This window comes from Streptomyces huasconensis (genome assembly GCF_021028635.1).
Taxonomy (GTDB): Bacteria; Actinomycetota; Actinomycetes; order Streptomycetales; family Streptomycetaceae; genus Streptomyces; species Streptomyces huasconensis.
Genome location: NZ_CP086119.1, coordinates 8,076,737 through 8,134,407 on the forward strand (window position 1 = coordinate 8,076,737; position 57,671 = coordinate 8,134,407).

The window sequence follows — 57,671 nt, forward strand, 5'->3', positions numbered from 1 at the left end:
GCTTGTCGGCGTGGTGCATCCGACCTCTTCAGTTTGCCACAAAACTATTTTGCGACAAAATCACCAGTACGAGAGAATCAGCCCCATGGACACTGCCACCGAGTTCGGCCGCCTCATCGGCCCGCTGCGCCGGGCAATACTGCGCACACGGCGCACTGCCGGCCTCCCCGACCTGTCCGAAGCCCAGATCGAACTACTCCGGGCACTCGCCGAAGCCGGACCGCTGTCACCTCGCCAGGCAGCCGACCGACTGCGTCTGGCCCCCTCCACGGTCAGCAACCTCCTCCGCACCATGACCGCCGCCGGTCTGGTCGAGCGGAAACCCTCCACGACCGACCTGCGCACCGTCCGCCTCACCGCTTCGCCCACCGCACTGGAGATGCTCCACGCCTACGACCGCACCAGCACAGCCGCCCTGCACCGCGCCCTGGCAGAGCTCACCCCGAACAGCCGCGAAGCGATCGAACGCGCCCTCCCTGCCCTCGCCGAGCTGCTCACCGTCCTCGAAACCGACTAGTACTCCTGATGTCGGACCTCCGGGGCCTTCAGCTTGATCAGGACGTGGGCGCGGAGGGAAGGGGCCGGCTACGACCATGCGTACGCTCTCACCTCCGAGGGGCAGGTATGGAGCTGGGGCCTCTACGGAGGTTGGTGCCGGATGTCGTTCCGATGGTCCTCATCCCCACCTCGCACCGGGCGAAGCCCAGCGCCCTGCGGCCACCCACACGGGCGAGAGGATTCACCGCAGGAACGCTTCCGCACAACGCGCCGCCGGAGCCTGCCAGTGCGCTCCTTCCGCCACAGCGAGACGATTTGGTGACGGCGGCTCGGTGTGATAGAGGCACATGTTGCGTCCACTCCGGATTCCGTGTTGCCAACGTTGCACGACTCCCTTTGGCAACGTGCCTCTGGGGCAGCGGCTGATCTGCCCGAACCGTCCGGCCCGGCGTGCGGTGGGCCCGGCGCAACGGCCGTTTCGTTGCCTCTTGCCTCGATCACGTACGGCAACACCTGCGTGACACCCCATGCTGTTTGTCGCCCACTTGGCGGCCTGCCGGGCGGGAGCGCCCTCCGCGCCTAACGACGCGGGGCAGACGAATGGGGAATCGAGTGGACCAATCCTTACTGCCGCTGAGATCGGCCTTGGTCTTCCTGCTCGCCGTGCTCAGCGGCGTTGCGGCGGCGGGGGGGGGGGCTGTCCTGGCTGGCGGGGGAAGGCGCCGCCCGCGGCGTGCCTGTCGGCCTCGCCGTCGTCAGCATGGCGACTCCGTTCTTCGACCGCCTGATCACGCCGGGGTCCGGCGAGACCTGCGGGAAGGCGCACGACCATGGGTGAACTCCGGCCCAGGACCTGACGAAGGAGTCGAGGGCCCTCGCCGAGGTACTGCACGAACTCTTCGAGGGACTCGAAGTCTCGGTGCGCCGGTATGCGGCAGGCGCCAACGCGACCCGGGAACGTTCTCCCACTACCTCAACGGCACCCGGCTGCCCCCCTGGTCAGCGATCATGGACATGATGACGGATCTCGCCGTGCACCGCGGCACCACCGTCACCCCCGAGACCATCGAGTACGTGCGCAGCCTCTACAAGTCGGCGTTCGACGCCAACTCCACACCTACGCACGCGGCGCAGATCACCGTCCTTCCTCGCACGGCTCGCCGACCACGACCGGACACTCGCCACCTGTTGCCAGGCCGACATCGACCTGTGGCTCGTCTCGTACTCAAGTACGCGTACTCATGTGCGGCCGCAGGGCGCCCCCGAAGATGTGCTCATGACGCGAACCTCCGGCGCGGAGACAGCGGATGCCCACCTTCCGGGCAGAGCGCGCGAGCGGTCCGGTCGGCCTGCGTACCCCCGGGGAACTCCCCTTTGCCGAAAGAGACATGCATGAGTCACGACCTGCACATACGAGCCGCCACATCCGAGGACCGGGTCTGGATCCACGAGTTGCGGCACCGCGTGTACGCCCAGGAGCTGGGGCAGCACACGCCGCGGCCGGAAGGACGGTTGTCCGACGCGCTGGACGGCGACAACGTCTACCTCGTCGCGGCCCGAGGGCCGGTCCGCATCGGCTTCGTCAGCCTGACCCCGCCGTGGCTGGGCCGCTACGGCCTGGACAAGTACCTGACCCGCGACGAACTGCCGCTGCTGTCCGAGCAAGGACTCTTCGAGGTACGCATCCTCACCGTGGAGCCACGCCTGCGGGGCACCGCCGCGGCGCCCCTTCTGATGTACGCGGCTCTGCGCTGGATCTCCTCCCGGGGCGGCCGCGCGGTGGTGGCGATGGGCCGCACCGAGCTGCTCGACATGTACCGGGCGGTCGGCCTGCGGCCCGTCGGACGCACCGTCCGCAGCGGCGCGGTGACCTTCGAGGTGCTGACGGGCGAGGTGGCCCGGCTGACGCAGAGGGCGACCACCCGGTATCGCAGCGTCCTGGAGCGGTTCGGCTCCGAGGTCGACTGGCAGTTGGACATGGATTGGGCGCCGGGGCCGGACGGCTGCGAACACGGCGGCGCGTCGTTCACCGCTGTCGGCACGGACTTCCGCACCTTGCACCGGCGCCACGAGGTCGTCGCCGCAGACGTGCTGGACGCCTGGTTCCCGCCCGCTCCCGGGGCAGCCGCGGCGCTCGCGGAGGACCCGGCCTGGTCCGCCAGAACCTCACCTCCCACCGGCGCCGAGGGCCTGCTGTCGGAAGTCGCGACGGCCCGGGCCCTGCCGGTGGACACGCTCGTGGCCGGGGCCGGCTCGTCGGACCTGATCTTCAGAGCGTTCGGCCGGTGGCTGACCCCGCAGAGCAGGGTGCTCCTGCTGGACCCGGGCTACGGCGAATACGCGCATGTCACCGAGCGCGTGATCGGGTGCCGCGTGGATCGCTTCCGGCTGCACCGGAAGGAGGGATGGCGGATCGACTTCGCCCGGCTGGCCTCTGTCGTCGGGGCGGGCCGCTACGACCTGGTGGTCGTGGTCAACCCGAACAACCCGACCGGACGCCACGCGCCCGCCGCCGAACTGCGCACCCTGATCGCGGCCGCCCCGGCCAGGACCCGCTGGTGGATCGACGAGGCATACCTCGGCTACGTGGACCTGGCGGAGTCGCTCGCCCCACTGGCCGCGGTGGATCCGCGGGTCGTGGTCTGCACCTCGCTGTCCAAGATGTACGCGCTGTCCGGCGTGCGGGCGGCCTTCCTGGTGGCCGAACCCGCCACCGCGGCACTGCTGCGCCGGTGGACGCCGCCCTGGGCGGTGAGCCTTCCCGCACAACTCGCCGCAGTGGCCGCCCTGCGGGACCCGGCGCACTACCGCGCCTGCTGGCTGCGCACCCACACCCTGCGCCGTCAACTGGCTGCCGACCTTGCCCGGATGGCGGGTACTGCCGTGATCGAAGAGGGCGTGGCGAACTTCCTCACCATCACCCTGCCCTACGACGGACCGAGCGCCGCCCGCGTGGTGCGGGAGTGCCGTCGCCACGATGTCTACCTGCGCGACCTGTCGCCTCTCTCGCCGCAGTACGAAGGGCGCACCGTACGCGTCGCGGTCAGAGACACGGCGGAGAACGCGCGCATCGTTGCCGCGTACGGTGCCGCGCTGGAGGCGCTGCGACCCGGCTCGCTCGCGTGGCGGTCCGCCGAGTCCCCGGTCGGTGTCACCGCGGGCCACGCCCGGTGATCAGCGTCGCCTCCCTCGCGCCCTTCCTCGGCGGGGCCTTGGCGCTCGGCGGGATCGCCGCGGCGCTCTCCGGGCGCCGCGAACTGCTGGTCCGCTGGTGCTGCTGGGCGGTCGGCGTGCCCCTGGTCGTCGGAGCGTTCTGGTGGGGCAGTCCGGGAGTGACGGCCCTCGCGCTCGTGGTCGGGGTGGTCGCGGCGATGGAGTTCGGCGGGCTGATGGGGCTGTCCCGGCCGGACAGGGCGGTACTGGCCGCGGCGGTCTGCGGCGTGGTGCTGACAGCCTGGCTGGCCCCCGGACACGAGGTGAGGGCGGTGGCGGCCGGTGCGCTGGCCATCGCCGCGGTCCCGCTGCTGGCCGGTGACCGCGCCCACGGTCTGCGCCGGCTCACGGCCGGCCTGTTCGGACTGGTCTGGCTGAGCGTGCTCGCCGCCCTGGTACCGCTCGGCGCGAGTGCGCTCGTCCTGTTCGTCGCTGTCTCGGTGGGCGACATCGTCGCGTACTTCACCGGTCAACGGTTGGGCGGGCCACGGCTGTCACCGCTCTCCCCGGCCAAGCGGTGGAGCGGAACCCTCTGCGGTGCCGCGGCCGCCCTCGGCGTGCTGGCCGCGCTGTCCGCGCTGAGCCTGCCGACGGCGGTCGCGGTGGCCGTCGGCGCCCCGGCGGGGGACCTTCTGGAATCCATGGTCAAGCGAGGAGCGCGGGCGAAAGACTCCGCTCACTGGCTGGCCGGCTCCGGGGGCCTGCTCGACCGCGTCGACTCACTCCTCCTCGCCCTGGCCGTCCTTCTCCTCCTGCGCTGACCGGCCCTCCCTCTCCGACGCCCAGGGGTCGTTCAGCTCGGCAGGGTTCAGGTACTCGAGAGCGGGCCATCTGCGTCGGAGACGCAGCCCTGAATGTACGGCGGCGGGAACCAGGCGCTAGTTCAGAGAAGTGACCAGACCTAAGCTGATGGCGCCGGACCGGACAGGGCGGGGCATGGCGATGCCTCCATGGTCAGCCTCGACTCGATCAGCCAGTTCAGGGCCGGAGGCCGGGCCTGCCGGCCGCGGGTGCGTTCCGGTTCTCGCTGTTCCGCATCCGCGATCCACCTGCGGGTGCGCGCCAGGTTCCGCTCTGGACCCGTCCCAGGAAGCGGAGCACATCGATACGGCGGCTGTCGCTCATCGCGCGAGCCGGTAGTTCCTCCAGCTGCCGACGACGGGCGACTGCCGTCCAGCGGCCTGCGGCACGCCGTCGAACAGGGCTGGAAGGGCCGCACCCCTCCTTCACCCTGCCCCGGGCAGAACTCGAAGCACTGCGCAACGGCTGATCCACGAGATCATGCCCGGAGGGGGCAGGTGAGCGGGAGGACACGTGCGGTCGGCTGCCCCGTGAGGTGGGCGTCGGTGAGCGCGGCGCCGGTGATCGGGGTGGGGTTCTCAGGCCGGGAGGCGAGCAGGTCCCCGGCGGTGCCGGGCAGGGTGAGCCAGCCGCAGCCGGTCGGCTTCTCGACCAGGTCCTGCGGGTCGGTCAGGCCCAGCGCGGCGATGTCCTGTCCCACGACGTTGCCGGTGCCGGTGTGCGCGGTGCGCAGGGTCAGCATCAGCACCACCAGCCGTGCCTCCGGGCCGGGCGGCGGGGTGTGGTCGGCCACGTGCGCGAGGACAGAGCGCGCGTGGTCCCACTGCGGTGCCACGGCCAGCAGCCGCGTCACGTGGTCGGCCTTGCGTTCGTAGCGTCGGTGGAGGCGGTGGCAGCCGGCAAGCCAGGCCATGGTCCGTTCGATGGCCCACCGGTGTCGTCCGAGCCGCGGAGAGCGAGGAGCTTGCCGGGCTTGCGTCCGCGTCGGCCGCGGCGTGATCACACCGGACACTCCGCCCGCTCGCCCCGCTGTAGGCGGCTACCCGCGACCGTGTCCGCCGCATCCCGCGCCACCACCGCGACCTGCACCGACTTGAACAGAACACCGCGGCCGCCGCCATCGTCACCGGCAACGGATCACCACACTCCCGGCACTACCGCCGGACCGTCCCGCCAGCCCCCACACCGCAGAGCATCCAGCCGCCCGGTGCCTCATGGCCAGAGTTGAAAGACACCTACTTACAGGCGTGCCTCGCGCTCCGTCCCGCGTCGACAGATGTCACGCGTCGCGGAGGTGACGATCCCGGCGACGAAGGCGACCGGGCTGCCATAGAGCAAAGGAGGACCCACACCGGTCATCCAGTCCCCGATGGCGAGACACGTGACAACGTCGACGTAACAGAAGAGAAACAGTGCCCCTGCCCCGAGCTTCTCATCGGCCCCCCTCTGATCACAGCTCATTCGCTTGCGGCATGCCCGGCCCGATACCGCCCGACACAGTCGAGGGCGGCCCGCGGAGGACTACGCGGTCACGGCGGCCGCGTCCGCCGCGACCGATGAGTTCGTGGTTCCCGACCGGTCCACGTATATGACACCCCAGCAAAGGACACCGTCATGTCTGAGCTTCTCGTCGACTTCATCACCTCCCTCGACGGCTACGCGTCGGGAGAAGGGTGGCCCGGGTTCTGGGGCCTCGAAGGCCCGGAGTACCTCGCATGGCTCAGTGAGCAGCCCGAGGCCACCTACCTGATGGGATCGAACACCTACCGCCTGATGTCCGGCTTCGCCGCAGGCGGGGTCCCGAACGGACAGGACGAGTTCAGGCCCGAGGAAGAGGCGTCCGTCGACGGACTCACGCGAGCGTCCAAGGTGGTGTTCTCCTCCTCGCTCAAGGAGCCACTGACCTGGGCCAACTCCACGCTCGTCCGCGACGACGCCGTCGAGGCGGTCCGCACGATGAAGTCGAGCGGCTCCGGGCTCCTCAGCACCATCGGCAGCCTCAGTCTGTGCCGGTCCCTGCTGCGAGCCGGACTCGTCGACCGCTTCCGGGTCGTGCTGTTCCCGGTGATCACGGGGGCCACGGGCCAGGAACGCATCTACGACGGCTATCCGGACATCGCCCTCGACATGACCGAGCACCGCACCTTCGACGGCCGTATCCAACTGGTCGAGTACAAGCCCCGCGTGCTCGACCACCCGCCGCTCGGCGCCCCTGCGTGAAGCGGGCCACCTACGTCATCGCGCGTGCGCCCACTGGAGCAACTCGGGCGAGTCATCGAACAGACGTGGGGCTCGTACGTCCAGATGCGCGGGGGCGTCCTGCCTGGCCGGTTCGAGGGCCAGCGTCTGTACGCCGTCCTGCTCCGCCGCAACGGCGTCGTCGGGGTGCTCGCGGAAGCCCGCGAAACGGTAGGCCACCTCCATCATGCGGTTGCGTTCGGTGCGCCTGAACCCGGCGGTCAGCAGGACCCCGGCGCGGGCGGCCTCGTCGGAGAGCCAGCGCAGCAGCGCCGCCCCCACGCCGAAGGACACCACGCGGCAGGAGGTCGCGAGCAGCTTGATGTGCCAGGAAGCAGGGCGTCGCTCCAGCAGGATCACGCCGATCGCGCCGTGCGGGCCGAAGCGGTCGACGAGCGAGGCGACCAGCACCTCGTGCTCCTCGTCGGCCATCAGGGCGCGCAGGGCCTGATCGGAGTAGTGGACACCCGTCGCGTTCATCTGGCTGGTGCGCAGGGTCAACTCCTCGACCCGGGAGATCGCCTCGTCGCCGGCCCGCTCGATGCGCAGCTCCAGGCCGAGCGAGCGCAGGAACTCCTCGTCGGTGCCCGTGTGCTCGGTGCGCTCGGCCTCCCGCCGGACACCGGCCTGGTACATCTGCCGCCGCCTGCGGGCGTCGCCGGTGACCACGGCCGGGGTGAACTCGGGGCGGCCGGGCAGGCCGAGGGCCTCCTCCGCCGGATAGCAGCGCACCTCGGGCAGGTGGAACTCGACCTCGGCGCGCTCGGCGGGCTGGTCGTCGATGAAGGCGATCGTCGACAGCGCGAAGTTCAGCTCGTCGGCGATGGCCCGTACGGAAGCCGACTTGGCGCCCCAGTTGATGTGCGGCAGCACGAAGTACTCCGCGATGCCCAGCTTCTCCAGGCGCGCCCAGGCGTGGTCGTGGTCGTTGCGGCTCGCGACGGCCTGGAGGATGCCGCGCGAGTCCAGTGCGGTGATCACCTCGCGCAGGCCCTCGTGGAGCACGACCTCGCCGTCCTCCACGAGCGTGCCGCGCCACAGGGTGTTGTCCAGGTCCCACACCAGGCATTTGATCGTCGGCCGCGCCTCGGTCGGCTGCCGCGCTTCGGTCGTCACCGGCTTCACACCTCCCACAACGTCACCGTCCACGCGGCGACCGGACTGTTGCTCAGGACGAGGACATGCCCTCCGGGGCCGACCTCACCGGAGGCGAGGAGGCGGTCCAGGTTCAGGACCACGTCCATCGGGCCGAGATGGCCCAGCTCCGCCAGGTGGGTGGCGCAGACGGGGTGGATCTGGAGCCCCAGCGTGGCCTTGTAGAAGTCGAAGGCGCTGGAGGTGACGTTCTGCATCAGGGTGGCGGCCACGTCGTCCTTGCCGATCCCCGCGTCCGCGAGGACCTGGTCGACGAGCCTGCCGAGCCTGGTGCGGCTGTGCATGGCCAGCTCGAAGGAGTAGCGGTCGTTGTCGTCGCACACCTCGCGCCACTGCGACCAGGGGCTGTTCTTGTACTCGACCTTGAACAGGTCGTGGAAGGAGCTGTCCGCCTCCATGCGGTGCGCCTTGAGCAGCGGCCGGCCGCCGCGCACCAGCGTCATGGCGAACGCCCCGTCCCCGATCACCGTGACGGGGCGGCGCACCCGGTCGGCGGCGGTGGGCCGGCTGCCGTAGGTGAGCAGGACGCTCCGCCGGGACGGGTCGCCGTTGAGCAGGTCCCTGCCGAGCGCCCAGGCCGCCGACGAGCCGGCGCAGCCCAGACCGTCGACGGTGAAGGGGAAAATGCCGGTGAGCCCCGCGAGATGGGCGATCTTGCCCGCGTCCGAGCCGATCAGTACGTCCGGTGCGCGGGAACCGATGTGCAGCATCAGGTCGGGGTCGCCGGGGTGCGCGGCGAGCAGTTCCCGGCAGGCCCGCGCGGCGAGTTCGGTCGGTTCGGTGTCGGGGAAGACGCCGACCGACTTGATGCCGGCCTGCCCGGCGAACCGCAGCTCCTCTTCGGTCAGCCTGGCCAGCTCGGGCAGGTCCTCGACGGCCACGCGCTCCTCGGGCAGCAGGCAGTGGATCGCGCCTATTCCTATGTCTTCGCCGGCCGTCGTCATGCCACACCCTCCAGCGCGCGCTCGGCGAGGATCAGCTGGCAGATCTCGTCGCTGCCCTCGATGATCTGCATCAGCTTGGCGTCCCGGTAGGCCCGGGCCACCGGTTCGCCGTCCACCGACCCCGCCGAGGCGAGTACTTGCACCGCGGTGGCGGCGGCGTGTGCCGCGTGGCCCGCGGCGACGTGCTTGGCGAGCACCGCCTCGCCCGACAGCTCGGGGGAGGCGCTGTCCCAGCGGTCGGAGGCGTGCTCGCACACCCGGGTGGCGGTCTGCTCGGCGACGAGCAGCTCCGACAGGTGCCGGGCGACGAGCTGGTGCTCGGCCAGCGGCTTGCCGAACTGCTCGCGGCGGCGGGCGTGGGAGGCGGCGGCCCGCAGGCAGCCGCGGATGATGCCGACGCACCCCCACGCCACCGAGAGGCGGCCGTAGGTGAGGGCGATGGTGGTCAGCAGGCCGAGCGACTGGCTCGTGCCCGAGAGCACGCGGGACGCGGGAAGGCGTACGCCGTCGAGGACCACGTCCGCGTGGCCCGCGGCGCGGCAGCCGAGGGGCTGGGCGACCGGGTTCACCGTGACACCGGGGGTGTCGGTGGGGACGACGACGGCCGCCGCGCCGTCCTGGTAGCGGCCGAAGACGACGACCACGTCGGCGTAGACGGCGGCGGTCGACCACACCTTGTGCCCGTTCAGGACCACCTCGTCGCCGTCGTCCGCGATCGTGGTGGTGATCGCGGAGAGGTCGCTGCCGGCCTGCGGTTCGCTGAACGCCACGGCCGCCAGCGAGCCCGAGGTGAGCCGGGGGAGCTCCGCCGAGCGCTGGCGGCGGGTGCCGAAGCGCTGGATGGTCCAGGCGGCCATGCCCTGAGAGGTCATCACCGACCGCAGCGAACTGCACAACGCCCCCGCGTGTGCCGTCAGTTCACCGCTGGCCTGGCTCGTCAGACCGTGTCCGCCGTACTCGGCGGGCACCTCGGCGCACAGCGCGCCCTTGGCGCCGAGCCCGCGCAGCACCTCCGGGGGGATCGCCCCCGCCAGGTCCCACTCCGCGGCCCGGTCGGCGATCTCCGCACCGATCAGGGCCGCGAGTTCGTCACTCACCGGAGCCCGCTTCGGCGAGCCGGAGCACCAGGTCCGTCATGGCGTTGACCGTACGGAAGTTGTCGATGCGCAGGTCGGGGCCCTCGACGGCGATGCCGAAGGTCTTCTCGACGTGGACCACCAGCTCCATGGCGAACAGGGAGGAGACCCCGCCGGTCGCGAAGAGGTCGGTGTCCGCCGCCCAGTCGGTCTTGGTGCGCTCCTCCAGGAACCGCCGCAGCTCGGTCCTGACGTGCTCCGCCGACAGGGGAGGGGTGGTGGTGGGCTCGCTCATCTCCGTGCTTCCTCTCAGGGCTTCTTGTGGACGAGGGTCAGGCCGTCGGCGACGGCGAGCATGGAGATGTCCACGCGCTCGTCGTCCCGCAGCAGGGCGTTGAGTTCACGGATGGCCAGGGTGTCCGGGTCCTGTGCGGCGGGGTCGACGACCTTGCCGAAGAAGAGGGTGTTGTCCAGGACGAGCAGCCCGCCGGGGCGCACCAGGGTGAGTGCCTGCTCGTAGTAGCGGACGTAGTTGGCCTTGTCGGCGTCGAGGAAGGCCAGGTCGAAGCTGCCGGGGCCGTGCTGCGCACGCAAGTCGTCGAGTGTCCGCGCCGCGTCACCGAGCCGCAGGTCGATCAGTTCCCCGACCCCGGCCCGCTCCCAGTAGCGCCGGGCGACGGCGGTCCAGCGTTCGCTGATGTCGCAGGTGACGACCTTGCCGCCGGGCGGCAGGGCGCGCGCCATGCACAGGCTGCTGTAGCCGGTGAAGGTGCCCACCTCCAGGACGCGGCGCGCACCGGTGACCCGTACCAGGAGGGCGAGGAGCTGGGCCTCCTCCGGCAGGACCAGCATCGCCTGGAGCATGGGCATGCCCGCGGTCTCGGCGCGCAGCTCGCGCAGCACGTCGTCGTCGCGCAGCGACATCTGCCGTACGTAGTCGAGAAGCGTCTCGTCGACGGCGAGCTGACCGGCCATCAGGAAAGCACTCCCGTATAGGTGTAGAAGCCCTTGCCGCTCTTGCGGCCGTGCTCGCCCGCGGCGACCTTCCGCAGCAGCAGCTCGCACGGGCGGCAGCCTTCGTCGCCGGTGCGCTCGTGCAGTACCCGCAGGGAGTCCACGAGGTTGTCGATGCCGATCAGGTCGGCGGTGCGCAGCGGCCCGGTGCGGTGGCCGAGGCAGTCCTGCATCAGGGTGTCCACGTCCTCGGCGCTCGCCCTGCCCTCCTGCACGACGCGGGCCGCGTCGTTGATCATGCGGTGCAGTACGCGACTGGTCACGAAGCCGGGGCCGTCGCCGACGAACACACCGCGCCGGCCGAGCGCGGTGAGGAGCCGCCCGACCGAATCCGCGGCCCGGGACGAGGTGCGCGAGCCGCGGATCACCTCGACGGTGCGGATCAGATACGAGGGGTTCATGAAGTGGACGCCGAGAAGGGCCTCGGGGCGCGGGAGCTTCGCGGCCAGTTCGTCCACCGGGATGGAGGAGGTGTTGGTGACCAGCGCGGTGTCCTCATCGACCGTGTGGCTCACCTCGGCCAGTGCCGCGATCTTCAGGCCGGCGTCCTCGGTGATCGCCTCGATCACCACGTCCGCGTCCGCGCAGTCGGCCACAGAGGCACCCGTGACCGGTTCGGCGCGGGGCTTCCCGGAGCGGACGCCCATGAGCTGTGCGGTGCGCAGTTCGCGCTCGATCCGGGCCGGGGCGTCCGCCCGCTTCGCCGGATCGGTTTCCACCAGAACCACCGGAACGCCGTGTTCGAGGGCGAGTGTGGTGATGCTGACCCCCATCACGCCGGCGCCGAGAACGGCCAGCCGCGGGGTGGGATCTTCCTCTGTCACCGCGTACCTCCCCATGCCAGGCGGTTGACATACATGAATGGTTCGCTCGGGAAGCGGGTATGGACGTCCGTCCGGCACGCGAAGAACGCGCGAAGATATCGCCGTGTGGCGCCACCACGGCGGAATTCTTCATTCCGGAAACTCGGGTACCGGTCGGCGAGACGCTCGAAGGGTCGCAATGCGACGCCGCGTTCCTTCCCCTCGATCCGACGCCGCACGACCGTAGCATGATTGTTCCCCGGTGGCGCCAGGGGCCAATGGCCCCTGAATCCCCGGGATTCCGCCGTGAATGCCGGACGGCCTGCGGCTTCTCTCTTTCTTGCGGCTTCTTCATTCTTCGGTGAATATGTCGGGGGCAGGTGGGGAATAGGTTTCCCGGTTCGGTCCGCACGCCTCGCCGTGGTGCGGATCGTCCGTCTGCCGGCGCGCGTGAGGGGGATGGGAGTATGCGGCAGAGGCCTGCGGCAAAAGCGGTTCAAGCTCCCGCACTTGGGCGCAATCGGACGGATCGGCGGGCGGGCGCGCGCTACGGACGGTGGGCGCACCGACCGGACCGGGTCGCCCCGGGTCTGCCGGGTCCCGATGCGGTTCCTGTCCGGAAATCATTGCCCGGAAGGCCCCCGGACACGATGGAACGGAAGCCTCCGGAGAAGTGGTTTTCGCTGGCCAACGAGGGTTCGGAACGGTTTAGTTGAATAGCCGATCAGGTGCGGACGCATAAATGATCACATGGTTGCCGCTTCTGGATATCAAGTGTTAGATTTCAGTTGGCCGATGAAGCTGACGGGGGGTCGACCGCTGGGCATGCCTACGGACAGTGATGCAAGTGGAGTCGACGGCCGCCGCCCCGCACTTCGCCCGGTCGGTCTCGTGACAATTGGTCCGGACAATCCCATGACTGATGCCTCCCCGTACCGGCAGGCACCCTTTCCGTGCGCACGTGAGTTCCGTCTCATGTAGGCCGACCGCGAGCCGACACTCTTGATCGGTGCTGAATATCTTCAGCCCTCATTGACGAATTGTTCACCTTGGACCGCGCCGCATTGTGGCGCGGTGCTGTGGGCCGCCCTAATTCGAGCCGCAAGGCACCCGGATGAGACGAAGGTCTATGGACGACAAGCGTGCTCTTCTCCTGAAGCTGCTGGCATCCGTGCGGCAACAGGCTGCTCCCGCCACCGCGTCGCGACGCCCCACCGAGGACATCGCGGTCATCGGCCTCGCGGGGCGCTATCCGCGGGCGCGGACACCGGACGAGCTGTGGCGCAACGTCGTCGAGGGCCGCAACTGCGTCGGCGAGGTGCCCGCGGACCGCTGGGACGTGGACGCGCACTACCACCCGGACGCCAAGGACGGGCGCGCCTACAGCAAGTGGGGCGGCTGGCTCGACGACGTCGACAAGTTCGACCCGCTGCTCTTCCAGATATCTCCCTCCGACGCGCAGGAGATGGACCCGCAGGAACGTCTCTTCCTGGAGACCGCCTGGGCCGGCATCGAGGACGCCGGGTACCGCCCGCGCGGGCTGGGCGAGCACGGCGCGGTGGGTGTGTTCGCCGGGGTGATGAACAACGACTACGAATGGCTCGCGGGGCACAGCAGCGCCTTCGGCGAGCACACGCACGCGCGCTCCGCCCACTGGTCGATCGCCAACCGGGTCTCCTACGTCCTCGACCTGCGCGGGCCCAGCCTGACCGTCGACACCGCCTGCTCCGCGTCGCTGACTGCCATCCACCTGGCCTGCGAGAGCCTGCGCCGCGGCGAGTGCGCCATGGCGCTCGCCGGTGGGGTCAACCTCATCCTGCACCCCATGCACCTGCGGATGCTGGCCGACCGTCAGATGATCTCCCGCGGTGACGAGTGCCGCAGCTTCGGCGCCCACGCGGACGGCTTCGTCGACGGCGAAGGGGTCGGCGCCGTCCTGCTCAAGCCCCTGCGGGCGGCCGAGGCCGACGGCGACCGCGTCTACGCGGTGCTCAAGGGATCGGCGATCAACGCCGGCGGCAAGACCAGCGGTTACACCGTGCCGAACCCCACCGCCCAGGCCGAGGTGATCACCGCGGCCCTGCGCCGGGCGGACGTCGCGCCGGACACCGTCGGCTACGTCGAGGCACACGGCACCGGCACCCCCCTCGGCGACCCCATCGAGATCGCCGGACTGCGTGCGGCCTTCCGCCCCGGCGCCGACGGCAGCGCTGCCCCGGGCAGCTGCGCCATCGGCTCCCTCAAGTCCAACATCGGACACCTGGAGTCGGCGGCGGGCATCGCGGGCCTGACCAAGGTGCTGATGCAGCTCAAGCACGGCGTCCTGCCGCCGTCCCTGCACTCGGCGGAGCTGAACCCCGACATCGACCTGACCGGCACCCCCTTCCACGTACAGCAGGAGGCCGCGCCCTGGCACCGCCCCGTGCTGCGCGACCAGGACGGGCGAGAGACGCACGGGCCGCGCCGGGCCGGCGTCAGCTCGTTCGGCGGCGGTGGGGCCAACGCCCACTTGATCGTCGAGGAGTACCTGGCACAACCGGCCGAGCCCGGCACGTCCGCGCCCGAGAGGGAGCCGGAGGAACTGATCGTCCTGTCCGCGCTGAGCGAGGAGCGGCTGCGGGCGTATGCGCGCGAGCTCGCCGACTTCCTCGACCGGCGGCCGGGCACGGGGCAGCCGCTCGGCGAGTGCGTCCGGGTGGCCGCCGACATCCTGCGGGTCCAGCCGCGGGACCTCGACGCCGATCTCGAACTCGCCGAGTACGGGCTCGGCGCGGCCGAACTGGCCGTGCTCAGCGAACGCCTCGGCCTTCCGACGACCGTCTCCGACCAAACCACCCTGCGGGAACTGGCCCGTGCCGGGTCCGACCCCGCGCCGTCCCTCGCCGACGTCGCCCACACGCTGCGTGTCGGCAGGGAGCAGCTCGACGTACGCCTCGCCTTCCCCGCGCGTGAACTGGCCGATGTCCAGGCCGTGTTGCGGGATGTCGCGGACGGCGTGGAGAGCGGCATCGCACTGCACGACGCGGCCCGCGGCCGCCGCGCACTGGCGGCCGCCGCGGCCGATCGGCTCGCGCGCGCCCTGAGCGACGGTGACCTGACCGAGGCCGCCCGGCTGTGGACCCAGGGCGCCGAGGCCCGGTGGCCGGACACCGGCGCCCGCCGCATCGGCCTGCCCACGTACCCGTTCGCGCGCAAGCGGTACTGGATACCCGAGCCCCCGCGGGCGGGGGAGCCCCTGTGGGACGCGTCCGCGCGTACGGGCCCCCAGGAGACGCGCACGGAGCCCCAGGAGATACGCGCCGACGCCACACCCGGCGATACCGCGTCCGCCGCGTCGAAGGCGCGCGAGGACGTCCCGGAGCTGGGCTTCTACCAGCCGGTCTGGTGCCCGCAGGAACGTCCCGGGCCCGCGCACCGCACCACCACCGCCGAAACCGCCGCCGAGGGCCCCGAGGTGGCCGTCCTCACCGCCGGTGAACCCGGCCCGCTCGCCGAGGCGTTACTCCGCCACCACCCCGGCGCCCGCCTCCTGCGGCTCGACCGCGAGGACCCGGCCACCCTGCTCGCCCGGCCCGTGCGGCATCTGTACCACCTCGGCGGACTGCACCGCCCCGACAGCCTCGAAACCGCGCTGCGCGACGGGGTGCTCGCCCTCTTCCGCAGCCATGGCGCCGGCCCCCGCATCACCGTCGTCACCGCCGGCGCCCACGACGACAACCCCCACGCGGCGGCCATCCTCGGATACGCCCAGGTCCTCGCCGCCGAATGCCCCCACCTCGACCTCACCTGCGTCGACATCGAGGGCACCGACACGGCGGACGCCCTGCCCGCGCTCCTGGCCGAACCCCCGCACCCGGCGGGCCGCGCCGTCCTGCTGCGGGCCGGCCGCCGCCACGTCCGGCAGCTCGTGAGCACCCCCGTACCCGCACCGAGGCGCCCGCCCTACCGCACCGGCGGCACCTACCTCATGGTCGGCGGCAGCGGAGGCATCGGCCGGGCCCTGTCCGAAGAGCTCGCACACCGCCACCGGGCCCGCATCGTGTGGATCAGCCGAGGCGAACTCGGCGCCGAACAGCGCGCCACCGCCGACCGCGTGCGCGAGGCCGGGGGCCAGCTGCTGCACCTGCGGGCGGACGCGTCCGACCCCGCGGCGCTGCGCGACGCCGTCGCCGAGGCCCGACGGCGGTTCGGCGCCCCGCACGGCGTCTTCCACGCGGCCATGACGTTCAACGCCAGCACCATCGCCGAGCTGACCGAGCCGGAGCTGCGGGCGGCCCTCGCCGCCAAGGTCGACGGTGCCCTCGCGCTCGTGGCGGCGCTGGGCGACGAGCCCCTGGACTTCCTCGCCCTCTTCAGCTCGGTCGGCTCCTTCGTCAGCGCGGCGGGCAACGCCGCCTACGTGGCGGCCAGTTCCTTCCTCGACTCCTACGGGCGCCACCTCTCGACCCGGCTCCCGTATCCCGTACGGGTGGTGAACTGGGGCTACTGGGGGCGGGTCGGCTCCGGGGCGCAGCCAGGGCTCCAGGAGGTGTTCCGCAGGACGGGCGTCGCCGAGTTCACCGTGCGCGAAGGCCTCGACTGCCTGGAGCGGGCGCTGGCCGAAGGCCCCGTCCAGGTCATGCCGATCCGCGCCGACGCGCGGGCCCTCGCGGCACTCGGCCACCGCGCGTCGCCGCTCGGCGAGCGGTTCACCGCGCCCGCACCGGCCGGGCCCGGCGCCGACGCCGTCATCGAGGGCTACGACCGCCTCTCCGCGCTCTGCGAATCGGCGCTGCTCGGCGTCTACCGGCGGATGGGCGCCTTCCTGCGCCAGGGCGAGCGGGACAGCGTCTCGGCGCTCGCCGACCGGCTGGGCATCGTGCCCAAGTACCGCCGGCTGCACGCGGCCCTGCTCAACATCCTCGCCGACGCCGGGCACCTGAGCGTGCGCGGCGACGCCGTGGAGGTCCTCGCGGCCGACGCGGACCCGGACGGCACCGGTGGCACGAGCGTCGAGTACGCCGAGCGCGGGCTCGACCGGATCGCCGCCGACCATCCGGACATCCGGGCCACGGTGGAGCTGACCCGGCTGTTCCTGCGCAGCTATCCGCAGGTGCTGCGCGGCGAGACCGGTGCCACCGAGATCATGTTCCCGAACGCGTCGATGGACCTCGTCCAGGACTTCTACCGGGGCAATCCGCTCACCGACTCCCTCAACGAACTCGTCGCCGAAGCGGTCACCGACCACGCCCGGCAGCGCGTCGAGGAACTGGGTGCGGGGGAGCGGCTGCGCGTCGTCGAGTTCGGCGCCGGCACCGGAGCGACCACCGAGCGCGTGCTGCCCGCCCTCTCCGCCTTGGCCGACCGGGCGGAGTACGTCTTCACCGACATCTCGCCGCAGTTCCTGGAGAGCGCCGAGCAGCGGTTCGGCACACGCCATCCGTTCACCCGGTTCCGTACGCTCAACCTCGAACGTGATCTCGCGGAACAGGGCCACACCCCCGGCAGCGCCGACATCGTCGTGGCCACCAACGTCGTGCACGCCACCGGCGACCTGCGCGCCACCCTGCGCAAGGCACGGGAGCTGCTGCGTCCCGGCGGCAGACTCGTGCTCAACGAACTGACCGCGATCCGCAGCAGCATCACCGTCACCGGCGGGGTCCTCGACGGCTGGTGGGCCTTCACCGACGAGGAACTGCGCATCAAGGACGCGCCCCTGGCCACGGCGCAGACCTGGCAACGGCTCCTCCTGGAGGAGGGCTTCGCCGACGCCCTCGTCCTGGACCGGGGCGCCCACCTCGGCCAGCACGTGATCATCGGCGTGAACGCGGGCGCCGGCCACCGCGCACCGGTGAGCGCCCCGGACAGAGCCGTGCCGCCCGCCGCGTCCTCCTCCTCCGGCCGCGGCCCGCTGGACACGCTCCGCGGCATCGTCACGGCCACCCTCAAACTGGACGAGCCCCTCGACCCCGACCGGCTCCTCGCGGACTACGGCTTCGACTCGCTGAGCGGCATGAAGATCGCCGCCGTGATCGAGGAAGACCTGGGCGTCCGGCTGCGGCTGAGCGACCTCCTGGAGCACGCCACCCTGCGCGAGCTGAGCGACCACCTCGGCGAGCTGACCGGCGCGGTGCCCGAGAGCACCGCCCCGGCGGCACCCCTCCGCTTCCCCCTGTCCGCCGGCCAGCGCGCCCTGAGCGTCATCGAGCAGACGGCGCCCGGCACGTACGCCTACAACCTGCCGCTCGCGTTCTGGCTGGAACCGGGGACCGACCCGGCCGCCCTCCGCGAGGCGCTGCAGACCATGGTGGACCGCCACCCCCAGCTCCGCGCCCGCCTGGACGGCGACCACCAGATCGTGGAGGCGCGACAGCAACTGGCTTTCACCGAGAGGAGGTTGGACACCTCATCCGTGGACGCCGTGCGCGAGGCAGCCAGGGAGTGCGTCCGCGAACCCTTCGACCTGGGGCGCGGGCCCCTGCTGCGAGTCACGCTCTTCGCCCTCGCCGACGCCCGGCAAGTGCTGCTGCTCACCTTCCACCACATCGTCTTCGACGGCCTGTCCATCGCCGTCTTCCTGCGCGAGCTGTCCGCGTACTACCGGGGACAGCCGCCCACCGGCGAACCGCCCGCCACCTTCGCCGACTTCGTCGACTGGCAGCGGGAACTGCTGGGCTCACCACGCGGCGAGCAGCTGCGCTCGTACTGGCTGCGCCGGCTCTCCGGCGACCTGCCCACCCTGCAACTCCCCTTCGACCGGCCCCGCCCGGCGGTGCCGGGCCACCGGGGAGCCTCCGTCGAAGGGCGCCTGGCGGCGGCAAGCGTCCGGGCGGCACGGGACCTCGCGGGCGACGAGCGCACCTCCCTCTTCGCGGTGCTCCTCACCGTCTACACGACACTCCTGCACCGCTACTCCCAGCAGGACCGCGTCCTCATCGGCACCCCGGTGGCCGGACGGCCCTCCGCCCGCTACGCCGACGTCCTCGGCTACTTCATGAACATGGTCGTCCTCAAGCACGACATCGCGGACGGCCAGGACTTCCGCGGCCTGCTGCGCCAGGTGCGGGACACCACCCTGGAGGCCCTGGAGCACAGCGACTACCCGCTGCTGAGCCTCGCCGAGGAGCTGCGCGCCTCGCGCCTGTTCGACACCGCCTTCTACTTCCAGAACTGGGTCGAGGACGACACCGACGTCCGCCCGGTCACCGGCGTGTTCCACGGTGTCCATCAAGAGGGCGAGTTCGACCTCACCCTGGAGGTCGTGGAGGAGCGCGAGGGCGCCCGCTACTGCCTCAAGTACGACCCGGACCTCTTCGACGAGGACACCGTGCGCGGGATCGGCGAGCACTTCCGCCTGCTGCTCGACTCCGCCCTCGCCACCCCCGACCGCGAGCTGGGCGCGCTGCCCCTGCGCAGCCCCGCCGACACCGCCCGCGCCCAGGAGCGGCAGCGGCTCACGCGCCGCGACTTCCCCGCCGACCGGGTGCTGCCCACCCTCCTCGCCGAACAGGCCCTGCGCACCCCCGACGCCGTGGCGGTGAGCGACCGCCACACGACGCTGACCTACCGCGAACTGACCGCGCGCGTCACCGCGCTGGCGGCCCGCCTGCGGGGCCGGGGAGTGGCGCCGGGACGCAACGTCGGGGTGCTCGTCGACCGGTCCGCGGACATGCTCGTCGCCCTGCTCGGCGTCCTCGCCGCGGGCGGCGCCTACGTGCCGCTCGACCCCGGCTACCCGGCCGAACGGCTGCGGTACATGGCCGAGGACGCCGGACTGCACCTGCTGATCACCGGCCCGCGGGCCCGCGTCGACCTCGGCGCGCCGGTCCTGGCCATCAACGCCGAGGACGCGCCCACGGGCGTCCCCGAGACGGGCGAACTCCCCGCGCCCGGCCCGGACGACACCGCGTACGTGATCTACACCTCGGGCTCCACCGGGCGCCCCAAGGGCGTGCAGGTGCCGCACCGGGCGCTGGTCAACCTGCTCCTGTCCATGGCCGAGGAGCCGGGACTGACGGACAAGGACCACCTGCTCGCCCTCACCACCGTCTGCTTCGACATCGCCGCGCTCGAACTGTTCGCGCCGCTGATCACCGGCGGCCGGGTGGAGATCGTGCCCGCGGAAGTCGCGCGGGACGGCGTCCTCCTGCGCAGACTTCTGGAGTCCAGCCCCGCCACCGTCGTCCAGGCGACCCCCGGCACCTGGAAGATGCTGCTCGCGGCCGGCTGGACGGGAGCACCGGAGCTGAAGGTGCTGTGCGGGGGAGAGGCCCTGGACCAGGACACCGCGGAGTCGTTGCTCGCCCGCGCGGGCCAGGTGTGGAACATGTTCGGACCCACCGAGACCACCATCTGGTCGGCCGTGTGCCGGCTCACCCCCGGCGAGCGCGTCACCATCGGCCACCCCATCGCCAACACCGGCCTGTACGTCCTCGACGCGCGGGGCAGGGCGGTGCCGCCCGGGATGCCCGGCGAGCTGTACATCGGCGGCGCGGGCCTGGCCACGGGCTACCTGGGCCGCCCCGAACTGACCGCCGAACGGTTCGTCACCCTCGACGGCGAGCGCCGGTACCGCACCGGTGACCTGGTGCGCGAACTGCCCGACGGCCGCATCGAGTACCTGGGCAGGCTCGACGCCCAGGTGAAGGTGCGCGGCTTCCGGATCGAGCCCGGCGAGGTCGAGGCCGCGCTGCGCGCGCAGGACGGCGTCCGCGAGGCCGCCGCGGTCGCGCGGCCGGTCGGCGGCGAGAACGTCCTGCACGCCTTCCTCGTCCTCGACGCGGGAGCCACCGCTCCGCCCCGCGACGCGCTCGCCGAGCGGCTGCCCGCCCACATGGTCCCCGACGTCCTGGTGGAGCTGGACTCCCTGCCCCGGACGCTCAACGGCAAGGTGGACCGCGGCAGACTGGGCCGGGCGCCGCTGGCGGAGCTGCGTGGCGAGGCGTCTCTGCCGGAGCTGCGCGACCGGGCGTCTCTGCCGGAGCCGCGTGGCGGGGCGCCGACGGGCGAGCCAGGGGGCGCGGGCGGTGCGGCCGCGCGCCTGACCGATGCCGCCGCCCGCACCACCGCCGCCCGTACCGCTGCCGCCCGCATCCCCGAGCTGAGCGGCCTCATCGCCGACATCCTCGACACGGACCCCGGGCAGATCCCCGCCGACGTACCGCTCGGCCGGCTCGGCATGAACTCGATCAGCTTCACCGTCCTGAGCACGCGCGTCAGCGAGCGGTACGGGATCGAGGTCCTGCCCACGCTGTTCTACCGCCATCCCACCGTCGCCGCCGTCGCCGCACACCTGAGCGAGGTCCTCGGGGACGCCCCCGATGCCGCCGCCTCCGCCTCCACCGCCGAGGAAACCACCGCCGGAACCGAACCGGCCGAGGCCGTGCCCGACGCCGGCCGTGCCGCCCCCCGCGGCGGTGACGTGGCCGTCGTCGGCATGGCCGGACGGTTCCCCGGCTCCGCCGACCTCACGGAGTTCTGGGACCACCTGGAGCAGGGCAGGGACCTCGTCACCGAGATCCCCGGCGACCGCTGGGACTGGCGGGCGCGCACCGGTACGTCCCGTTCGCGCTGGGGCGGCTTCGTCCCCGGCGTGGACCGCTTCGACGCCGCCTTCTTCGGCGTCTCGCCGCGCGAGGCCGAGCTGATGGACCCCCAGCAGCGGCTGCTCCTTGAAGTGGTGTGGACGGCGATCGAGGACGCCGGGTACCGCGCGAGCGACCTCGCGGGCAAACGCGTCGGCGTCTTCATCGGCACCACCAACTCCGACTACGCCGAAGTGCAGCGCGCCGGCGGCAGGTCGGCCGAGGCGCACACGCTCACCGGCGCCGCGCTGTCGGTCATCCCCAACCGTGTCTCCTACCTCCTCGACCTGCGCGGACCGAGCGTCGCGGTCGACACCGCCTGCTCCAGCTCGCTCACCGCCGTCCACCAGGCCGTCGGCGCGCTGCGCGAGGGCAGCTGCGACCTCGCCGTCGCGGGCGGCGTGAGCCTCATCCTCGACCCCCGTCTCTACGACGCCCTGAGCCGCAACGAGATGCTCAGCGAGGACGGCCGCTGCAAGGCCTTCGACGCCTCCGCCAACGGCTATGTGCGGGGCGAGGGCGTGGGCGTCGTCGTCCTCAAGGACCACGCGCGGGCCCGCCGCGACGGCGACCGCGTCGCCGCGGTGATCAAGGCCGTCGCCGTCAACCACGGCGGCCGCACCACCTCCCTCACCTCGCCCAGCCCGCACGCGCAGGCGGAACTGCTGGTCGAGGCCTACCGCGCGGCCGGCGTCGATCCGCGCACGGTCGGCTACATCGAGGCGCACGGCACCGGCACGGCCCTCGGCGACCCCATCGAGATCAGCGGTCTGACCGAGGCCTTCGAGCGGCTCGCCGGGGACGGCGCGGCGACCGGAGCCGAGGGCCCGCGCTGCGGCATCGGCTCGGTGAAGACCAACATCGGCCATCTGGAGGCCGCCGCGGGCATCGCCGGACTGCTCAAGGTGGCCCTCGCGCTGCGCCACCGGACCATCCCGGCCAGCCTGCACTTCCGCGAGCGCAACCCCTATCTCGACCTGGACGGCGGCCCCTTCGAGATCGTGGACACCACCCGGCCGTGGCCCGCGCCGCCCGCCGCGGACGGCGCGCCGCCGCTCCGCCGCGCGGGCGTCAGCTCCTTCGGCTTCGGCGGCGCCAACGCCCACGTGGTGATCGAGGAGGCCCCGGCGGGAGCGGACGCCGCGCCGGCCGACGACAGCACGGACGCGGAGCTGTTCATCCTGTCGGCGAAAACCGAGCGGGCCCTGCGGGCGCAGGCCGGGCGGCTCGCCGCGCACATCCGCGCCGCGCAACCCGCGCCCGCCGATGTCGCCCACACCCTGCGCGTCGGCCGCGAGGCCATGGACGAGCGGCTGGCCTTCGTGGCCCGCGGCCGCGCCGAACTCCTCGCCCGCCTCGACGCCTGCGCCGAGGGCCGCGACCCCGAGGGCGCGCTGCGCGCCCGGGTCGGCGCGGCGCAGCGCCGCACCGCCGCCACGCGGGGCAACGCCTGGCGGGAGTTCGTCCGGGCACTGTCCGCCGAGGGCGACCTCGAATCGCTGGCCCGGCTCTGGACCGACGGCGCCGACGTGGACTGGTCCTGGCTGCCGCGAGGGCGCCGCATCGGGCTGCCGACGTATCCGTTCGAGCCGGCCCGGCACTGGGTCGACACCGCCCCCGGCGCCCCGGCCGCGGCCGCCGCACGCCCCGCGTCGTCGGCGCTGCTCGACGAGAACGTCTCGACCTTCGGCGGGACCGCCTTCGCCAAACACCTCACCGGCGCGGAGTTCTACCTGGCCGACCACCGGGTCGGCGACGAACTCGTGCTGCCCGGCGTGGTCTACCTGGAGATGGCCCGGCTCGCCGGCGAGCGCGCCCACGGCACCGCCCCCGTGCGGCGCGTCGACGAGATCGTCTGGGCCGCGCCCGTCGCGCTGCCGCCCGGCGCCTCGCGGGACATCCGGGTGGTGGTCGCGCCCTCCGGCGCCTTCGAGATCACGGGCGAGCGTCCGCACGCGAGAGGCCGCCTGGTGTTCGGCCAGGACGGCACCGGGCAGGACGCGGCGCCCGCGCCGATCGACCCGGCCGCCGTACGCGCCCGGTGCGGCGAGCGCAGGACCCGCGAGGACTGCTACGCCTACTTCGCGGACCTCGGCTTCCGGTACGGTCCCGCCTTCCAGGTCATCGAGGAACTGGCCCTCGGCGACGGCGAGGCCCTGGCACGGCTGCGCCGTCCCGAGGTCGGCGACCACCGCTTCCACCCCTCGCTGCTCGACGGGGCCCTGCAGGCCGCGGGCCACCTGGTGCGCGGCACGACGGCACACCTGCCGTACTCGATCGGTTCCGTACGCCTCTTCGGCGAGCTGCCCGCCGACTGCCTCGCCCATGTCGCCGCGGTGGAGGGCAGGGCCGACGCCCAGGTCTTCGACATCAGCCTGACCGCGGCCGACGGCACGGTCGTCGCGCGCGTCGAGCGGTTCACGCTGCGGGCCGTGCCGGACGCCGGGCGCGACCTGCGCGGGGCCGCCGAACGCGGCGTGCTCGCCTTCGAGCCGTACTGGCAGGAGGCACCGGCCACCACCGCGCAGGCCGAGCCGGCCGGGCCGCTGGCCGTCATCGACGCCGGGGACGGCCGCGCCGAGGCCCTGCGCGACGAACTCGCCGTGCTCGCCCCGCGCCTGGACGTCGTGCTCGGCGCCCGCCCGGACGCCTCGCACCTCGTGCACCTCGCCGCAGGCGGGTCCGACAGCGACCTCGACGACGCGCTGCGCGCCGGCTTCCACACCGCCCTCGACGTGTGCCGGACCCGGATCGCGGAGCACGAAGGACCGCTGCGCTACCTGTTCGTCCACGAGGACCGGGCAGGAGCCGCAGGGGCGGCGCACGCCGCGCACGCCGCGCTTGACGGGGTTGCCCGCTGCATCGGCCAGGAACACCCCGACATCCGGATGAGCGTGCTCACGCACACCGGCTCGCCCTCCGCCCGCGACCTCGCCGAGCTGGTGCTCGCCGAACTCCCGGACGACGCGCCGGAGGTACGCCACGACGGGCACCGCAGGCTCGTGCGCGCCTGGCGCGAGAGCACGCTCCCCGAGACGGCCGACGCGGCCTCGCCCCTGGCGGCGACCGGGGCGCACCTCGTCACGGGCGGCACGGGCAAGCTCGGCATGCTGATCGCGGAGCGGATCGCCCGCCACCCGGGCGCCGGAGTCGTCCTCATCGGCCGGTCCGACCCGCCCGAGCCGCTGCCCGAGGGCTGGCTGCACGTCCGGGCCGACGTGAGTGTGCGCGCGGACGTCGAGCGGGTGGCCGAGGCCAGGCGCCGGTTCGGCCGGATCGCCGGCGTGGTGCACGCGGCCGGTGCGCTCCGTGACGGGCTCGTCCTCCACAAGAGCCGCGCGGACGCCGACGCGGTGCTCGCGCCCAAGGTGCGCGGCCTGGTCCACCTCGACGAGGCGACCCGCGCGGACGCCCCCGGCTACTTCGTGGCGTTCGGCTCGACGGCCGCGGTCTTCGGCAACGTCGGCCAGAGCGACTACGCGTACGCCAACAGCTTCCTCGACCACTACCTGGAGCGGCGCCCCGGTGGCGGCCTCGCCGTCGACTGGTCGCTGTGGCGCGACGGCGGCATGTCCCTCGACGCCGACGCACGCGAGGCCATGCGCCGCGAGTTCGGCATGGAACCGCTGCCCGCGCAGGCCGCGCTCGACGCCCTGGAGGCCGCCCTGCGCGGCGGCGCCTCCCGCCTCCTGCTGACCGCGGGCGACCGCGCGCGGATCGGCGAGGCGCTGCGCGACACCGCGCGGCCGCGGCGGCCCGCGGCCGCGCGCCCCCGGGCCGAGGACACGGACAGCGGCGACCTGCGCGCGCCCATGGTCGCCTACCTCCGCGAACTCCTCGCCGCAGAGCTGAAGATGGCCCTGGAGGATGTCGCCGAGGACGAGGCCTTCGACCACTACGGCGTCGACTCCCTCCTCGTCCTGAGTCTCACGCGGTCACTGGAGGAACGTTTCGGGCCGCTCTCCAAGACGCTGTTCTTCGAGTACCTGACCATCGGCGAGCTGGCCGACTTCCTGGTCGCCCACCACCCGGCCGAGGCGCGCGCCTTCCTCGCGCCCGCCGCCCACGGCGTCGCCCCCGCCGGGGACGACACCTCGGAAACGCCCCTCACCCCCGCGCCCACCCCGCACGCCGCCCCGCCCGCGCCGCTGCCCGAACGGGACGACGACGACATCGTGATCGTCGGAGTGGCCGGCCGCTACCCCGGAGCCGACGACCTCGGACAGTTCTGGCGCAACCTGCGGGAGGGCAGGGACTGCGTGACGGAGGTCCCCGCGGACCGGTGGGACCACGACCGGTTCTACGACCCCGACCGCGCCACCCCCGGCAAGACGTACGCCAAGTGGGGCGGCTGGCTCTCCGACGTCGCCTCCTTCGACCCGATGTTCTTCCGCATGTCCCAGGTGGAGGCGGAACACATCGACCCGCAGGAGCGGATCTTCCTCCAGACGGTGTGGCACCTCCTGGAGGACGCGGGCACCTCGCGCGCCGCCCTCTCGAAGGTCCGCACCGGCGTCTTCGTCGGCCTGATGTACGGCCACTACCAGCTCTACGGCGTCGACGAGGCGCTGCGCGGCACCGGGGCGGCCACCTCGTCCTCGTACGCGTCGGTGGCCAACCGCGTCTCGTACTTCTTCGACTTCGACGGCCCGAGCATCGCCCTGGACACCATGTGCTCGTCCTCGCTCACCGCCCTGCACCTCGCCTGCCGGGCGATCAGGGACGGCGACTGCGACGTCGCCGTGGCCGGCGGGGTCAACGTCTCCAGCCACCCGCTCAAGTACCTCCAGCTCGCCAAGGGCGGCTTCCTCTCCACCGACGGCCGCTGCCGCAGTTTCGGCGAGGGCGGCGACGGCTACGTGCCCGCCGAGGGCTCGGGGGCCGTGCTGCTCAAGCGCCGCTCGGCGGCCGAGGCCGACGGCGACCGCGTCCTCGCGGTGGTCAGGTCGACGGCCGTCAACCACGGCGGGGCGGGCAAGGGCTTCAGCGTGCCCAACCCCAAGGCGCAGGGCGTGCTGATCGGCGAGGCACTCGACCGGGCGGGCCGCACCCCGGCGCAGCTCGACTACCTGGAGGCACACGGCACCGGCACCTCGCTCGGTGACCCGGTGGAGATCACCGGCCTGGTCCGCGCCTTCCAGGGACACGACCTGACGGGCGTACGCATCCCCATCGGCTCGGTCAAGTCCAACATCGGGCACGCCGAGTCGGCCGCGGGCATGGCCGCGCTCACCAAGGTGCTGCTGCAACTGCGCCACCAGGAACTCGTGCCCTCCCTGCACGCCGAACGCCTCAACCCGCACCTCGACCTGGACGCCACCCCCTTCCGCCTCCAGCGCGAGCGGGCGCCCTGGACGCCGCGCGTCGACGCCGCGGGCCGACCCCTGCCCCGTACCGCCGGCATCAGCGCGTTCGGCGCGGGCGGCGGCAACGCCCACGTGATCCTGGAGGAGTACGTGTCCCCGACGCAGCCGCCCGCGCAGGAGCCGCCGTACGTGTGCGTGCTCTCCGCACGGGACGCCGAGCGGCTCGACGAACACATCACGCGCACGGCCGAGTTCCTGCGCGGCGAGGGACGCGACACCCACCCGGCCGCGATCGCTGCGACGCTGCGCACCCGCGAGCCGATGGCGCACCGCCTCGCCGTGGTCTTCGACGCCGTGGACGACCTCGCGGACGCCCTGGAAGGCCACCTCGCGGGAGCCGACTCGCCGCGCGTCATGACCGGCACCGTGAGCCGCTCGGCCGCACCGGCCACCGGCCACAGCGCGCCCGAACTCGCCGCGGCCTGGGTGCGCGGCGCCCACGTCGACTGGCCCGGCGGCGGACCTCGCGTCTCCCTGCCCGGCTACCCCTTCGCCCGGGAGCGCTGCTGGCTGCCCGCCGCCGACGCCGTGCGCCGGCCGCCCGTCACCGAACCGCGTGGTGAGGTGGTGCTCTCCACCGAGACGCCGGTCATCGCCGGCCACCGCGTCCAGGGCCGCGCCCTGCTGCCCGCCCTCGCCTACCCCGACCTCATCGCCAAGGTCTTCCGCGACCACGGGTACGCCGTGGAACGGCTGACGGTGCGCGACCTCACCGCGCTGCGCCCGCTCGACGTCACCGACGGGCCCGTGACCGCGGAGATCCGCTGCGCCCCGGCCGGAGAGGGCCGCTGGCAGGTCACGGTGGGCGACGGCGAGCCCTACGCCACCGCCGAGGTGGACCTCACCGACGCCCCCGCCTTCCGCGACCGGCTCGACGGCCATCCGCTCGGCACACCGGCCCCGCTCGCCGAGACCTACGCCAGGGACAGCGGCGACGGCCAGCACTACAGCGGCGCCGCGCGCGCCGAGGGCACCGTCCGCGCCGATCAGGAGTGGTTGACCGCGGAACTGCGGGCTCCCGGGGGCGACTTCCTGATCCACCCCGCCCTGCTGCTGGGCGGCGCGGTCGCGGCCGGTTCGCTGCTCGACACCGACGGCCAGGCGTTCCTGCCGCTGCACATCGGTTCCTTCCGCACGGCGGGGCCGCTGACCGGCGCCTGCACGGCGCGGGTGCGGCGTGCCTCGGTGAGCCGCAGGGGCGAGGTCGCCCGGTTCTCCGTGGACTTCTTCGACCCCCAGGGACGCCAGGTGGCGGAATTGACCGAGCTGTCCAGCAAGGCCGTGTCAGGGGCGTCCACCCCGGCCCGGACCGCCGCTTCCGCCCCGGCCGCCGCGCCCGAGGCCGGCCACGTCGAGGACTTCCTGCGCAGGCTGCTCGCCGAACGCCTCGGCACGGACGCGCGGTCGGTGCCCGTCACCGCCGGCTACTACGAACTCGGCCTGGAGTCCGCGCAGGTGCTCGGCCTGGTCGAGGCCGTGCGGGAGGTGGTGGGGCAGGAGCTGGAACCCACGCTGCTCTTCGAGTACACCACCGTGCGCGACCTGGCCGCCCACCTCGCGGCACGCTTCCCCGACGCCTTCCAGAACCCCGCCGCGAACCCCGTCGGACCCGCCGCCCGGAGCACGGCCGCCGACACCGGTACCGGCACAAGCCCAGGGGCCGGCACGAACCCCGGGACCGGTACAGGCACCGGCCTCGCCCGTGTCCGGCGGGACGCCGTCATCCCGCCTGCACCCGCGCCCGCCGCCCTCCCGGCCCAGGAACTCGACCGCCTGATCGCCCGCCAGGTGCTGCACCGCCTGTGCGCGGCCGGGCTCTTCACCGACGCCCGCACCGAGTCCGTGGACGGGATCGCGCGGCACCTCGGCGTCGTCGACAAGTACCGGCGCTGGCTCGACGAGGCCGCCCGGCTGCTGACCGCCACCGGTCTGACGCGACGGCACGGCGACGTCCTGGAACTCGCGGGGGAACGGCCCCCGGCCCATGACACCGCGTGGGCGGCCGTGCGCGAGCGCTTCGCCACCGACCCCTACTGGGACGCGCAGCTCTCCCTCGTCCAGGAGTGCGTGGAACGGCTCCCCGAGATCCTGTCCGGCGCGCTGCCCGCGACCGACGTGCTCTTCCCCGGCGGCTCCATGGCCAGGCTCACCGCGGTCTACCAGGGCAACGCCGTCGCCGACCGGCTCAACGCCGTGGTGGCCGAGGTCACCGCCACGGCGGTGCGCGAACGCCTCGCGCGGGACACCTCGGCCACCGTCCGCGTCGCCGAGGTCGGCGCGGGCACCGGCGGTACCACCGCTGCCGTCCTGCCCCGCCTCGACCCGTACGCCGATCACGTGGAGTACTGGTACACCGACCTCTCCCCGGCCTTCCTCGACCAGGCCGAACGCCGCTTCGGACCCGGCAGGGACCATCTGCGCTACGGCCGTTGGGACGTCACCGCGCCCGGCGCCGGCGAACGGCTCACCGGCGGCGACTGCGACGTCATCGTGGCGACCAACGTGCTCCACGCCACCCGCGACATCCGCGCCGTCCTGCGCAACCTCGCGGCGGCCCTGCGCCCCGGCGGCGTCCTCGTCGTCAACGAGGTCATCCGCAAGTCCGCCGTCCTCACCCTCACCTTCGGCCTCCTCGACGGCTGGTGGCTCTACGACGACGAGGACGTACGGCTCCCCGGCGCACCGCTCCTGTCCGCGTCCCGCTGGCAGGAGGTGCTGCGCGACACCGGATACGGCGAGGTGTGGCGGCCGGTCGCCGAGCCGGACGCCTTCGGCGAGGTCTTCGTCGCCCAGCGGGGCCGGGGCGAGGTGGCACCGCCCGAGGGCACGCGTCTGCTCGTACGGCGGTGGGAGCCCGCTCCCGCCCTCGCGGGCCGCGCGCCGGCCGCCGTGGCCGTCCTCGGGGCGGGGCCGCACGCCGCCCGGCTCGCCGACGCCCTGCCCGGCGCCCGCCTGATCGCCTCCGCGGCCGACGTGGACGACCGCTTCGACGCGCTGGTCGACCTCGGCGGGCTCGGCCTCGACGACTGGCTGCCGGTGCTCCAGCGCATGGCCGGACGCGAGGCGCTGCTGCTCGGCGTCGGCCCGGGTGACGCCCGCGCCGGGCTCTACCGGATGCTGCAGAGCGAGTACGGGCGCGTCCGCTCCCGCTACCTGGAGGCCGACCCCGCGGACCCGGACCTGCCGGACCTCGTGGCGCGCGAACTGGCCGAAGGCGGCGACGACACCGAGGTCACCTACCGCCGGGGAAGTCGGCAGCGGGCCGTCCTCGAAGCGCTGCCCGCCGCCATGGGCGCCCCCGTCGACTTTCCCGCGCACGAGCCGCTGCTCATCACCGGCGGCACCCGCGGCATCGGCCTCGCGCTCGCCGGGCACGCGGTCCGGGAGTGGGGCGCGAGGACCCTCGTCCTCACCGGGCGCGAGCAGCTGCCGCCGCGAGCGGAGTGGGCACGGCACGGCACGGACACCGCGCTCGGCCGCAAGCTCGACGGGCTGCGAGCGCTGGAGCGCGACGGAGTCCGCCTGAAGGTCCTCTCGCTGCCGCTGGGCGAGGACGCGGGCGCCGTCCGCACCGCCTTGGACGAGATCCGCGGGGAGTTCGGACCGATCGGCGGGGTGCTGCACGCCGCCGGACTCGTGGACCGGGACAACCTCGCCTTCGTACGGAAGCCGGTCGAGGCCGTGCGCGCGGTGCTCGCCCCCAAGACGGCCGGGGTCGACGCCCTTCTCGACGCGCTGGCCGGCGATCCGCTGCGGTTCTGCGTGCTGTTCTCCTCCGTCGCCTCGATGGTCCCCGCCGCGGCCGTGGGACAGAGCGACTACGCGATGGCCAACGCCCACCTGGACGCCGTCGCCCGCCGCGCGCCCCACGGGCTGCCCGTGCTGAGCGTGGCCTGGCCGAGCTGGCGGGGCGTCGGCATGGGCGGTGAACGCCCGGGACCCGGCTACCGGGCCACCGGTCTCGGCGAACTCTCCGAGGCGCAGGGGCTGCGGCTGCTCGACCACATCCTGTCCACCGGGGAGGGTCCCGTCGTCCTGCCGGCGATCGTCGCCCCGGAGTGGACGCCACGGGAACTGCGGGTCCGCGCGGCCAGGACGCCGGCCCCCGCGGCCGTGCCCGCCACGAACGGCACGGCGCGCACGGGCGGCGGCACGGACGCCGCCGAGCAGGCCGAGGCGTGGCTGATCGGCCTGCTGGCCGACGAACTCGGCTTCCCCCGGGCCCGCTTGGCCGCCGACGTGCCGATCTCCGACTACGGCACCGACTCGATCATGATGGTCCAGATCCTGCGCAAGGTCGGCGCCGAACTGGACGTCGACCTCGACCCCTCGGTGCTCGTGGATCACCCCACCGTGGAGTCCTTCGTCGGCTGGCTCACCGCCCACCACGGGCAGGCCCTCGCCGCGGCCTTCGGCGGCACGGCACCCGAGGCCGTCGTCGACCCGGCACCCGCGGCCTTCGGCGGCACGACACCCGCCGCCGCCCAGGACCGCTCCCCGGTCACCGTCACCGTGCCCGCGGAGCGTCACCGGGCGCCCGCCGACACCCCGTACGACATCGCCGTGGTCGGCATGTCCGGCCGCTTCCCCGGCGCCCCCGACCTCGACGCCTACTGGCGGCTGCTCAGCGAGGGCCGTTCGGCGATCGCCCCCGTGCCGGCGGGGCGCTGGGGGAGCGCGACCGGGTACACCGCGGGCCTGCTCGACCTCGACGGGTTCGACCCCGGCCACTTCCACCTCTCCGACGCCGACGCCGCCGCCATGGACCCGCAGGCGCTGCTGCTCCTCGAAGAGACGCTGTTCGCGCTCTGCGACGCGGGCTACGCCCCCGACGAGGTGAAGGGCCGCGACATCGGCGTGTACGTGGGCGGGCGCACCCGGCACGCCCCGGACGAGGGCACCCTCGCCCGCAGCCGCAACCCCGTGGTCGCCGTCGGCCAGAACTACCTGGCCGCCAACCTGTCGCACCACTTCGACCTGCGCGGCCCCAGCACGGTCGTGGACACCGCCTGCTCCTCGGCGCTCGTGGCCCTGCACCACGCCGCCCAGGCACTGCGCTCCGGCGACATCGAGGCCGCCGTGGTCGCCGGCATCACGCTGCTGCCCGATGCCGGCGGGCACCGCCTGTTCGACCGGCGGGGACTGCTCAACACCGGCACGGAGTTCCACGTCTTCGACCGGCGGGCCCACGGCTTCACCCCCGCCGAGGGCGTCGGCGTCCTCCTGATCAAGCCGCTCGCCGCGGCCGAGGCGGCCGGCGATCGCGTGCACGCGGTGCTCAAGGCGGTGGCCGTCAACAACGACGGCAGGACCGCGGGCCCCGCCACCCCCAACCCGGGCGCCCAGCGCGGCGTCATGGCCCGTGCCCTCGCGAAGTCCGGGGTCGCCGCCGACGACGTCACGTACATCGAGACCAACGCGGCGGGCTCCCAGATCCCCGACCTGATCGAGCTGAAGGCCATCGCGGCCGTCTACCGCGACGGTTCCGACACGCCCTGCTCGCTCGGCTCGGTCAAGCCCAACATCGGCCACCCGCAGTGCGCGGAGGGCATCGCCGGGGTCATCAAGACCGTCCTGATGCTCCGCAACCGCGCCATCGTGCCCTTCCTCAGCGGGCAGCAGCCCCTGGAGCACTTCGACCTCGCCGCGACGCCCCTGCGCTTCGAGCGCACGCTGGTCCCCTGGCCCGACGCCCCGCTCGTCGCCGCCGTCTCCAGCTTCGCCGACGGCGGCACCAACGCCCACGCCGTCCTGGCCGGACGGGAGGCGACAGGGGCCGGGCGCCGCGAGCCGCTGGAGCGCCCCCGCCTCAGGCGGCGCCGCCTGCCCACCGCCGGCCCCGAGCGCTTCGCGATCATCGGCATGGCCGGGCACTACCCCGGCGCGGACGACCTCGCCGCGTTCTGGACGAACCTCAAGGACGGCAGGGACAGCGTCCGCGAGGTGCCCGCGCGGCGCTGGACGCCGGGGGAGGGGGACGGCTCGCGCTGGGGCGGATTCCTCGACGACGTCGGCCGCTTCGACGCCGACTTCTTCAGGATCTCCCGCCCCGAGGCGGAGATCACTGACCCGCAGGAACGCTGGTTCCTGCGCACCTGCTGGGAGGCGATCGAGGACTCCGGGTACACCCCCGCCGGGCTCGCCGAGCCCAAGGGGCCGGACCGGCAGCGCGCGGTCGGCGTGTTCGCCGGAGCCATGCACAAGGACTACACGCTGGTCGCCGCCGAGGCGGACGCGCCCGTGCCGCTCAGCCTCAACCAGGGGCAGATCGCCAACCGCGTCTCCTTCGTCTGCGACTTCCACGGCCCGAGCATGACGGTCGACACCCTGTGCTCGTCCTCCCTCACCGCGGTGCACCTCGCCGTGGAGTCACTGCGCCGCGGCGAATGCGAGGTCGCCCTCGCGGGCGGCGTCAACCTCTCCCTGCACCCCGGCAAGTACCGCACCTACGGCGCCGTCGGCATGCACTCCTCCGACGGGCGCTGCCGCTCCTTCGGCGAGGGCGGGGACGGCTACGTGTCCGCCGAGGGCGTCGGCGCGGTCGTCATCAAACCGCTCGCCGCCGCCGAGGCCGACGGCGACCACATCTACGCCGTCATCTCCGGGACCGCCGTCAACCACGTCGGCACCGCGAGCGGGTTCAGCGTGCCGAGCCCCGTCGGACAGGCCGCCGTCATCTCCGCGGCGTTCGACGCGGCGGGCGTCGACGCCCGCTCCATCGGCTACCTGGAGGCGCACGGCACCGGCACCTCCCTGGGCGACCCCATCGAGATCCGCGGCCTGACCACCGCCTTCGGCCGGCACACCCAGGACCGCGGTTTCTGCGCCCTCGGCTCGGTCAAGTCCAACATCGGGCACGCGGAGTCCGCCGCCGGTGTCGCGGGCCTCACCAAGGCGGTGCTGCAACTGCACCACCGCACCCTGGTGCCCTCCCTGCACGCGGACACCGTGAACCCGCTGCTCGGCCTCGACGAGACGCCCTTCAGGCTCCAGCGCGCCACCGAGGCGTGGCCGGCGCCGCCCGAGGGGCCGCGCCGCGCGGGCCTCAGCTCCTTCGGGGCCACCGGAGCGGGCGCGCACATCGTCCTTGAGGAGTACGTGCCCCTCGCCGACGCCGTGCCGTCCCGCGCCCCCGAAGGACCCGTCCCCGTACCGCTGTCGGCGCGCACCGAGGAGCAGTTGCGGCAGCTCGCCGCGCGGCTGCGGGACGCGCTCACCGACGGCCCGGCCGGGCCGTCGGTGAGCGACATCGCGTACACCCTCCAGGTCGGCCGGGCCGAGTGGCCCGTGCGGGCGGCCTTCGTGGTGCGTTCGACGGACGAACTGGCCCGCCAGCTGGGCGAGTTCGCGGACCACGGGGTGCGTCCGGTGCTCGGTGACGGGGAGCCGCACGAGGTCGCGCGACGGTGGGCGGACGGTTCCGCGGTGGACTGGAACGCCCGCTACGGCGAGGACCGGCCGCGCCGGGTGGCGCTGCCGACGTATCCGTTCGCGGGGGAGTGGCACTGGGTTCCCACGGGCGGGGCCGCCGCCGACGCCCGGACCGTGGAGGCACCCGTCGAGGTGCCCACCGAGGTGCCCGTCGTGCCACCGAACGGGCTGCTGAGCGTGGTGCGCTGGACGGAGGCGCCCATGGCTCCCGCCGTGCCGGGGCCCGCGCCCCGCAGGGTCCTGATCGCCGCCGACGGTCCGGGGACCGGGCTCGCGGGGGCACTGGCGGCGCACTACCGGCACGTCGGCGCCACCGAGGTGATCGAACGGCCGCTCGACGACCCCTTCGCCCTGACGGGGACGGCACCCGACCGGGTCCTTCTGGTCAGCGGCGCCGGGCAGGGCGCCGGCGGCACCTCGGCCGGGCCCGAACTCGCGTTGCTGCGGCTGGTCAAGGCCGTCCAGCGGCTCGACGGCGCACGCACGGACCTCTACGTCGTCACCCAGGACACCCAGTCGGTCGCCGGCGAGCCGAGCGCCGCGCACGGCGCGGGCCTGGCCGGTCTCGCCTACTTCGTGGCGCGTGACTCCGGCCGCTTCGCCGTACGCAACCTCGACGTGGCCGGAGCCGATCTGCGCACGCCCGAGGGCCGTGCCGCGATGGCCGCCCTGGTGGCCGGCGAACCCGCCTCTCCCGCCGCCGACCTGGTGGCGCTGCGCGGCGGGCGGCGCCACCGGCAGCAGACAGCACCGGTGCCTTCGGCCGAGGCCGCCGCACCTGGCCTGCCCGGCATCCGGCCCGGCGGCACCTACGTGGTGGTCGGCGGCAGCGGCTTCGTCGGACGCGTCGTCAGCCGCCACCTCATCGACCGCTACGACGCCAAGGTGGTCTGCGTCGGACGCCGCCCGCAGAGCGACCCCGCGGTGCGCGAGGCGCTCTACGGCGACCGCGTCGGCTATGTGCAGGGCGACGTCACCGACCCGCGCCAGGCACGACGGGCGATCACCGAGGCCAAGGGGCTGCTCGGCGAGATCCACGGCGTGCTGTTCGCGGGCGCCACCCGCATCACCGGGGCTCCGGGCGCCCTCGCGGACCTCGGCGAGGAGGAGTTCCGGGCCCACTACGAGATCAAGGCGGCGGGGGCGCGGAACGTCTACGAGGCCGTGGCGGACGAACCGCTCGACTTCCTCTGCTACTTCTCCTCGGCCCAGGCGTTCTCCTTCGGCGGCGCGGGCACCCACGCCGCCTACGCGGCCGGCATCACCTCGGCCGACGCCTTCGCCAGGGCCGTCGCCCCCGGCGCCGCCTTCCCGGTCGGCATCGTCAACTGGGGAGCCTGGCGCGCCTCGTTCGGCGAGGCCGCGCGGGACTACCCGACGCTCGGCTTCCTGGACGACGACGAGGGGGCCGCCTGCTTCGACACGGCGGTGCGGCTGCTGCGGGCGGGCCGCCACCGGCAGGTGATCGGGATGCGGGCCCCGGCGCCGGTCACGGCTCGGGGCGCGGAGCGGAGCGGGGCCGCCGACGGGCGGCGACCGAGCGCGCCCGTCGCCCACGACCGGCGTCCGGAGCTGCGCGGCCTGCTCGTGGCACGCCTCGCGAGGACCCTGCGGGTGCCGAAGGAGGACCTGTCGCCCTCGACGGCCTTCGCCGACCTCGGGGTCGACTCGATCACCGGCTCCACCTTCGTCGCGGCCATCGCCGAGGAGCTGGGCATCGAGCTCAACGCGGCCGCCCTGTACGAGTTCTCCTCCGTGGAGCGGCTGGCCGACCACCTGAACGACCTGCTGGCCCCGGCACCCCAGGAGCCATCGGCACCCCACGAACCACCGGCGCCATCAGCGCGACCGGAACCGCCGGCGACCGCGCCGGACGACCTGATCGTGAAGTTGGAGGCACGGTTCGCGGCAGGAGAGCTGTCCGCCGCGGAAGTGCTCGACCTGCTCGACGCAGAGCTGGCCACGAGGGAGCAACGATGAGCAGCGCTAACTTCCGCGACATCCTCGACGGATACGTCAAGGGCGCGGTCGGCGCGGAGCAGGCACGCGGTCTCCTCGACGCGCGCCGCCAGGACCAGGGTGAGGACCGGGGCCGGGCGCCGGAGGCGGCGGCCGGCGCCGCCGACCGCCCCGACCGTTCGCGGATGCTGGACATCGCGGTGGTCGGCATGGCCGGGCAGTTCCCGGGAGCGTCGGACGTACGCGCGTTCTGGCGCAACCTCACCGAGGGCCGCGTCGGCTACGGCGAGCTGCCCGACCACTACATCGCCCCCGAGGACCCGGCGGGCTACCGCTGGGGCGGCGCCCTCACCGAACGCGACCACTTCGACGCGGAGTTCTTCGGCATCCGGGCGCACGAGGCCGATCTGATGAGCCACAACCAGCGGCTGCTGCTCCAGGAGAGCTGGCACGCCCTGGAGGACGCCGCGATCGACCCGACGTCGCTCGCCGGCTCCCGTACGGGCCTGTTCATCGGCGCCGAGCCGACCGGCTACCCGCACGAGTCGTTCACCGGCGCCTCCGACGCCCTGGTGGCCTCCCGACTCTCGTACTTCCTCGACCTGCGCGGCGCCGCCCTCGTGGTCAACACGGCCTGCTCCTCCTCCCTGGCCGCCGTGCACCTGGCCTGCCAGAGCCTGCGGTCGGGCGAGTCGTCCCTGGCGCTGGCCGGCGGTGTCAACGCGGGTTTGGACGCGCGCGGCCTCGACCTGCTCGTCGAGAGCGGCGCGATGTCACCGAGCGGCGAGTGCCGCACCTTCGACGCCGACGCCAACGGCACCGTCTACTCCGAGGCGGTGGCCGTCCTCGTACTGAAGCGGCTCTCCGACGCGGTGGCCGACGGCGACCACGTCCACGGAATCATCCGCGCCACCGGCATGAACCAGGACGGCGCGAGCAACGGCATCACGGCCCCGAACGGCGCCGCCCAGGAGGAACTGGTCCTCGACGTGTACCGCCGCTTCGGCATCCCCGCCGAGCGCGTCGGATACGTCGAGGCGCACGGCACCGGCACCGCGCTCGGCGACCCGGTGGAGGCCAACGCGCTGGTACGGGCGTTCCGGCGGCTCACCGGTGAGCGCGGGTTCGCCGCCCTCGGCAGCGCCAAGGCGCACATCGGCCACACGGGCGCCCCCGCCGGGGTCGTCGGCATGATCAAGGTGCTGCTCTCGATGCGGTACGGGCGACTGGTCGGCATGCCGACGCTGCGCGACCTCAACCCGCTGATCGACCTCGCGGACTCCGCGTTCGTCGCCGACGCGGCGGCCGGCCCGTGGCAGCACCCCGACGGCCTTCCGCTGATGGCCGCGGTGAACTCCTTCGGCCACAGCGGGACCAACGCGCATGTCGTCGTCGAGCAGTACGTGCCCGCGCCCGTCGCGGGGCAGGGGCGTCGCGAGGACACGTCGCCGCAGGTCGTGCCGCTGTCGGCGCGTACACCCGAGCGGCTGCGCGCGTACGCGAAGAACCTCGCCGAGTACCTCGCGGACGCCACCACCTCCGCCTCTGCCGTCGCCGGCCCGTCCGCCGCGCGTGCGGTGGAGCCGGCGCGGGTGTGCGCCGTGGTGGCCGACGTCCTGGGCGTGGACGCCGAGGAGATCGACCCGGACGAGCCCCTCGACTCCTACGGGGTGCGGCCCGAGCAGTTCGGCCGCATCGGCGAGGCACTGGACGCCGGGTTCGACGGCCACATCGACGGCGATGCCCTGCACGAGGGCAGCACGGCGACCGAACTGGCGCGGCTGGTCGACGCGGGCCGACACACCGCCCAGGACGACCGCCCCCTGGGCGCGCCGCCCTCACTGGCCGATGTGGCGCGCACCTTGCAGCTCGGACGCGCGGAACTGGCCGCGCGAGCGGCGCTCGTCGTACGGGACCTGGACGAACTCGCCACCGCCCTGCGCGCACTGGCCGAGGGCGCCGAGCTGCCCGACAACTGCTGGCTGGGCGAGGGCGACGGGCAGTCCGACGTCGCGCGGCTGTTCGCCGACGACGAGCTGCGTGAGGCCGTGGGCAAGTGGCTCGCACGCGGCAAGCTGACCCGTGCCGCCGAGCTGTGGGTGCGGGGCGGACCCGTGGACTGGGCCGTACTGCACCGGGGCGGCACGCCGACGAGGATCCCCCTGCCCGGTTACCCCTTCGCCGAGACCCGCCACTGCATTCCCATGACCCCGGTGGCTCCCGCTTCCCGTCCCGCTCCTGCGCCCACGCCCGCTCCCGCGTCCGTGGCTGCTCCGGTGCCCGCCGGGCGGACGGAGCGGCGTCCCGAGCGGCTGGCGGAGGCGGTGGAGCAGCGGATCGCCCTGATGGCCACGGAGTTGCTGGGCGGCACGGAGGGCGACGGCGAGATCGACCCGGGCGAGCAGCTCGACCGCTACGGCATCGACTCCGTCACCCGCACCCGCCTGAACCAACTCCTGAGCGAGGCGTTCCCGGCCGCGTCCCGCACCCTGTTCTTCGAGTTCGCCAAGGTCGAGGGCGTGGCCGGGCACCTCGTCGAGCGGTTCCCTGATGCCTGCAGGGCGTTCCTGGGGTGGAGCGGCGAGCCGGCGCCCGCGGAAGCGGCGGGCGGGAGCGGGCCCGTATCGGCTTTTGGGTCGGGCCAAGCCGCAGCGCCCGCGTCGGTCGAGCGCGATGAGGTCACCGCCGCCCCTGCCCCCGCTTCGGCGGACGTTGTCGCCGACACCCCCGCCGATACCGAGACCGCGACGGCCGTCGATCTCGGCCTCGACGACTTCGACGGTGCCATCGCCGTGATCGGCATGAGCGGCACCTTCCCCGACGCCCCCGACCACGACAGCTTCTGGCAGCTGCTCATGGAGGGCAGGAGCGCCGTCACCGAGATACCCGGGCGCCGCTGGGACTGGCGCGAGCACTACGACCCGCGGCCCGAGGGCGCCGACGTGGTGCGCAAGAGCCACTCCAAGTGGGGCGCCTTCCTCGACGGGTTCGACGCGTTCGACCCCGCTCTGTTCGGCTTCACCGAGCAGGAGGCCCGCAACACCGACCCGCAGGTGCGCCTCTTCCTCCAGGAGTGCTGGAAGGCCCTGGAGGACGCGGGCCACGCCCCGTCGAAGCTCCCCGCCGACGTCCGTGGCCGCATCGGCGTCTTCGCGGGCGGTGCCAAGCACGGCTTCACGCAGCTCGGCGCCGAGGGGCGCCTGGAGATGCCCCGCACGTCGTTCGGCGACATGGTCAACAGGGTGTCGTTCCAGTTCGACCTCGGCGGCCCGAGCAAGGCCGTGGACACCGCCTGCTCCTCGGCCCACGTCGCCCTGCACGAGGCGATCGAGAGCCTCCGCTCCGGCCGCTGCGACCTGGCACTCGCCGGGGCGGTGAACCTCTACCTGCACCCGTCCACGTACGTCGAACTGGCCACGGTGGGGCTGCTGTCCGACCGGGACGACTGCGCGTCCTTCGGCGCCCAGGCCGCCGGGATCGTCCCCGGCGAGGGCGTCGGCGTGGTGCTGCTCAAGCCGCTCCGGCACGCGCTGCGCGACGGCGACCCGGTGCACGCGGTCATCCGCGGCAGCGCCGTCAACCACAACGGTCGCACCATCGGTTTCACCAGCCCCAGTTCCCAGCGGCAGGCCGAGGTGATCCGTGCGGCGCTGCGCGACGCCCGAGTGGACCCGCGCACCGTCGCCTACGTGGAGGCCACGGCGAACGGCTCCGAGATCGGCGACGCCGTCGAGATGACGTCCCTCACCCAGGTCTTCGAGGACCGGCAGGACGCGCGCGGGCCGTACCGCATCGGCTCGCTGAAGCCCAACATCGGCCACGGCGAGGCGTCCGCCGGCATGGCGCAGCTCTTCAAGGTCGTCCTCGCCCTGCGACACCGCACGCTGCCGCCGACCCGGCTGCCCGACGAGTACAACCCGGCCATCGACATCGACCGGCTCCCCTTCGAACTGTCCGGCACCCCCGTGCCCTGGGAGCAGGTCACGGTCGACGGCGTCCCCGTACCGCGCCGTGCCGGGATCACCGGCCTCGGCGGGGGCGGCACCAACGCGCACGTCGTCCTGGAAGAGGCGCCCGAGCCGGCCCACCGCCCCCGGCCCGCCGGGCGCGGTCCCGTCCTCTTCGTCCTCTCTGCGCACACGCGCGAACGCCTCGACGCCTACGCCGACCTCTGGCTCGACTTCCTCGGGCAGCGGCCCGCGGCCGCCCTGGCCGACATCGCGTACACCCTCCAGGTCGGCCGCACGGACCTGACCCACCGTCTCGCCGTCATCGCCTCCGGCGCCGAGGAACTGCGCGGGCACCTGACCCGGTGGCGTCGGGGCCGCCCCGGTGATGCGGTGTTCTCGGCCACGGCCGCCCGAGTGGACGCGTCCGGGCTCGACACCGCCCTGCGCGAACGCGACCTCGCCCGGGTGGCGGACCTGTGGGTGCGCGGCGCGGTCGTGGACTGGACCGCACTGCACGCGGACGCAGGCGTGGACACGGACGGCGACGCGGCCGGAAACGGGCGTGGCAAGCCCGTACGGGTGCCGGGGCTGCCGACGTATCCGTTCGAACGCAGGATCTGCTGGGTCGACGCGCCCGCCCCCGCCGCCCAGGAGCACACCCCCGTCCCCGCCGCCACCGAACACCCCTTCGTTACCTCCCGCGTCCAACTGGCCGACGGCAGCACCGTGTTCAGCGGCGAGGTGTCGCTCACCACACACCCGTGGATCGCGGACCACGCCGTCTCCGGCACGGTGCTCTTCCCCGGCACCGGCTTCGTCGAGATGGCGCTGCACGCCGGCCGGACGCTGGGCTGCGGACGCCTTGAGGAACTCACCCTCGAGGCCCCGCTCACCCTCACGGAACAGGAACCGGGCGGTGTCCGGCTTCAGCTCGTGGTGGGGGCGCCCGACGCCACGGGCAGCCGGCACCTGGAGGTGCACTCGCGGCCTCTCGCCGATGACGGGGCGGCACAGCAGCGGCCACGGACACGGCACGCCGCCGGACTGCTCGCTTCGGACGACACCGACGCCGGAGCCTCGGACGACACCGAGGCCGGATTCGCGAGGGAGGCGTGGCCGCCGGCCGGCGCCGAGCCGATACCGGTGGACGACTACTACCAGGTGATGGCCGACGCCGGGTACGCCTACGGTCCCGCGTTCCGCGGGCTGCGCGCGGTCTGGCGGCGCGGCGACGAGGTCTTCGCCGAAGCCACGCTCGACGACGCCCCCGACGCGGCCCGCTACGGCCTGCACCCCGCGCTGCTCGACTCCGCCCTGCACGCCATGGGCTTCGGCGGCTTCGTCCGGGACGGCGGCGGACTGCTGCCCTTCTCCTGGACCGGCATGCGGTTGTTCGCGGGCGGCACGGCCTCGGTGCGGGTGCGGCTCACCGGCGCCGGTACCGACGCGGTCTCGGCCGCGGTCGCCGACACCGCGGGCAGGCCGCTCGCCGTACTGGACTCGCTGGTGCTGCGCCCGTTCACCGGTACCTCTCCCCAGCCCGAGCTCGTACGAGCGGCCGCCCTGCCCGACGAACTGCTCCGCCTGGAGTGGACGCTGCTCACGCCGGCCGACGCCGCCGAGGGCACCTTGGCCGTGGCGGGACCGGACGACCTCGGCCTCCGCGAGGCCCTGCGGGACGCGGGCGTCGACGTGGCGGACGAGGCGGAGGACTCGCTGCTCACCCTGGGCGCCGGACCGACGGCCGACCTCGCGGCCGGGATGACGGCCGCCACCGCGCGCGCCCTCGACCTCGTGCGGACCTGGCTGAACGACGAGAGCCGGACCACGGGGCGCCTCGTCGTCGCGACCCGGCGTGCCGTCTCCACCCACGTCGGCGAGGACGTCGAGGACCTGGCGCACGCCGCGGTGTGGGGCCTGCTGCGGGCCGCCCAGGCGGAGAACCCCGAGCGGCTGCTCCTGGTCGACGTGGACGATGATCGGACGTCCGCCGCCGCGCTGCCCGCCGCGGTCGCGTCGGCTCTCGCCGCCGGTGAGTCCCAGCTCGCCCTGCGCGCGGGCCGGGCCCTGGTGCCCCGCCTCGCCCCGCTGGGCTCGGACGGCACGCTCGTACCGCCGGGTGACGGCACCGCATGGCGCCTGGACACGAGCGGCGCCGGCACGCTGGAGAACCTCGCCCTGCTGCCCTGGCCCGCCGCCGACGCCCCGCTCGGCCCCGGCCAGGTGCGGATCGAGGTGCGCGCGGCCGGCCTCAACTTCCGTGACGTGCTCGGCGCGCTCGGCATGTACCCCGGCGAGCTGACGCTCGGCGCGGAGGGCGCCGGAACCGTCCTCGACGTGGGCGCCGACGTACGTCACCTCGCCGTCGGCGACCGCGTGATGGGCCTCTTCCCCAGCGGCCTCGGCCCGGTCTGCGTGGCCGACGCGCACACGGTCGTGACGATGCCCGACGGCTGGTCCTACGAACAGGCCGCGGCCGTCCCCGTCGCGTTCGCCACCGCCTACTACGGCCTGGTCGACATGGGGGGCCTCAGCTCCGGCGAGTCGGTCCTCGTGCACGCCGCCGCAGGCGGCGTCGGCATGGCCGCCGTGCAGCTCGCCCGCCACTTGGGCGCGGAGGTCTTCGCCACCGCGAGCGAGGGCAAGTGGGACGCCGTACGCGCCCTCGGCGTACCCGAGGACCACCTCGCCTCCTCGCGCGACCTCGGCTTCGAGGAACACTTCCGCGCCGTCACCGGGGGGCGGGGCGTGGACGTCGTACTCGACTCGCTCGCCCGCGAGTTCGTCGACGCCTCACTGCGGCTGCTGCCGCGCGGCGGGCGGTTCGTGGAGATGGGCAAGACCGACATCCGGGACGCGGCGCAGGTCGCGACCGAGCACTTCGCCGTGCGCTACCGGGCGTTCGACATCGTCGACGCCGGGCCGCGCCGCATCGGGGAGATCCTCGCCGAGATCGTCGGCCTCTTCGAGCGGGGCGTCCTGACCCACCTGCCCCGGCGCGCCTGGGATCTGCGGCGGGCGCCCGAGGCCTTCCGGTTCATGAGCCAGGCCCGGCACGTCGGCAAGATCGTGCTGACCGTGCCGCGCCGCCCGGACCCCGCCCGCACCGTCCTGATCACCGGCGGTACGGGCACCCTGGGCGGCATGCTCGCCCGGCATCTGGTGACCGAGCGCGGCGCCCGGCACCTGCTGCTGCTCGGCCGGCGCGGCCCCGACGCGCCCGGAGCGGCCGAACTGGCCGCCGAACTCCGGGCGGCGGGCGCGGAGGTGTCCGTCGTGGCCTGCGACGTCGCCGACCGGCAGCGGCTCGCGGAGGTGCTCGCCGCCATCCCCGCCGAGCATCCGCTCGGCACCGTCGTGCACACCGCGGGGGACCTCGACGACGGGGTCTTCGACGCGCTGACTCCCCAGCGGCTCACCCGGGTGCTGCGGCCCAAGGCCGAGGGCGCCCTGCACCTCCACGAGCTGACCCGGGGGAGCGACCTCGCCGAGTTCGTGATGTTCTCCGGCGCGGCCGGCGTCCTCGGCAACCCCGGGCAGTCCAACTACGCGGCCGCCAGCTCGTTCCTGGACGCCCTCGCCCAGCACCGCAGGGCGCAGGGGCTGCCGGGCACCTCACTGGCCTGGGGGTACTGGGAGCAGGCCACGGGCCTCACGAAGCACCTGAGCGAGGGCGACACGGGCAGGATGGCCCGCGGCGGGCTGCTGCCCCTGCCCTCCGCGGATGGTCTCGCCCTCTTCGACCTGGCCCGGGGCGCGGACGAACCCCTCCAGGTCCCCATGCGCCTCGACCTCGCGGCGCTGCGCGCGCAGGCGGAGTCGGGGGAGGGCCATCCGCTTCACCGCGCCCTGCTGCGGGACGCGCCGCGGACGGCCGCGGTCACCGCCGACTCCTCCCGGCCGGACAGGGGCATCGACGGGCTCGCCGGTCTCTCCCCGGACGACCAGCTCACGCTGCTCCTCCAGCTGGTGTGCGAGATGGTGGGCTCGGTCCTGGTGACCGACCCGGCCACCATCGGCCCCGACACCGGCTTCGTCGAACTGGGCCTGGACTCCCTGACCGCGGTGGAACTGCGCAACCGCCTCAACCGCGTGACGGGCCTGCGCCTCCCCGTGACCCTCGTCTTCGACCACCCGGCCCCGGGGCCCCTGGCCGCGTACCTGCGCCGCCGTCTGACGAGCGGGGGCAAGGGCGGCAACCGGCCCAAGGCGGCGGGTGAGGCTGCGACCGGAGCGACGGCCGGGGCCGTGGCCGGGGTGACGGCCGAGGCTGTGGCCGGGGTGACGACCGAAGCGACGGCCCAGGCACAGCTGGTGGCCGAGCCGGCACCCACCTCGGCACCAACACCCGCATCGGCACCCGGCCCCGCCTTCGCACCCGTGCCACTATCGGCCGAGCCTGCGGCGACAACCCCAGCCCTCGAACCGGAGCCTGCGGCGACGACCCCGGCCCCGGACTCCGCCCAGGCCCCGGCCCCGGGCTCCGTTCAGGCCCCGGACTCTGCCCAGGCCCCGGCCTCGGACTCCGCCCCGGGGTCCCCCCAGGCCCCGGCCCCTGACTCCACCCCCGCCCAGCCCCCCGCCGCCGGGCCGGACCCTGCGGCGACGCCCCCCACCCCCGTTCGGGCCCCCGTCCCTGGGCCCACCCCGACCCCCCTCACCGACCACCCCCTCCTCGCCTCCGCCGGTCTGGAAGACCTCGGCGCCGTGCTCGACTTCGGTTGCCGGGACGTCGCCTCGCTCGTCGGGCTCGCCGTCGCGCATCCCGCGCTCATCGTGCACGGCGTGACCTGCGACAAGGAACTCGCCGACCGGGCCCGGCGGGACCTCGGCCGGCGCGGTCTCGACGGCCGGGTCGAGCTGTTCCACCGGAGCGGGCCGCTGGACCCGTTCCCCGGCCAGTACGACCTGGCGTACGGCATCGACGCCGGCTACCGGGTGCAGGACAAGCAGGCGCTCCTCGCCCGGATCGACGCGGCCGTCGTGGACGGCGGCCGGCTCCTCCTGGCCGACTACCTGTGCACGCTCAGCGGCGACCTCGTCGACCCCGGCGCCGGGATCAGTGTCCCCACCGCCGCCACCTGGGCCGAGGTCTTCGCGCACAACCGCTTCGTGGTCGAGGAGACGCACCCCGGTGACTCCGCGGCGAAGACTCCCGACCCCGACCTGGCGGAGCCGCTGCGGCGCGGCTGGATCGCACGCCGCCTCTTCCACCTGCGCAAGGCGGCCTCCGGCAGCACGGAGGACCGCCTGCGGACCAACCGGGCACACCTGGCCGAGACCACCGCGCCGCCGCGCGCCCCGCGGAGCTGAAGGAGATACGAAGTCAATGTCGCCCCACGTCAAGCAGGCGCTGTCGGAACTCGCGGCCCGTGTCCTCGATGTGACCCCCCAGCGCGTCTCCGGTACGCCGTTCGATCAGCTGGGCCTGGACCTCGCCGCGGCCGTGGCACTCACCGAGGAGATCAACTCCCGGTTCGGTACCACGCTCCCGACCAGCGCGGTGAGCGAAGCCGGTGACCTCGACGGGCTCGCCGCACGCGTGTCGGAGCGGCTCGCCCCCGCCACCCCGCCGGAGGCCGTGGCGGTGATCGGCATGCACTGCCGCACCGCGGGCGCGAACAACCCCGACGAACTCTGGCAGGTGATCGCCTCGGGCGAGGACCGCACCACCGAGGTCGATGACCCCGTGGCGCTCGCCCTGCTTGAGGAGCACTTCCCGGACGTCGCCGCCCCGCGCTACGGACGGATGGCCGACAGCGACCGCTTCGACCCGGCGTTCTTCCGCATCGCCCCGCGCGAGGCCGCCGCGATGGACGCCGCCCAGCGCGTGCTGCTCGAATCCTGCTACCACGCGCTGGAGGACGCCGCCCAGGACGCCTCCGCGCTGCGCGGCCGCGCGGTCGCCACCATCGTCGGCAGCACCGGCCTCGCGCCCCAATCGGAGTACTCCGCGCACGCCCTGATGGGCGCCGACACCAGCATCATGGCGGCCCGCCTCGCCTACCAGCTCGACCTCAGCGGCCCCGCGATGACGGTCGACACCGCCTGCTCGTCCTCGCTCGTCGCCGTCGACATCGCCCGCAGGCTGCTCCTCGACGGCGAATCCGACCTCGCGCTCGCCGCGGGCGTGTACGTCGCCAACCACCCCGGGACCTTCGTCACCATGGAGGCCCTCGGCACCGTCTCGCCGGGCCGGGCCTGCCGCCCCTTCGACGCCGACGCGGACGGCATGCTCGTCGGTGAGGGCGTCGGCACACTCGTCCTCAAGCGCCTCTCCGACGCGGTGCGCGACAACGACCGGATCCTCGGCGTCATCCGGGGCAGCGCCACCAACCAGGACGGCCGCACCTCCGGCATCACCTCGCCCAGCTCCGCCGCCCAGAGCGCGCTGTTGCGCGACGTCTACCGCCGCAGCGGCGTCGACATGGCCCGCCTGCGCTACGTGGAGGCGCACGGCACCGGCACCAGCCTCGGCGACCCGATCGAGGTGCACGGCCTCACCGAGGCGTTCGCGGAGTTCACCGACCGCAGGCGATTCTGCGCCGTCGGCTCGGTGAAGGCCAACATCGGGCACACCATGGGCGCCGCCGGTGTCCTCGGCGCCATCAAGGTGCTGCTGTGCATGCGGCACGGCAAACTGCCCCCCGTGGCGAACTTCCGCACCGAGAACAAGCACGCCGACTTCGACGAGAGCCCCGTCTACGTCAGCCGCGAACTGGCCGACTGGGACCGCGAGGCCGATCAGCCCCGCGTCGCCGGCGTCAGCTCCTTCGGGTACAGCGGCACCAACGCGCACATCGTCATCGAGGAACACGTGGACACCCGCCCCGCGGCCCTGCCCACCCCCGAGCGCCGGATGGTCGTACCGCTCTCCGCCAAGAGCGGGGACCAGCTCCGCGAGAAGGCCGCCGCACTCGCCGCCCACCTGCGCGCGGCCGAGCCGGATCGGCTCGCGCTCCGGGACGTGGCGTACACCCTGCAAGTGGGCCGCGAGGCGTTCGCCGAGCGCGTGGCCGTCACCGCCACGTCGACGGACGAACTGCTCGCCCGCCTGGACGCGTTCGCCGACGGCGCCGCCGCGGTGCCCGGCACCTACAGCGGCCGGGCCGCCGAACGCCGCCCCGCCACCCGCCCCGCCGGCCGCGACGTCGACGAGTACGCGGCGGCCTGGGTCACCGGAGCCCCGGTGGACTGGCCCCGCCTGCACACCGGCACCGCACCGCGCCGCGTCGCCCTGCCGGGACACCCCTTCGCGCGCGAGGTCTTCCCGCACGCCTGGGCCGACGGCACCGCCCCGGGCCCGGCGGACCGGGGCGCCGCCCGTCCGGCGTCGGCGGCGAACGCCGTGCCCTCCGTCCTCGCCGACCTCGACGCCGCCGCGGCCGAGCACCTGCGGTCCGACCCGGCCGCCGGGGACCTGCAAGCCGCGCTGCGCTCCGACGTGATGGTGCGCGAACTGACCGGCGTCTGCCGCAGGATGCTCTTCGCCTCGCTGCGCCGCCTAGATGTCTTCGCGGCGGCGGGCGAGCGGTACACCGAGGCGGAACTGGTGAGCCGGCTCGGCGTCGTGGACGAGCACGCGGCGCTCTTCCACGGACTGCTCGGCGTCCTCACCGAAGGCGGCTACCTGCGCGCCGAGGGCGAGCACCTGCTCACCACCGACCTCGTCGCCGAACCCGGCCGGCTCACCTGGGACGAGAGCGAACTGGCCCGCCTCAAGGGCGAAGTGACCGCCGAGTACGCCGAGATGGACGGCTACTTCCACCTCCTGACGCTCTGCCTCGAAGAGATGCCCGACGTCCTCACCGGCCGCAAGAAGGCGCACGAGGTGCTCTTCCCCGGCGGCTCCTTCGACGCCGTGGAAGCCGTCTACCACAGCGACGGGGACACCAACGGCCTGGTGGCCGGGCTCGTCGCCCGCTACGTCCGGGCGCGGCGCGAACGCGACCCCGGGGCCGCCCTCTCCGTCCTGGAGATCGGTGCCGGCACCGGCGGCACCACCGCCAAGGTGCTGCCCGCGCTCGACGCCTCCGACGGGCGGCTCAGCTACGTCTACACCGACATCTCGCGCGGCTTCACCCAGTACGGGCGCAACCAGTACGGCAAGGACCACCCCTACGTCACCTTCGCGCCGCTGGACATCGAGTCGGCGCCCGTGGAGCAGGGCTTCGAAGCGGGCAGCCAGGACCTCGTCCTCGCCTGCAACGTGCTGCACGCCACCCGCCGCGTCGACGACACCCTGGCCCACGCCCGGCAGCTCCTGCGCCCCGGCGGCGTGCTCATCCTCCTGGAGACCACGCGGGCGCAGGACTTCTTCACCCTCACCTTCGGGCTGATGGGCGGCTGGTGGGCCTACGAGGACGACTGCCGCATCCCGGGCTCCCCGCTGCTCAGCGTCTCCCTGTGGCGCCAGGCCCTGGAGCGCGGCGGCTTCCGCGCGGTCCGCGCCCTGACGCCGGCCCCCGTGCGCGAGGACCAGGCGTACCAGGCCGTCGTCCTCGCGGAACTGGAGGGCGCGCGGGAGGCGGGCGAGCCCGGGCGGGCACTGCCCGACGCCCCGGCCCCGAGCGCCGCGCGCCCCGTGGCGCAACCGCCCGCCGCGGCCGCCGAAGCCGGCGCGGCCGTCGCGGCGGGAGCGGCGGCGGATGAGCCGTCCGGCGGCCCGCTCCAGGAGCTGGTGGCCGACGCGTGGCGCGACGTGCTCGGTGTCACCTCGGTACGCCCCGAGGACGACTTCCAGGAAGTGGGCGGCGACTCGATCCTGGCGACCCAGATCATCTCCCGCCTCAAGAGCGGCTTCCCCATCGAACTCGACCTCGGTGAGCTGTTCCAGGCCCGCACCTTGGCCGACATGGTCCAGATGCTGGAGGCCGAGCTGATCGAGCGCATCGACGAGCTGCCCGAGGAGAGTGTGACCACCCTGCTCGCGTGAACCGGACCGTAAGCCCGCCGCTCGCGTGAAACGGCGAGAGCCAGGACACCGCCGAGACCACCAAGGAGTTCCCCCGCAATGTCCCGCGAAGATCTCGCCACCTCGCGCAAGGCGCGGCTGTCCCCGCAGAAGCGGGCCCTGCTGGAGAAGCTCAGCGGCGCGGCCCGCACGTCGGGGACCACCCGCATCCCGCGCCGCCCCGCCGACGACCGCCCGCCGCTCTCCTACGCCCAGCGCCGCCTGTGGTTCCTGGACCAGATGGTGCCCGACAGCCCCGCGTACAACGTCCCGATGAGCTTCCGCGTCCGCGGGCCGCTGCGCCGCGAGATCCTGGAGCGGGCCGCCGAGGAGGTGGTGCGCCGGCACGAGTCGCTGCGCACCCGGCTGCCCAGCGAGAACGGCGAGCCGTGGCAGGAGATCGTGGACGACGTCGAGGTCCCCGTCGAACTCGTCGACCTCACCGACGACCCGGCGCGGCTCGACGCGCTGGTCTTCGAGGCGGGCCGCCGGCCCTTCGACCTGGCCACGGGCCCCCTCCTGCGCGTCACCCTCTACCGGCTCGCCCCCGAGCTGCACGTGGTCCTGCTCAACGCCCACCACGTGGTCGTCGACGGCTGGTCGCTCGGCCTGTTCTGGCAGGAACTCTTCACGCTGTACGAGGCGTTCGCCGCGGGCCGGCCCTCCCCGCTGCCCGAACTGGCCGTGCAGTACGCGGACTTCGCCGTCTGGCAGCGCGAGTACCTCTCCGGCGACCGCCTGGAGAACCAGCTCGCGTACTGGCGGCGCCAACTGGGCGAGGGCACGGAGAACCTGGAGCTGCCCCTGGACCGGCCCCGGCCGCCCGTCCAGACCTTTTCGAGGGCGGCGACCTCAGGGACGTCTACCCGGCCGCCCTGCGCGACGAACTGCAGGCCCTGTGCCGGCGCGAGGGCGTCAGCCTGTTCGTCGTGCTGCTCGGCGCGCTGAACGTCCTGCTGCACCGCTACACGGGCCAGAGCGGCATCCCCGTCGGCTCACCGGTGACCAACCGCACCCACGTCGACATCGAGCCGCTGATCGGCATGTTCGTGAACACCCTCGTCTACCGCACGGACATGGCGGGGGACCCCGACTTCCGCGAGGTGCTGCGGCGGGTCCAGGAAGTCGTCAACGGCGCCCAGCAGCACCAGGAAGTGCCCTTCGAGGTCCTGGTCGACGCCCTGCGGCCCGAGCGGTACCTGTCGCAGAACCCACTGTTCCAGGTCTGCTTCAACTTCCTGCCCGCCCGGGAGCTGAAGCCGGGCGACGAGCTGGTCATCGAGGCCATCGAGGGCGTACGGATCGCCACCTCCAAGTTCGACCTGTGGATCAGCGTCGTCGACTGCGCCGACGAGCTCCTGGTGGAGGTGGAGTACAACCGCGACGTCTTCGAACCGGCCACCGTGCGCCGCCTCATGGACGCCTTCCGCGTCGTGGTTCAGGCCGCGGCGGCCCGGCCCGACGTCGCCGTCTCCCGGCTGCCCGTGCTGCCCGACGCCGACCGCCGCAGGATCGTCGAGGAGTGGAACGACACCGCGAAGGTCTTCGACGGCGCCGAGCGCTGCCTGCACGACCTGATCGCCGACCAGGCGGCCCGCACCCCGGACGCCCCCGCGGTCGTCTTCGGCGGCCAAGAGGTGACGTACGCGGAGCTGGACCGCCGCGCCAACCGCCTCGCCCAATGGCTGCGCGGCCGCGGCGCGGGCCCCGAACTCACCGTGGCCGTCTGCGCCGAGCGCTCCGTCGAGCTGGTCGTCGCGCTGCTCGGCGTGCTCAAGTCGGGCGCCGCGTACGTCCCGGTCGACCCCGACCACCCCGCCCGGCGACGCGCCTTCATGCTCGACGACGCCGCCCCCATGCTCGTGCTCACCCAGGAGCACCTGCGTGCCGGGCTGCCGCCCACCGAGGCGGAGGTGTGCGCCCTCGACGCCGACTGGGCCCGGATCGCCGAGGGGCCGGAAGGACCGGTCGCGCACGGGGCGGGCCCCGACACGCTCGCCTACATGATCTACACCTCGGGGTCCACCGGCGAGCCCAAGGGCGTCCTCAACACCCACCGCGGCATCGTCAACCGGCTGCTGTGGATGCAGGACCGCTACCGCCTGGACGCCACCGACCGGGTGCTGCAGAAGACACCGTTCAGCTTCGACGTCTCGGTGTGGGAGTTCTTCTGGCCGCTGCTGGCCGGCGCCACCCTCGTCGTCGCCGGCCCCGACGAGCACAAGGACCCCGCCAGGCTCGCCGAGGTGACCGGCGCCGAGCGGATCACCACCGCCCACTTCGTGCCCTCGATGCTCCAGGTCTTCCTCGGCCAGGAGGAGGGCGCCGACGGCCTCGCCGGACGCTGCGCGGACCTGCGCCGCGTGGTGTGCAGCGGCGAGGCGCTGCCGTTCGCCCTCCAGGAGCGGTTCTTCGCCAAGCTGCCGGGGACCGAGCTGCACAACCTCTACGGACCCACCGAGGCGGCCGTCGACGTCACCGCCTGGCAGTGCGTGCCCGGCGACGAGCGCGGCGTCGTGCCCATCGGCCGCCCCATCGCCAACACCCGCGTCCTCGTCCTGGACGAACGGCTCAACCCCGTACCGGTCGGCGTCGTCGGCGAAGTGCACATCGGGGGCGTCCAGGTGGCCCGCGGCTACCACAACCGGCCCGAGCTGACCGAGGAGCGCTTCGTCCCCGACCCGTTCGGCGCGCCCGGCGAGCGGCTGTACAAGACCGGCGACCTGGCCAGGCTGCTGCCCGACGGGGCGATCGAGTACCGCGGCCGCGCCGACTTCCAGGTGAAGGTGCGCGGCATCCGGATCGAACCCGGCGAGGTCGAGGCCGCCCTGACCCGGCACCCCGGCGTCCTGGACGCGGCCGTCGTCACCCGCGAGGACCCGCGCGAGGCGGGGCACAAGCAGCTCGTCGCCTACGTCGTGCCCGACACCGCGTCCGCCGCGCAGGCCCCCGGCGACGACGAGGACCCGATGGCCGAGCGCGTCGCCGAGTGGGCGGAGGTCTTCGACCAGGCCTACGCGCGGGGCACGGGAGCGCGCGAGGCGGACTTCAACATCGCCAGCTGGAACAGCAGCTACACCGGTGAGCCGCTGCCCGCCGAGGAGATGCGGGAGTGGGTCGACGGCACCGTCGAACGCATCCTCGCCCTGCGCCCCCGACGGGTCCTGGAGATCGGCTGCGGCACCGGCCTGCTGCTCTCCCGCATCGCCCCGCACTGCGAGAGCTACCACGGCACCGACATCTCCTCGGCCGCCCTGGACTTCGTGCGCACCCGGCTGCTCGCCGAGCGCCCCGACCTCGCGGGCGTCACCCTCTCGCACCGCGCCGCCGACGAGAGCGCGGGGCTCGACGAGGAGCCGTACGACGTGGTGATCCTCAACTCCGTCGCGCAGTACTTCCCCGACGGCGCCTACCTGCGCAAGGTCCTCGGCCAGGCCCTGGACAGCCTCACCGGGGACGGCGCCGTCTTCGTGGGCGACCTGCGCAACCTCGCCCTGCTCGACACCTTCCACACCGACGTCGAGCTGAGCCGCGCCACGGCGAAGCTCCCCGTCGGCCGCCTCCGCGGACGCATCGCCCGCCGGACCCGCCAGGAGCAGGAACTCCTCGTCCACCCCGCCTTCTTCACCGCCCTGCGCGAGGACAGGCCCGCCATCGGCGGTGTCGACCTACAGCTCCGCCGGGGCCGCCACGACAACGAACTGACCCGCTACCGCTACGACGCCGTCCTGCGCGTCACGGCACGGGACCACGCCCCCGACACGGACGTCCGCACACTCGACTGGGCCGACGCCGCCGGCCTCGACGAGGTACGCCGACGCCTCGAACAGGAGCGGCCCGACGCGCTCGTCGTACGCGGCGTGCCCAACGCCCGCCTCGCCGCCGTCAACGCCCGGCAAGCCCTGCTGCGCGACAAGGACGCCGAGGAGATCGTCGGCGAACTCGTCCGCGACACCCCGACCGGCACCGCGGACCACGTGGACCCCGAGGAGTGGTGGCGCCTCGGCGCCGACACCGGCCTCGCCGTCACGGTCTCCTGGATGCCCGACGCCACCGACGGCAGCTACGCGGTCCTGCTCAGTCGCACCGGCACCCACCACCTGGACCTGCCCGACCCCCGGCGGGCCGGTCCCCTGACGAACGACCCCGCCTTCGACCGCGCGGGCGCCGAACTGGTCCGCGACCTGCGCCGCTTCCTCAAGGACAGCGTCCCGGACTACATGGTGCCCGCCGCGTTCCTGCCGCTGCGCACCCTGCCGGTCGGCGTCAACGGCAAACTCGACCGCGACGCGCTGCCGCCGGTGCCGGAACAGGGCGACACCGACGGCGCCGCCGCCGAGCCCACCACCCCCACCGAACACGTCCTCGCCGAGCTGTGGGCGGATGTGCTCGGCGTGGACGACGTGGGCGTGCACACCAACTTCTTCGAGCTGGGCGGCGACTCCATCCACACCATCCACGTCGTCGCCAAGGCCAGGCAGCGCGGCCTGGAGTTCGCCCCGCAGCTCGTCTTCCGGCACGGCACGATCGCCGCCCTGGCCGCCGCCCTCGACGAACGGGCCACCGCCGACACCACCGCCCCCGAGCATCGGGTCGCCCCCGGGCAGGACGCCGACGCGGCGCTGCGCGAGCTGTCCGAGGCACCCGGAGTGGTCGACGTCTACCCACTCTCACCCTTCCAGCAGTGGGCGCTCGGCGAGTGGCGCGAGCGCCCCGAGCCCGGCCTCTTCCTGGTGCACCGCATGCAGCTGCTCCAGGTCTCCGCGTTCAGCGGGGACATCTTCGTCGACTGCTTCCGCCGGCTCATCTCCGAGCACCCGCTGCTGCGCACCACCTTCGCCTGGGACGGCCTCGCCGAGCCGGTGCAGGTGGTGCACGAGGACGCCGCCCCGGAAACGACCTTCGCCGACTGGCGCGGCCTCGCCGGCCCCGAGCAGGACGCCCGCCTGGAGACCTACCTCGCCGCCGACCGGGACCGCGGCGTCGACCTCGGCACCGCCTCCGCACTGCGCTACCTGGTCGCCCTGCTCGACGCGGAGACCGCGCTCGTCGTGGTGAGCCTGAACTACTTCTGCCTGGACGGCTGGAGCTTCGAGATCGTCACCGACCGGCTCCAGGAACTGCTCGACGCGGCGGCCACCGGCCGCACCCCGGCGCCCGCCCCCGCACGCCTGCCGTTCAAGGAGTTCGTCGAAGGCGTACGCGCTCTGCCCGCGCGGCCCGCCGAGGAGTACTGGCGGCGCGCCCTCGCCGGCCTGACCCGCCCGACCGCCCTGTCCGAAGGCGTCCGCGCCCTGCTGCCCGCACAGCCGGCCGAGAAGGGCTGCGCCCGCCAGATCATCACCCTCGACCGGGACACCACCCTCGGCCTGCGCCGCCTCTCCCAGCGCGTCCACCTCCCGCTCAACGCCCTGTTCCAGGGCGCCTGGGCACTGGTCAACGCCGCGTACACCGCCTCCGACGACGTCACGCACGGCGTGCTTCTCGCGGGGCGCTCCTCACCGGTCGCCGACCCCGACGCGCTCTCCACCATGGTGGGCCCCGCCTTCAACATCCTGCCGCTGCGCACCCGCCTCCACCGCGAGTGCGACGCGGGGTCCTTCCTCAAGGACGTCCTCGGCGCCCTCGTGGAGATGGGCGGCCACGAGACGACGCCCCTGGACACCGTCCTCGGCTGGAGCGACCTGCCGCCCGGCACGCTGCCCTGCGAGAGCTACATCGTGTTCCAGAACGTCGGCGTGGACACCATGGAGCGCTCGGGCACCGCGTTCTTCGTCTCCAAGATGGGCTTCCCGCTGCGTCTCGACGTCTTCCCCACCAACGTCGTCACCGTGCACCTGTCCTACCACCGCGACGAGGTCACCGACGCCGCCGCCACCCGGCTCCTGCTCGGCCTGCAGAACGTGCTCGAAGCCATGCTCGACGGCCTCGCGCGGCCCGTGAGGGAACTCGCCGACGCCGCCCTTGGCGAGCGCGCCGCGCCGCCCGGCCTCGGCGTCTTCCACGAGGGCGAGTTCCGCGTCGCCGAGATACGCGAACAGCAGGGTGGTGAACGCGCTTGAACCGCCCCGTCGTCTTCCAGTTCTCCGGACAGGGCTCGCAGTACAGCGGGATGGGAGCGGCTCTGTACGAGACGGAACCGGTGTTCCGCCGCGTCATGGATCGCCTCGACGCGGTGGCGGCCGATGAGCTGGGCGAGTCCGTGCTCGCGGCCCTGTACGCGCCGGGCCGGGGCCGCGCCGAACCGTTCGACGACATCGCCTTCACCCACCCGGCGATCGTCATGGTCGAACTCGCCGCCGCCGAGACCCTCATCGCGGACGGCATCGAGCCCGACCTGCTGCTCGGCGCAAGCCTCGGCGAGTTCACCGCGTCCGTCCTCGCGGGCGTCCTGGACGCCGAGGAGTGCCTGCGGCTGCTCGTCCGCCAGGCCGCCGCGCTGCGCGCCGCGCCGGGCGGCGGCATGCTCGCCGTACTGGACGACGTGGCACTGCACGCACGCGTGCCGCTGCTGCGGGAGCGCACCGAGGTCGCCGCCCGCAACTACCCGGGGCACTTCGTCCTCTCCGGCGCGCACGAGGACCTGGTGGCCGCCGAGGAGGAACTGCGGGCCCGCAAGGTGGTGTGCCACCGCGTCCCCGTCCCGTACGCCTTCCACTCGCGCCGGATGGACCCCGGTGAGCCGCTGTTCCGCTCCGTCATGGCGGAGGCCGAGCTGAAGGCACCGCGGCTGCCCGTCGTCTCCTGCGCCACCGGCGGCGAGGTGGACCGCGTCACGGTGGACCACCTGTGGCGGGCGACCCGGCTGCCCATCGAGTACGCGGGAACGCTGGCCGCGCTGGAGCGGCGCGGACCCTTCCAGTACGTGGACCTCGGCCCCTCGGGCACCCTGCACAACTTCGCCCGGAACGGCCTGCCCGCGACCTCGCGCTCCCGGTCGCTGCCGCTGCTGAGCCCGCTGGGCGACGACATCCGCTCCCTCGCCGCCGTGCGCGCCGCCGTACCGGCCACCCGGCGCCGGGCCCAGTCCGCACTCCCCGCACTCCCCGTATCCAAGGACGGCGTCATGAAGGTGTACGGATTCCCGGGCCAGGGCAGTCAGGCCAAGGGCATGGGCAAGGACCTTTTCGACGAGTTCCCCGAGCAGACCGCGCTCGCTGACTCGGTGCTCGGCTACTCGATCCGCGAACTGTGCGTCGAGGACCCCCGCCGCGAGCTGAAGCTCACCCGGTTCACCCAGCCCGCCCTCTACGTCGTCAGCGCCCTCGCCTGGCTGTGCGAGCAGCGCCAGAACCCGGCGCCGCCCGACTACTTCGTCGGGCACAGCCTCGGCGAGTACGCGGCGCTGTTCGCCGCCGGAACCTTCGACTTCGAGACCGGGCTCCGCCTGGTCGCCCGCCGCGGCGAACTGATGAGCCGCGCCGACGGCGGACGCATGGCGGCCGTCCTCAAGTGCGACCTCGAAACCGTCGAGCGGGCCCTGACCGAGCACGGCCTGACCGCTCTGGACATCGCCAACCACAACGCCCCCGGCCAGTTCGTGCTGGCCGGGCCCACCGAGCAGATCACCGCGGCCAAACCGGTGTTCGAGCGACTCGGCGCGCACTACGTCCAGCTCAACGTCAGCGCCCCCTTCCACTCCCGCTACCTGCGGGAGACGGCCGAGGAGTTCGGCCGCTTCCTCGCGGGCTTCACCCTGCGCGATCCCGCCGTGCCCGTCGTCGCCAACGTGGACGCCCGGCCCTACCGCCCCGGCGAGGTGGCGCGGCAGCTCGCCCGCCAGATCGCCTCGCCCGTGCTCTGGACCGACACGATCCGCTACCTCATGGGCAAGGGCGACTTCACGTTCGTGGAACTGGGTCCGGGGCGGGTCCTCGACAAACTCGTCACGAAGATCAGGGCGGAGGCGGAGCCTCTGGTGCTGGAGGCGGAGCCCGCAGTGGCGGAGGCGGGGCCTGTGACCGTGGGGCCCGAGCCCGCCGTGGCGGGGGCGGAGCCCCCGGTCATGGCGGGCGAGCCGGTGGCGGCCCGGGACGGCGGCGACCCCGCGGCCCTCGGCGCCGCCGCGTTCCGGGAGCGCTACGGCCTGCGCTACGCCTACCTCGCGGGAGCCATGTACGGCGGCGTGTCCGGCGCCGAGCTCCTGGTGCGGCTCGGGAAGGCGGGCGGCATGGGCTTCTTCGGCACCGCCGGGCTCCCCCTCGACGAGGTCGGGAAGGGCCTGGACGCGGTGCGCGCCGGGCTCGGCGCCGATGGGCCCTACGGCGCCAACCTGCTGCACCAGCACACCGACCCCGACCGGGAGTCGGCCCTGGTCGACCTCTTCCTGCGCGAGGGCGTGCGCACCGTCGAGGCCTCCGGATTCCTGCGGATCACCCCGGCCCTGGTCAGGTACCGCCTCAGCGGCGGGCGGGTGCTCGCCAAGGTGTCGAGCACCGACATGGCCGCCGCCTTCCTCGCGCCCGCCCCACCCGCGCTCGTCCGCGAACTGGTCGACTCGGGCCAGGTCCGTGAGGACGACGCCGCGCGGTACGCGGGCCTGCCGCTGGCCGACGACCTGTGCGTGGAGACCGGCTCCGGCTGGTACGACGCCGTCGGGAGCCTGACCACGCTGCTGCCCGCAGTGCTCCGGCTGCGCGACGCCGCGGCCGGACCGGGGCCGCGGGTGCACGTCGGCGCCGCCGGCGGCATCGGCAGCCCGGAGGCG

General features: G+C 73.7%; 17 protein-coding genes and 1 pseudogene (1 of these 18 cut by a window edge). 11 read left to right on the forward strand and 7 right to left on the reverse strand.

Annotated features, from left to right (window positions below; all coding sequences use genetic code 11):
• Positions 1-85 precede the first annotated feature (85 nt).
• The 4 genes from J2N69_RS35860 to J2N69_RS35870 all read left to right on the forward strand — a co-directional run bounded on the left by J2N69_RS35860 (position 86) and on the right by J2N69_RS35870 (position 4,472).
• Positions 86-517 carry a MarR family winged helix-turn-helix transcriptional regulator gene (locus J2N69_RS35860; RefSeq protein ID WP_230904465.1) on the forward strand — a complete coding sequence of 144 codons (432 nt, stop codon included), beginning with the start codon at positions 86-88 and terminating at the stop codon, positions 515-517.
• A gap of 33 nt (positions 518-550) precedes the next feature.
• Positions 551-820 carry an RCC1-like domain-containing protein gene (locus tag J2N69_RS36800; protein WP_408056863.1) on the forward strand — a complete coding sequence of 90 codons (270 nt, stop codon included), beginning with the start codon at positions 551-553 and terminating at the stop codon, positions 818-820.
• Between the two features lie 1,070 nt (positions 821-1,890).
• The gene (locus tag J2N69_RS35865) at positions 1,891-3,672 is read left to right on the forward strand and encodes a histidinol-phosphate aminotransferase family protein (RefSeq protein WP_230904466.1); all 1,782 of its coding nucleotides are present in this window, start codon (positions 1,891-1,893) and stop codon (positions 3,670-3,672) included.
• On the forward strand, positions 3,669-4,472 hold the full coding sequence (locus J2N69_RS35870) for a phosphatidate cytidylyltransferase (RefSeq protein WP_230904467.1): 804 nt from the start codon (positions 3,669-3,671) through the stop codon (positions 4,470-4,472). The genes J2N69_RS35865 and J2N69_RS35870 overlap by 4 nt, the downstream gene beginning before the upstream one ends.
• 869 nt (positions 4,473-5,341) lie before the next feature.
• Here the strand turns inward: J2N69_RS35870 and J2N69_RS36805 are convergent.
• A pseudogene (locus J2N69_RS36805) lies at positions 5,342-5,512 on the reverse strand (transposase); the annotation flags it as partial.
• Positions 5,513-6,126: 614 nt separating this feature from the next.
• Here J2N69_RS36805 and J2N69_RS35885 point away from each other — a divergent pair.
• Positions 6,127-6,732 carry a dihydrofolate reductase family protein gene (locus J2N69_RS35885; protein WP_230904468.1) on the forward strand — a complete coding sequence of 202 codons (606 nt, stop codon included), beginning with the start codon at positions 6,127-6,129 and terminating at the stop codon, positions 6,730-6,732.
• A gap of 15 nt (positions 6,733-6,747) precedes the next feature.
• Here J2N69_RS35885 and J2N69_RS35890 read toward each other — a convergent pair whose 3' ends face one another.
• From J2N69_RS35890 to J2N69_RS35915, 6 genes are read right to left on the reverse strand one after another with little or no spacing between them, the layout of a single operon-like run.
• Positions 6,748-7,866 carry an HAD-IIIC family phosphatase gene (locus tag J2N69_RS35890; RefSeq protein ID WP_230904469.1) on the reverse strand — a complete coding sequence of 373 codons (1,119 nt, stop codon included), beginning with the start codon at positions 7,864-7,866 and terminating at the stop codon, positions 6,748-6,750.
• A gap of 5 nt (positions 7,867-7,871) precedes the next feature.
• Positions 7,872-8,849, reverse strand: coding sequence for a 3-oxoacyl-[acyl-carrier-protein] synthase III C-terminal domain-containing protein (locus J2N69_RS35895; protein ID WP_230904470.1), 978 nt, complete (start codon positions 8,847-8,849; stop codon positions 7,872-7,874).
• Positions 8,846-9,946: an acyl-CoA dehydrogenase family protein gene (locus J2N69_RS35900; RefSeq protein WP_230904471.1), complete on the reverse strand. Its 1,101-nt coding sequence runs from the start codon at positions 9,944-9,946 to the stop codon at positions 8,846-8,848. The genes J2N69_RS35895 and J2N69_RS35900 overlap by 4 nt, the downstream gene beginning before the upstream one ends.
• Complete coding sequence (locus J2N69_RS35905) at positions 9,939-10,220, reverse strand: acyl carrier protein (protein ID WP_127911399.1); 282 nt, start codon at positions 10,218-10,220, stop codon at positions 9,939-9,941. Before J2N69_RS35905 ends, J2N69_RS35900 begins: the two co-directional genes overlap by 8 nt.
• Before the next feature lie 14 nt (positions 10,221-10,234).
• Positions 10,235-10,900, reverse strand: a complete 666-nt coding sequence (locus J2N69_RS35910) for an O-methyltransferase (RefSeq protein WP_127911400.1) — start codon at positions 10,898-10,900, stop codon at positions 10,235-10,237.
• Positions 10,900-11,778 carry a 3-hydroxyacyl-CoA dehydrogenase family protein gene (locus tag J2N69_RS35915; protein WP_408056864.1) on the reverse strand — a complete coding sequence of 293 codons (879 nt, stop codon included), beginning with the start codon at positions 11,776-11,778 and terminating at the stop codon, positions 10,900-10,902. The genes J2N69_RS35910 and J2N69_RS35915 overlap by 1 nt, the downstream gene beginning before the upstream one ends.
• A 1,093-nt stretch (positions 11,779-12,871) precedes the next feature.
• Between J2N69_RS35915 and J2N69_RS35920 the strand changes: the two genes are divergently transcribed.
• The 6 genes from J2N69_RS35920 to fabD form a co-directional block, all read left to right on the forward strand.
• Entirely contained in the window at positions 12,872-36,082 is a 23,211-nt protein-coding gene (locus J2N69_RS35920; protein WP_230904472.1) for a non-ribosomal peptide synthetase, read from the forward strand.
• Positions 36,079-45,324: an SDR family NAD(P)-dependent oxidoreductase gene (locus J2N69_RS35925; protein ID WP_230904473.1), complete on the forward strand. Its 9,246-nt coding sequence runs from the start codon at positions 36,079-36,081 to the stop codon at positions 45,322-45,324. Before J2N69_RS35920 ends, J2N69_RS35925 begins: the two co-directional genes overlap by 4 nt.
• Before the next feature lie 16 nt (positions 45,325-45,340).
• Positions 45,341-48,946, forward strand: coding sequence for a beta-ketoacyl synthase N-terminal-like domain-containing protein (locus tag J2N69_RS35930; protein WP_230904474.1), 3,606 nt, complete (start codon positions 45,341-45,343; stop codon positions 48,944-48,946).
• A 78-nt stretch (positions 48,947-49,024) separates the two neighbouring features.
• Entirely contained in the window at positions 49,025-49,912 is an 888-nt protein-coding gene (locus J2N69_RS36480; protein WP_269075661.1) for a condensation domain-containing protein, read from the forward strand.
• Positions 49,861-55,026, forward strand: a complete 5,166-nt coding sequence (locus tag J2N69_RS36485; RefSeq protein WP_443049331.1) for a non-ribosomal peptide synthetase — start codon at positions 49,861-49,863, stop codon at positions 55,024-55,026. The genes J2N69_RS36480 and J2N69_RS36485 overlap by 52 nt, the downstream gene beginning before the upstream one ends.
• Positions 55,023-57,671 carry the 5' portion of an ACP S-malonyltransferase gene (gene fabD, locus J2N69_RS35945; protein ID WP_230904475.1) on the forward strand. The gene runs 588 nt beyond the window's last position, so only the first 2,649 of its 3,237 coding nucleotides appear in the window; its start codon is at positions 55,023-55,025; its stop codon lies beyond the right edge, outside the window. Before J2N69_RS36485 ends, fabD begins: the two co-directional genes overlap by 4 nt.

What these genes read in the sequence shown, in the direction of transcription:
- J2N69_RS35860 (WP_230904465.1), top strand. Translation starts at nt 86, where the DNA reads ATGGACACTGCCACCGAGTTCGGCCGCCTCATCGGCCCGCTGCGCCGG.
- J2N69_RS35865 (WP_230904466.1), top strand. Translation starts at nt 1,891, where the DNA reads ATGAGTCACGACCTGCACATACGAGCCGCCACATCCGAGGACCGGGTC.
- J2N69_RS35885 (WP_230904468.1), top strand. Translation starts at nt 6,127, where the DNA reads ATGTCTGAGCTTCTCGTCGACTTCATCACCTCCCTCGACGGCTACGCG.
- J2N69_RS35895 (WP_230904470.1), bottom strand. Translation starts at nt 8,849, where the DNA reads ATGACGACGGCCGGCGAAGACATAGGAATAGGCGCGATCCACTGCCTG.
- J2N69_RS35905 (WP_127911399.1), bottom strand. Translation starts at nt 10,220, where the DNA reads ATGAGCGAGCCCACCACCACCCCTCCCCTGTCGGCGGAGCACGTCAGG.
- J2N69_RS35910 (WP_127911400.1), bottom strand. Translation starts at nt 10,900, where the DNA reads ATGGCCGGTCAGCTCGCCGTCGACGAGACGCTTCTCGACTACGTACGG.
- J2N69_RS35915 (WP_408056864.1), bottom strand. Translation starts at nt 11,778, where the DNA reads ATGGGGAGGTACGCGGTGACAGAGGAAGATCCCACCCCGCGGCTGGCC.
- J2N69_RS35920 (WP_230904472.1), top strand. Translation starts at nt 12,872, where the DNA reads ATGGACGACAAGCGTGCTCTTCTCCTGAAGCTGCTGGCATCCGTGCGG.
- J2N69_RS35925 (WP_230904473.1), top strand. Translation starts at nt 36,079, where the DNA reads ATGAGCAGCGCTAACTTCCGCGACATCCTCGACGGATACGTCAAGGGC.
- J2N69_RS35930 (WP_230904474.1), top strand. Translation starts at nt 45,341, where the DNA reads ATGTCGCCCCACGTCAAGCAGGCGCTGTCGGAACTCGCGGCCCGTGTC.
- J2N69_RS36480 (WP_269075661.1), top strand. Translation starts at nt 49,025, where the DNA reads ATGTCCCGCGAAGATCTCGCCACCTCGCGCAAGGCGCGGCTGTCCCCG.